Consider the following 56,581-nt stretch of genomic DNA (forward strand, 5'->3'; position numbering starts at 1 on the left):
TGTACTTCCTCGACACGTTGTGATCGGTCCGTGAGTTAGAAGGAGACCTCCGATATCGATGGGTGTACCAACCATTTCATCGAACGTTCGGAGGTCTCCGTGACTCACCGTAATGCACCCCTGACACCTGAAGGTAGAGCCCGGATGGTTGCCCTGGTCGTTGAGGCCGGCTGGTCCCAGCGCCGGGTTGGCGAACGGTTCCAGGTCTCACCGGCTACCGTGTCCCGGTGGGTGGCCCGCCACCGAAGAGGGGCCGGATTCGAAGACCGATCCAGCCGCCCGCATCGGTGCCCGTCCCGGCTGCCGCTGCGCGCCGAGCGGCGCATCATCTCCCTGCGATTCAACAAGCGGTGGGGCCCGCACCGCATCGGCTACCACCTGGGGATTGCCCGCTCGACTGTGGGTCGGGTGCTGGCCCGGTACCGAATGCCCAGGCTGGAGTGCATCGATCAAGCTACCGGCCTGCCGGTGCGCCGGCCCCAGCCTCACCGGTACGAAGTTGATCGGCCCGGCCAGTTGGTCCACGTCGACGTCAAGAAACTGGGCCGGATTCCCGACGGCGGCGGCTGGCGGGCTCACGGCCGCGGTTCATCACAGGATCGGCGCGCCGGTTCAACACGCGACAAGGCAGCCAGAGCTGGCGCGTCGCCCTCACGCGGGTACCGGTACCTGCACCACGCCGTCGATGACCACTCCCGCCTGGTCTACTCCGAAATCCTCGATGACGAGAAGAAACACACCGCCGCCGCGTTCTGGAACCGCGCCAACGCCTTCTTCGACGGGATCGGCGTGACCGTGGCGGCAGTGATGACCGACAACGGTTCCTGCTACCGGTCCGGGGACTTCAAGCACGCGCTGGGCCCGCAGGTCAAGCACAAGCGCACCAAACCCCGCCGCCCGCAGACGAACGGGAAAGCCGAGAGGTTCAATCGGACCCTGATAGTCGAGTGGGCCTACGCCAGGCCCTACTCCAGTGAGACCGAACGTGAAGCCTCCTACGAGGCATTCCTCCACGACTACAATCATCATCGAGCCCACACCGCTATCGGAGGCCTCACCCCAGCAGACCGCGTTCACAACCTAACGGGGAAGTACACCTAGCCACCCAGCACACCACCTGCGCGGCCGATGGATGCGCCCGGCCCTACTCCTGGTGCGAGTTGCACCACGGAACCCCCTGGGAAGACGGCGGCCCCACCGACCTCGACAACGCGGTCCCCCTATGCCACCGCCACCATCGAATGGCGCACGACCATAAATACCACCACACCCGAACACCCACCGGGACATACACCTTCACCATGCGCCACTAGCGGTATCCCCGCGCCCGGTAGTGGCGGCAAGCGCGCCGTAGGTGGCAGCGACCCCTCGAGCAGAGTTATGTCTCAACGGCCCCGTCCCGGCGATGGACCACGCACGACGTCGCGAATGACCTGGCACTCACTGGCGTAGGCAGCCGAGCGCACCGCCGCTCACGTCATGCACGATGCCGCGCCATGCACGATGCCGCGTCATGCATGATGCCGCGTCGATCCCGGGTGGTGGTGGCCGCTGATTCATCCGACCGCCGCGAGTCCGTACTGGGAAATTAGTTGGCCCCAACCCGACCCGCCGGTCATACACTGCTCGACGGAATGCGGAGACGTCCCGGCGGGGACGGCCCGTGCGCCGGGGCAGCGTGGCCCGATCGCCCCGATCATCACCATGCCAGGAGTTGCCCATGAGCGTCGAACAGCAGAGTCCCAAGCCCGACGCCACTGGCGCCACGTCACAGGCGCTCGGTGCAGCCGAGGCTGCAGCACGGGGAAGTAGCGGGGAGGAGACGATCTCTCCTCAGGTCAAACTTGTCATCGGGGTGCTCCTGGTGGCGGCGTTCGTGATGATCCTGAACGAGACGATCATGTCCGTGGCGATTCCGCGGCTGATGGTGGAATTCGCCGTCACCGCGGCCACCGCGCAGTGGCTGACCACGGCCTTCATGCTCACCATGGCGGTGGTGATCCCGACCACCGGACTGATCCTGACCCGGTTCTCCACCCGCTCGGTGTTCATCGGCGCGATGTCGATGTTCACCGCGGGCACGCTGCTGGCCGCCGTCGCCCCGGTCTTCCCGGTACTGGTGGCCGCCCGGGTGATACAGGCCACCGGGACCGCCGTGATGCTCCCGCTGCTGATGACCACTGTGCTGACGTTCGTGCCCGTGTCCCGGCGCGGCCGCACCATGGGGCTGATCTCGATTGTGATCTCCGTTGCTCCGGCCATCGGCCCGACGTTCTCCGGGTTCATCCTGGCCAATATGACCTGGCGGTGGATGTTCCTGTCCGTGCTGCCCATTGCCGTCGTGGCCCTGGCCCTGGGCGCCGTCCTGGTCAAGAACATCACTACCCCCAAGTCCACTCCGTTCGACGTGCTCTCGATCGTGCTCTCGGCGATCACCTTCGGCAGCCTGATCTACGGGCTGTCCAGCATCGGGGAGTCCACCGAGGGCAACGCCGCAGTTCCCCCCGCGCTGCCACTCGTGATCGGGACCCTCACCCTGGTGGCGTTCGTGTGGCGCCAGTTGGTGCTGCAGCGCACCGACTCGGCGCTGTTGGACCTGCGTCCGTTCACCTCGCGGACGTTCTCGGTGGGTATCGGGATGATGCTGATCTCCATGGGTGCGCTGTTCGGCACCCTCATCCTGCTGCCGATCTACCTGCAGAACGTGATGGGCCTGACCACCCTGGAGACCGGCCTGGTGCTCTTCCCCGGCGGGTTGACGATGGGCTTGATCGCGCCGTTCGTGGGCCGGCTGTTCGACAGGATCGGTCCCCGCCCGCTGGTGATCCCAGGCTCGCTGATGGTGGCCGGGGCGCTGGGGGTGATGACCCTGCTCAGCCCGGACAGTGCCACCTGGCACGTGGTGGGCGCGCACATGTTGTTGTCCCTGGGCCTGGGATTCCTGATGACTCCGCTGATGACCTCGGCCCTGGGATCGCTGCAGCAGCACCTGTACTCCCACGGCAGCGCCATCATGAACACCCTGCAGCAACTGGCGGCGGCGGCTGGTACCGCGCTGTTCATCACCATCATGAGCGTACGAACCGCCACCGAGTTGGACGCCGGCCTGGGGCCGGTTGCGGCCCAGGCTGCCGGGGTGCACCAGGCGTTCCTGTGGGGTGCCGGGGTGGCGCTTGTGGCGGTGGCTACCTCGTTCCTGGTGCGCAAGCAGGAAGTACACCAGCCGCTGCCAGCGCAGGTGGAGCCAGCCGCGGTGGAGCCGGCGGAGGTGGAGCCCAGCAACACCTCCGCCGGCTAGCGCCACCGAGGCCGGCCGGGCCGGCGCACCGAGATCGGGGGATGCCACAGGCGCTGGAGACCGGTTCCGGCCGGCCGGGACACGGTGCGGGCACCTCCGAGACTCCCCCAGGGGCGAACCTCAACTAATCCCGAAGTCGAACGCATCGTCCTTGCGGTGCCCGAACTTCTCCCGCAGGAAGTTACCCGTCGTCGTCAGTTGCGCCGTCGTGCGGCTATGCCGGCTGGAGTACAGGGCCTGAGCCTGCCCGGAGAGGAGTTGGAGTTGCTCGGTGAGTTCCTCATTGGGCGTGCGCCCGTTGGGCTGGCGGGCGTCCACCATGCTCGGCGGGATCGCCAGGTAACCGTGCAGTACCCCGGGCAGGTACTTGCGGACGATAGCGTCCAGTTCGTAATCGAAACGCGCGTCCTCCGACGGCTCGCGCCGCTCTGCCTCGACGACGCCCTCCAACAGTTGGCGCGTCCGCACGAAACTGCCGTACGCCTCTGCGGGCAGGCGGAGCCTGTGGTGCTCGGCGAACGATCCTGCCCATCCCAGGGCGGCGACCCGGCCGTCCGCGCCCTCGAGGGCGGCCTCCGGGGGCGGTGTGTCACTCACCTCGACGGGCGGCTGCGGCTCCTCCGGGACGAAACGGTGCCACCACCGGCGGCGGGCGGGCAGCCACAGATCCCGCAGGTGCCAGGCACGCACCCCAGAGGCTCCCATCGATGCCAGCACGAGCAGGCCGCCGAGGCCGTCGATGTCAAGCCAGAAGACGCCCACCGAGAACCCGGCCGCGTAGATCAACCCCTCGATAGTCACTCGGAGGTGCTTCTTCACCGCACCGATGACCAGCACGAGGTAGGCCAACAACGGCAGGAAGACGACAGCCAGGCCCACCTTGACGACGTTGCCCAGCGTCCAGCGTGACATGGGTCAGCCTCCCGCGGTTTCTTGGGTGGAGGCGTCGGCGGTGTGGCTGCGCTCGAGTTGGAGACGGGCTCGGGTCACCTGCCCCTCCAGCACGTCGACCGTCTGCTTCATCGAGCGAGCCGCCTCGGCCTTGTAATTGTCGATCTCGTCCAACGCCTGGAACACATTGTCGAAGGCTTGCTGCAGTTTTTCCGGGTCGATGGTGGCCTGGGATGCCTGCTGCTGGATGCCGGCGCCCTGGGAGCGGAGCAGTTCCGAGGTGGAGAGGATCATGTCCGAGGTGGTCGTGTTCAGCGCCTCGATCTGAGCCAGCACGATCTTCTGCTGGGCGAGGGCCTGGGAGACGATCACCGCCACCCGCAGGGCGGCCAGGGTGGTGTCCAGGGCGCGGTCGACACCCTTGATGAGTTCGACGTTGTTCTTCCGCACCACATCCAGTGCCAGGTAGCCCTGGGCCGCCACGGCCATCTGGGTCATCAGGTCCTGGTGGCGTTGGCGCACATAGAAGAGTGCGTCGGCCTCCAGGGTGGTGGCGTCATCAGCCTTGCCCTCGTCGCGGGCGGCGGCGATCCGCTGTTCCAGGCCGTCGCCGAGGTGGCGGGCGAGGACGGCGTAGTTCGCCAACTGCCCCAGGCTCGACCACAGCGCGTCACGCTCGGTCTGGATGGCCGCGTTGTCGAGCCGCAGTTCGTCCTGGCCGCCCTTGAGCGCCTTGGTGATCGCGTCGAGTTGGTCCTGCGCGGACTCGTACTTCTGGAAGTACCGTTGAATCCCGCTGCCGCTCGGCAGGAACTTCAGGATGCGCCTGGTGCCGGTGAGGTCGTGGCGGTTGGGGTCGAGTTCGGTGACGATCTGACGCAACTCCGCCAACGTTGCCCCGGTCCGCGATGCCGGGTCGGCGCCGGTGGCGGCCAGGGCCGCGGCGGGGCGTTGGAGCATGCGGTTGGAGGAGTCGGCCGCCTGGTTCATCGTGTCCTCGCCCAGGCGGGTCAACTGCGCCAACTTGGTCTGGAACTCCGGGCTGTGCAGCGGAACGGCGAGCAACTCCTCGAGGAAGGCCTGGGCTGTCTCGGCATGCTTGCGTTGGGCCTCGGCGTCCACGAGGATCATGCCGCCGAGTTTCTCCGGTTGGCGGACCTCCACCTCGTCCGCGGGCGCGGGAGACTCGAGGTGTAGCGGGTTCTCGGCGGCCGGGTGCTGGTTCGTACCGTGGTCGAGCGGGTTCGACATACCGTGCACTCCTCAATACTCGGGGCTACTGTCCATTCTCTCAGTACGCCGCGGCCTGAGCACCGCGTATTTTCCGGGAACGGTTCGGGAGGATCGAGCGCCCGGGTGCTGCGACGCGCTCAGCCGGCCGCCACTGCACGCAAGGTGCGCAAATAGTGAAGGCCATCACCGCTACAGCACCCCCGGCGCATGCAGGACGCGCCTGCTTGCCACGACCTCCGTCGTCGGGCCCTGCGCCGGCCACCGGGGCATAGTAGGGGGTTGGCAGCGCGTGGAAGGGCGTGGATGGGCAAGAGCGGCAGCGGCGAGGACGGCAACGCCGGCGCGCGACTGAGCAGGGACCAGCGGCAACTGCTGGCGGTGGTGCTGGTGCCGCTGTTCATGTCGTTGCTGAGCGTCTCCATCGTCAACGTGGTGCTGCCGTCGATCCAGATCTCGATCGGCGCCAGTAATACCGGGTTGCAGTGGGTCCTGACCGGTTACACCCTCGCCTTCGGGGTGTTCCTGGTTCCGGCCGGACGTGCCGGGGACCTGTACGGCCGGGCCCGGCTGTTCATCGCTGGGCTGGTCCTGTTCGGGCTGGCCTCACTGGCAGCCGGCCTGGCACCCAATGAGATGGTCCTGAACATCGCCCGGGTGTTCATGGGCTTCGGCTCCGGGTTCCTCAACCCCCAGACCGTGGGCCTGGTGCAGCAGTTCTTCCAAGGCGAGCAACGCGGGCGGGCCTTCGGATTCTTCGGCTCCGTCGTGGGGGTCTCGGTAGCCATCGGCCCAGTGCTGGGCGGCGGCCTGATTGCGCTGCTGGGCCCGGACTGGGGGTGGCGTTCGGCGTTCCTGATCAACGTGCCGATCGCCGCGATCGGCGTCCTCACCGCCTTCATCTGGCTCCCCTCCTCCGCGTGGCGCGCCCTGCCCGAAGCCCTGGGCGGCAGCGTGAAAGGCAAGCGCCCCGACCTGGATCCGGTGGGCCTGGTCCTGCTGACCGGCGCCACGCTGGCGATCATGCTGCCGTTCCTGCAGGCCGAGGCCGGCGGCTGGATCTGGTCACTGCTCGGCCTGGCGGCCATCCTGGGCTTCCTGTGGCTGCGGTGGGAGCGGGAGTACAAGGCGCGTGGGCGTTCCCCGATGGTGGACCTGGCGCTGTTCCGGATCCGCACCTTCGCCAACGGTGCCCTGCTGATCGGGCTGTACTTCACCGGGATGACCAGCGTGTGGGTGGTGGTGGCCCTGTACCTGCAACTGGGTCAGGGCTACTCCGCGTTGGAAGCGGGCCTGGTGGGGCTGCCCTCGGCGATCACCTCCGCCATCGCCGCAGCGATTGCCGGACGGTACGTGGTGCGGGTGGGCCGGATCATCGTGTTGTTCGGGATCGGGATGCTGCTGGTGGGACTGGCCGGCAGCGGCATGGTGCTGGTGCTGCACGAGCAACTCGGGATCAGCATCTGGTGGTTGCTGCTGAGCATGGCGTTCATCGGGTTCGGTCAGGGCAACGTGGTGAGCCCGAACCAGACGCTGTCCCTGCGGGAGGTGCCGTTGTCCTACGCCGGCTCGGCCGGGGGCGTCATGCAGACCGGGCAACGCATCGGCACCGCCGTGGGAATCTCGTTGAACACCGCGATCTTCTTCGCCGCCCAGGCGGCCTTCGGGTGGACCCCGGCGATCCTGCTCGCGTTCGCCTCGATCGCGATCCTGGTCATCGTTTCCGCCGGTGTCGGGGTGCGGGACTGGGTTCAGGACCGCCAGGAGGGCCCGGAGCAGCCGCGGGGATCGGGGTCACCACAGCAGGATCACTAGTGCCCGAGCCGCAAATGTCCTACATGTAGAACAATGGATGTAGAATGGAGGCCATGGGCGAGCGAACAGTCAGCATCCGAGATCTCAACCAGAATGCCGGGAAAGTCGTGCGCTCGGTGGCCGACGGCGGGCCCATCAAAGTCACCGACCACGGCAGAGTCGTCGCGCACTTGGTGCCGGCCCCTGATGATCGCCTCCCACTGGAGCGTCTGCGCGCGGAAGGCCGGATCGAGAACGCCGCTGCCAACCCGGCCCCGTTGCCCCCGCTCAGAACCGCTTCGACATCGGTCGCCGAGTTGGTCGGTGAGACGCGGGGCGACCGGTGACTTTGGTCTACGTCGACACCTCCGCTGCACTCAAAGCCCTTATCCGAGAAGATGGCAGCGACCGAGTTCGAGACCTGTTCCACAGGGCGGCGGCGGGAGAGGTGTCCCTCATCTCCTCTCGCCTGCTGCGTACCGAGATGTTCCGGGTCGCCTACCGCGAGTCACTGGACCAGGCGACGTCTCCACCGTCGTGTCGTACGTGAACCTCGTGGACCTCACCAGGGAACTCCTTGACGCCGCCGCAACGCTGCGCTTCCACGTCCGCACCCTGGACGCCATCCACCTGGTGACGGCGAGCGAACTGAACCAAGGTCAAGATCAGGTGCACCTGCTCACCGACGACCTCACCATGCGCCGGCGTGCGCAGGAACTCGGGCTGCAGGCGGTCGACTGAGACTGCCTCTCCCCGCTCACCGAAGGCGGGTGAAACGCTCCGGGCACTACCGACCCAGACAGTACCGCTTGGGGTCGAAGGTCCAGCCCTCGATCAGGTACTGCATCGCCGCCGCGTCGTCGCGGGCACCCAGGCCGTGCTCGAGGTACAACTCGTGCGCCTGGTCCAGCCGGTCCCAATCCAGTTCGATTCCCAGGCCCGGGCCCTGCGGCACCTCGATCTGCCCGCCGGTGATCGGCAGCGGCTCCTTGGTCAGGCCCTGACCGTCCTGCCAGATCCAATGGGTGTCCAACGCGGTGATCGCGCCCGGGGCCGCCCCGCCCACGTGGGTGAACATGGCCAGGGAGATGTCGAAGTGGTTGTTGGAGTGCGAACCCCAGGTCAACCCGAACTCGTGACAGAACTGGGCCACCCGCACCGAGCCGTTCATCGTCCAGAAGTGCGGGTCGGCCAGGGGAATGTCCACCGCGTTGGCCCGCACCGCGTGCGCCAACTGGCGCCAGTCGGTGGCGATCATGTTCGTGGCAGTAGGCAGCCCGGTGGCGCGGCGGAACTCCGCCATCGTCTCCCGGCCGGAGTAAACCCCTTCCGCCCCGACCGGGTCCTCGGCGTAGGCGGCCACGCCCCGCATCCGCAGACCCAACGCGATCGCCTCGGCCAGTGACCAGCAGCCGTTGGGGTCAACCGTGATGCGGGCGTCGGGAAAGCGTTCCTTCAGCGCGATGATGGCATCGACCTCCTCATCGCCGGCCTGCACTCCACCCTTAAGTTTGAAGTCGGTGAACCCGTACCGGGCCTGGGCGGCCTCAGCCAGTTCCACGATCTGTGCCGGGGTGAGCGCTTCCTCGCGACGCCGGCGCTCCCAGGCGTCCTCGCCGCCGTCCTCCCTCAGGTACGGAAGGTCTGTGCGTCCGGGGTCACCGATGTAGAACAAGTACCCGAGCACCGGAACACTGGTGCGCTGCTGACCATCGCCCAGCAGTTCGGCCACTGGCACCTGCAGGTGTTGACCGTGCAGGTCCAGCAGGGCCGATTCGATGGCGGTGACCGCGTGCACGGTCACCCGCAGGTCGAAGGTCTGCAGGCCGCGGCCGTGCGCATCCCGGTCCAGGTAGGTGGCGGCCACCTCGCGCAGCAGGCTGCGGTAACGCGCCACCGGCTGGCCGCTCAGTTGCGCGGCGGCGTCCCGGATGGTCGCCGCGATGGACTCGCCGCCGGGCACCTCACCCAGGCCGGTGCGACCCTCGGAGTCGGTGATGATCACGATGTTGCGGGTGAAGAAGGGCCCGTGCGCGCCGGACAGGTTCAGCAGCATCGAGTCGTGCCCGGCAACCGGGACGACTTCGACCTGGGCGATGGTGGGCAGTGCCATGATGGTTCCTTCTGCGGTTCTCAGTCGTGCTGGGTCGGGGTGATGGTGCCGTCGATCATCCGGGTCAACTCCCAGGGATTACCATCCCGCACCGGGGCGGGCAGGAGTTCGGCGGGCAGGTTCTGGTAGGCCACCGGGCGCAGGAAGCGTTCGACGGCGAGGGTCCCCACCGAGGTGATGCGGGCATCGGAGGTGGCCGGGAAGGGGCCGCCGTGCACCATCGCGTGCCCGACCTCCACGCCGGTGGGCCAGCCGTTGACCAGGATGCGCCCGACCCGCTGTTCCAGGACCGGCAGCAGTTCGGCGGCGTCGGCGTAGGAGGCCTCGGTCAGGTGCAGTGCCGCCGTCAACTGTCCCTCCATGCCCGCGATCGTCTGCTTCAGCTCCGCGATGGACCCGTACCGCACCACCAGCGAAGCAGCGCCGAAGATTTCCTCATGGAGTACCTCGTTGCTGGTGAACGTGGGCAGGTCGGTGCCGTAGACCACCGGGGCCGGCGCACTCTCACCCGTGCCCGGTTCACCTTCACCGATCAGGTTGACCCCACCCTGTCGGGCCAACGTCTGCACGCCTTCGGTCCAGGACGTCGCGATCGACTCGGTGAGCATGGACTGCCCCTGGCTTGCGGCCAGCGCCCGGCCCACCGCGGCGGCGAAAGCATCTCCCCGGGCGCCTTCAGGCACGAAGATCAACCCCGGCACCGTGCACAACTGCCCCGAGGAACCGGTGACGGAGGTGACGAAACCCTGTGCGAGGGTGTCGAGGTCACCCTCCAGGGCGCTGTCGAAGACGATCACCGGGTTGAGCGAACTCATCTCGGCATAGACCGGGATGGGCTCGGTACGGGCGGCGGCGGTGCGCATCAGGGCGGTGCCGGCGCCCCGGGAGCCGGTGAACCCGACGGCCTTGATGTGAGGGTCGGCGACAAGGGCCTGCCCGACTTGCGATCCGGGTCCGTAGATCAGGGAGAACACCCCCGGGTGCAGACCGGATTCCTGGACGGCGCGGGTGATCGCCCAGCCGACCAGTTCACCGGTACCGGGATGGGCGTTGTGGGCCTTCACCACTACCGGGCACCCGGCGGCCAGCGCCGAGGCGGTGTCACCCCCGGCGGTGGAGAAGGCGAGGGGGAAGTTGCTCGCCCCGAACACAGCCACCGGACCCAGTGGGATCTTGCGCTGGCGGATGTCCGGGCGCGGCAACGGCTCGCGGTCCGGTAGCGCGGGGTCGATTCGGACGCCGCGGTGATCCCCCTGACGGACCACCCCCGCGAACAGGCGTAACTGGTTGGTGGTGCGGGCGAGTTCACCTTCCAGCCGGGCCCGGGCGAGCCCGGTCTCGGCCATCGCCCGCTTGATGAGTACCTCGCCCAAGGCGTCGATGTTGTCCGCAGCCGTGTCCAGGAACGCCGCGTGCTCGTTCGGAGCCAGGGAGCCGAAGGAGGAAGCGGCCGCGTGGGCTGCTTCAGTGGCGGCCTCCAACTGCTCCCTGCCAAGTTGATGGTAGGTCGGCTCCAAGGCCGTGTTGGTGCGCGGGTCCACCCCGTGGATGGTGCCGGCGTCGCCTCGGACCGCTGCACCGGCGATGATCGAGCAGCCGGTCAGTTCGGTGGCGGAGGTCTGGATGCTCATGCGGGACTCCTTCAGGGGTTGCGCCTTGGGCGGGCCGGCCATTCGAAACCGGACGAGACCGGGACCGCAGCGGCCCGGGTGGGCTCAGGCGGAGATGGTCGGTGCTGTTCCGGCGGCCGCCAGACCGGCGGACTCGAGCAGGGCGCGTAGATCCTGCCGGTCGTTCTCAGGCAAGTCGTGCAACGGCGGGCGGACCGGCCCGGCGTCGCGTCCGATGGCCTTCATACCGGCCTTGACGATGGAGACCCCGAACCCTTGGCCACGGTCCCGGATCTGCAGGTACGGCAACACGAACCGGTTGAGTTTCTCGGTCACCGCCGCCCGGTCCTGCCGACGGACGTCGGCATAGAACTCCAGGGCGAACTCCGGCACGAAGTTGAACATCGCCGAGGAGTAGGTACTCAGGCCCAATTGCAGCAGCGGCAGAGCGAAGGTTTCGGCGGTGGGCAGTCCGCCCAGGTAGAACAACCGGTCTCCGTTCCTGGCATAGACGCGGGTGAGGTGCTCGATGTCACCGATGCCATCCTTGAAGCCGATGAAGTTCTCGTGCCTCTCGCTCAAGGTGGCCACGGTCTCGGCGGAGTAGATCGCGTTCGCCCGGTTGTACACGATGGCTGGCAGCCTGGTGGCACCGATGATCGCCGAGGCGTGCTCCAGCAGGCCCTGCTGGTCACATTCGGTCAGATAGGGCGGCAGCAGCAGTAACCCCTCGGCTCCGGCCTCCTCGCTGCCGAGAGCCTGGTCGATGGCCAGCCGGGTGGGCCCACCGGCCGATCCGAGCACCGGCACCTCTGGCCGGGAGGCCTGCACAGCCAGTTCCACCACCCGTCTGTGTTCGGCGGGGGTGAGGGAAAACCCCTCCCCGGTGCCCCCGGCGGCGAACAGACCGCCGACGTCGTGTCCGGCCTGCCAGGAGACGTGGTCGGAATAGGCGGCCTCATCCAGTTCCAGATCCGCGTCGAAAGCGGTGACCGGGAACGAAAGAAGCCCGTCCTTCAAATAGTCGGACAATTCCTTCGGGGTGAACCGGGACATGCCATTTCCTCTCTATACCTACACGTCGTTCTGGACCTGATCGGAACCGGTCCCGGCCCGATGATTACTGGCGATCCTAGGAAACAAAGTCAATACCGTAAAAGACCTCTTGCGCATCCAGCGATGCTCTAACTGCACCACTGAAGATGTGCGGCAGCGCGACCGTAGCGACCTAGTGGAGCCGCTACTCCTTACCGCCTCCCTCGCCGGTGCGACTCGACGCCTCGGCATCGCGGTCGGAGTCCGCTCGGGATTCACGCTCCGGGGGGTCCGCAACCTGTGCGGTGGCACCGGGTCTGGCGGGGGAGTCGGGGCCCCCAGCGGCCACTGGGGTGCGACGGAAGACCTTCTTCCACGGCACCACCATGCTGAGCACCATGACTCCGATGAAGGCCATCACGCTCACCGAGATGGGCCGCTCGAAGAAGATCGAGAACGAACCGTCGGAAATCCGCAGGCTACGGCGGAGTTCGGCTTCCATAATGGGCGCCAGGATGAACCCCAGAATCAACGGCCCCGGCGGGATGCGCAGTTTCTTCAGGCCGTAACCGATAATACCGAAGAAGAACATCAGGAATACGTCGAACAGAGAGTTGCGCACGCTGTAGACCCCGCACACCGCGATGGTGATGATGACGCTGTTCAGGATCGCGGCCGGCACCCGCAGGATCTGCACGAAGAGCCCGATCATCGGCAGGTTCATGATCAGCAGCACCACCACCCCGATGTACATCGAGGCGATCACACCCCAGAAGATCTCGGGGTTCGAGTTGATCAACTGCGGGCCAGGGGTGATGCCGTGGATGATCAACGCCCCGGCGATGAGCGCGATCACGGGGTTGGGCGGGATGCCCAGGGTGAGCAGCGGGACGAAGGAGGAGTTCGAGGCCGCGTTGTCGGCGGTCTCGGTGGCAGCCAGGCCGTCCATGGCACCCTTGCCGAACTTCTCCGGTTCCTTGGAGAACCTCTTCTCCGCCCCGTAGGCCACCACCGAAGCCATCGCGCCACCGCCCCCGGGGATCAGGCCGAGGAAGAACCCCAGCACCGAGGATCGGGCGATCGCTCCCCTGACCTTGGTCAGTGCCTTCCAATCGGGCCAGAAACTGTCCACCTTGGCGAGTTTGCTCCGGAAGAAGCGCCGCTCGGCGTCCACCAGGATCTCCCCGACCCCGAACAATCCCACCGCCAGGGGGACGATGGAGACTCCGTCCATCAACTCGTCCGCGCCGAAGGTGAAGCGCTGGGCGCCGGTGAAGTTGTCCAGCCCGATCACCGCGATCAGGATGCCGATGCCGGCCCCGATCAGCCCCTTGATCACCGACCCTTCGGCCAGCACTGCGATCAGAATCATGCCCAGCAGAGCCAGGGTGAACAGTTCCGGGGCCCCGATCCGCAGCGCCCATTGGCTGGCCACCGGGGCGAACAGGGTGATTCCGATGATCGCCACGGTGCCGCCGATGAAACTGCCGATGGCGGTGATGGCCAGCGCCGAGCCCGCCTTGCCCTGTTTTCGCAGGGGGTAGCCATCGAAGGTGGTGATGACCGAGGCGCCGTCACCGGGAAGGTTGAGCAGGATCGCCGGGATCCGCCCACCGAACATGGCGCCGTAGAAGATGCCGGCCAGCAGGATGATGGCCGAGGCCGGGTCCATCCGGTACGTCAGGGGCAGCAGGACCGCGACGGTGGCCGTGGGACCCAGCCCTGGGAGCAGGCCGGTCACGGTGCCGATCAGGCAGCCGAGCAGCACCCAGAGGAGGTTCTCCGGAGTGAGGGCGACCTCGAACCCGTAAAGAATTCCGTCCATGGAGATCGGACCTTTCCCCTATAGGAACGACGGGCCCACCAGCGGCACCGCCAGGAGTTCGCTGAAGATGTAGTAGGCGCCCACCGGGGCGAGGACTCCGGTGGCGATGGAGGCGATCCAGCCGGCGTTGCCGACCACCCGGGTAAAGAACAACGCGACCGGGATCGAGGCCAGCACGAACCCGAGCACGGGCAGGATCGCGCAGTAGACGAGGAAAGCAGCGATTGCCGCGATCGCCCACCGGTTCCCGCCCGCGGCGGTACCGGACCAGGTCACGCCCAGGATCAGCAGCACAATTGACAGCACGAAGGTGACCACGGCGACCCCGAAGGGCCACAGCCCCGGGCCGGGTGCACCCAGCGACCCCAGGCCGAGTTGGTAGGACTGCCACACCGCACCGGCCAGAATGACGGCGATCAATCCCACGCACAGGCGACCGATGAGTGCGCTGCCGCCCTCGTCGTCGTCCTCCAGCAGTAGGTCAAGCGGGTTCTCGATCGCGGCGCCTGCGGTTGCGTTGTCGTTCAGCGGTTCAGTGGCGTCGCTGGATGTGCCGGTCATGCCCTCACCTCATGTTCTCTGGGTCACCAGCGTGGGATGGACGGGTCGAAGTCCGGCTCGACGGAGCGCATGTAGGCGGTGTCGTCGCGCTCGGTGTACCCGCACTCGGCGTAGAGCTGGTTCATGGCGGCCAACCTAGCCTCATCGAGTTCTACACCCAGGCCGGGACGGCCCGGCACCGCGATGGACCCGTCCACGAAGGGCAGCGCATGCTCGGCGTCGACCACGTCCTCCTCAGGGTCCTTCCACGGCCAGTGGGTGTCGCAGGCGTAGTTGAGGTTGTCGGTGGCTGCGGCAAGGTGAACCATCGCGGCCAGGCTGATGCCCAGGTGGGAGTTGGAGTGCATGGACAACTTGATGCCGAAGGCCTTACAGATGGCGTTCAGTTCCTGGGAGCGGCGCAACCCGCCCCAGAAGTGGTGGTCGGACAGGATCACATCGACGCACTTGCTGGCGATCGCCTCGGGCAGGTGGGCGAACGCGACCACGTACATGTTCGTGGCCACCGGCAGTGAGCCGGCCCGGGCCACCTCGGCCAGGCCGTCCATGCCCACCGTGGGGTCCTCGATGTACTCCAGGACGTCGGCGAGGCGCTCGATGGTCTGCATTGCCGTGGGCACGGTCCAGGCTCCGTTGGGGTCCAGCCGCAGCGGCATCTGCGGGAACTCCCGGCGCAGTTGCTCGATCGTCTCGGCCTCGGCGTCCGGGCCCAGCACCCCGCCCTTGAGCTTGAGGGAGCGAAAGCCCCACCCCTGCACCATCCGGTGAGCCTGGGCCACGATCTGCCCGGGGGTCAGCGCCTCGCCCCACTCATCGGGCTGGGCGCCGGGGAAGCCGGCCCATTTGTAGAACAGGTAACCCGAGAACGGCACTCGGTCGCGAAACGCCCCGCCGAGCAGGTCGACCACCGGGCGGCCGGTGATCTTCCCCTGCAGATCCAGGATGGCCACCTCGAAGGGGGAGAACACCCGGTCCACGGTGTCCGAACCGGTCACCATCCCGGACATCCCGTGACCACCGGTCCCCGGATCATCGGCCAGGGCGGCACGCACCGCACGGTGCACGGCGGCGATGTTGAACACGTCCACACCGCGCAACTGCGCGGCGACCCGGCGGCACCGGTCGATGTGCTGGGCGTCGCCGTAGGTCTCCCCCAACCCGTAGGTGCCATCGGCCATCCGGATGATCACGATGGTGCGCAGCACGTACGGGCCGTGCACACCGGCGATGTTCAGCAGTGGCTTGTCGTGAAACGCCACCGGAACGATCTCGACGTGGTCGATCAGGTGGGAGTCCACCAGGGCGGGGCGGGGCATGAGCGTCCTTGTGGGTACGGAGGGGTGAGTGGGCCGGCGGCCGCAGCGGCCGCGCCCGGGGAGGGTGTCGCTGCTCCGACGCCCGTGCGGCAGCACGGAAGGGCCGACGACGGCGGGGACCTCCCCGGGCGTGTTGCTCAACCGCCGAGGGTGATGCCGAACTCGTCCAGTTTCGCCTCGAAGTCCGCGGCCGCATCCTGCATCAGACCGGGCACATCCTCGGGGTCCGCCTCCCACTTGGAGATGTAGTTGTCCTCCAGGAAGGTGGAGTACTGCTCATCGTCGCTGGCTTCCGCGATCGCGTCCCGGTACTTCTGCAGCACGTCATCGGGCAGGCCCGCCGGAGCGGCTAGGAACCGCTTCTGGTCCACCACCACGTCATAGCCGGACTCCACCGCGCTGGGCACGTCCGGCAGGTACTCGCTGCGCTCCTCGTTGAAGGTCAGCAGCGGGGTGAAGGTGCCCTCCTCGATGTGCGGGGCGGCCTCGGCCACCTGCACCGAGATGGCGTCCACCTGCCCGCCCAGCAGCGCGGTCACCGCCGGGGCGCCACCGTCCATCGGGACGTCGCGGTACTCCACCCCGGCCTCACCCAGCAGCAGGGCCTGGGAGAGCTGGCCACCGGTACCCAGCCCGGCGGTGCCGAAACTGAGGTCGTCCTGGGCGATGAGTTCCTCGAAGGTCTGGGCATCGGTCTCATCGGCGTTGACCACCATCACGTAGTCCTCGATGGTGAGGGTGCCCAAGACATCCATGTGTTCGAACTGGATCGGGTCGGGGTCCTCCACCGCAAGTGGGGTAATGGCCAGCAGGCTCTGGAACATCATCACGATCGTGTAGCCGTCCGGGTCCTGGTTGAAGGCTTCCTTGCCGCCGACCGCACCATTGGCGCCGGCCCGGTTCACCGGGGTGATTTGCGCACCCAACGGCTCCTCCAGGGCCTGGCCCATCGCGCGGCCGATCAGGTCCGTGCTGCCGCCGGGGCTGGAGGGCAGAATGAAGTCGATGCTCTGTGTGGGGAAGTCGCTACCGCCACCGTTGCGGCCATCGTCGCCGCCGGCGCCGTTGTCACCGTTGCCGTCGCCGTTGCTGTCGCCGCAGGCCGCCAGGCCCAGGACCAGAGCGGCCGCTGCGACGCCGCCGATGAGGGTACGCCTCGTGGGTGTCTTCTTCATTGATTTCTCCCGGTTTCCTATGCGTGGTGCCGCCATTGGGTCGGCCTTGACCGGGACCACAGGCGAACTATGCGTTGATCGTAGGCAGCGGGATCCATACCCGTCCAAGCCCTGTTCAGCATTGAGCGATACCCTGCTGACATCGGACTTACTATGCCCGAGGGTGGCTCGAGGAGGTGAATCCCGGTGTACACGTTCGACCAGGTGCGCTGCTTCGTGGTGGTAGCCGAGGAACTGCACTTCGGCCGGGCCGCAGAGCGCCTGCACATGACGCAGCCGCCGCTGAGCCGTCAGATCCAGAAATTGGAACGCCACATCGGGTTGCAGTTGCTGGACCGCAACTCCCGCGGGGTGGCGCTGACCCCAGCCGGGGAGGCGTTCTTGGCCGAGTGCTACCGGATCCTGGACAGCGTGCGCCTGGCGCCGCGCAAGGCCCAGTTGATCGCGGAGGGACTGGTGGGGCTGCTCCGGATCGGCTACACCGCCACCGCCGGATTCAGCATCCTGGGTGACCTGCTCGCCCAGTTGCGGGCCACGGTCCCGGAGGTGGAGGTGCAGTTGAGTGAACAGGTCACCTCAACCCAGATCGCAGCGTTGGAGAGCGGCACAATCGACCTGAGCCTGGGCCGGCCACCGTTCCCTGAGGAGACCCTGGAGTCGGTGTCCATCCTGCGCGACCGCCTGGTGCTGGCGATGCCGGAGGGTAGCGCGGACGGCGACGGCCCGATCCCGCTGGAGACGTTGGCAGGGCACCCGTTCATCATGTTCTCCCCCACCGACGCTCGGTACTTCCATGACCTGGTGCGCCACCGCTACGGCATCACCGAGGAGCAGACCCGGTTCCAGGTAACCCAGGTCGTGACGATGGTCGCGCTGGTGGCCCGGGGCCACGGCATCGCGATCGTGCCCGCTTCCACGCAGCGGCTGGGCACCAGCGGGGTAGCGTTCCGGGAGTTGGCCGGCGAACCCACCACCGTGGACCTGCACGCCGCCTGGCCACGCCGTTCAACCAACCCGGCCCTGCCACACGCATTGCGAGCGATCCGGGAACTGGACCTGGTTTCCTGACTCCGCAACTGGATCACCACAGCAAACTCACCAGCACCAGCGGAACCAGCGCAGCAATCGTGGTGGAGACGGCACTCAGCAGCACCACATGCCACGGCATCGGAAACAGGTTGCGGAACCGGATCCCCAGGCCCAGGCCGAACATTCCCGCCGACAGGAGCAGGGTGCCGGCGTGATCCACCAGCGGTATCGCGCCCTCCGGGATCACCCCCAGCCCAGCGAGAACCGCGGCGATGACGAAACCGACCAGGAACCACGGCACCAAGGGCGTGGCGCCGCCTGAACCAGTCCCGGCGGCACCGGGCCAGCGGCGATCGCGCCACCGCGCTGCCCCGACCGCGAACGCCAGCAGCGCGACCCGACCGAGTTTGACCGCCGTGGCCGCCGTCACCGCCGTGGTGCCCACCAGTGAGGCCGCAGCCACCACTTGCGCGACTTCGTGAATACTCGCCCCGGCCCACACGCCGATCAACTCCGGCGGAAGGCCCAATCCGGCACCAGCGGCCGGGACCACCAGGATCATCACCGAGCCGAAGAGAGTCACCATCGCCAGCGCGATACCGACATCCTCGTCGCGGCGCCGGATCCCGCTTTCCACCGCAGCAATCGCGGCGGCTCCACAGATCGAGAAGCCGCTGGCGATGAGCGTCACCAGCCCTCGGTCCAAGCCCAACCGGTCCCCGATCACTCCGGTCGCCAAAAACACGATCACCACCGTGATCACGATGACCGCGAGCCCAGGCAGCCCGAGCATCACGATCGCATCGACCGAGAGGCGGGTACCCAGCAGCACCACGCCCAACCGCAGCAGCGTCTTGGCGCCCTTCATCGACTGGGCGATCAGAGCCGTTCGGATCGCCGCGGTGTTGGCCAGGACCGCACCGAGGACCAGTGCAATGATCAACGGGCTGAGCAGCGGCACCGCAAGCCCAGCTAGTACGGACAGCAACCCGGCCAGGGCGGCCGGCCAGGCGCGGGCGAGTGCGGTCAGGCCGGAGGTGAGAGCGGTGTTCGCAGCGGCCATCGACCTCAACTCGGTGGTCCGGGCGTACCGGGGCTGGACGTCCCGGGCTGGTGAAACCGGTGCAGCACCGCCCGGACCAGGGCGTCGGTGGAGTCGATGATCGGCACCGCGCGCGCACCGGGCAGCACCAGCGACAGTTCGGTACACGCGGAGATGATGGTGGTGGCACCAGCGGCCACCAACTGCCGGCACACATCGGCGAGCGCCGCCGCAGCCTGCTCCAATGCCGCGGGGGTCCCGACCTTCACCCGGTAGATGGCCTCGATCAGCCGTTCCTGCGCGGGCGGTTCGGGCAGGAGTGCCACCCGGCTGCGCTCCCCCAGGGCCTGCTGGTACAGACCTGAACCCAGCGTGGCCGAGGTCGCCAGGACCCCGATCGGGCCGACCCCGTTCGGGCCGACCCCGTTCGGACCAGCCTCAACCGGGCTAGTCCCGACCGCGCCATCGCTCCCACCAACTGCGAGTGCCCGCTCGATGGTCGCGTCCACGATGCTGAGCAGTTCCACCCCCTGCTCCCGGGCGACCGGACCCAACCACACGTGGGCGGTATTGCACGGGGACACGATCACGTCAGCCCCACTGGCCCGCAGCGCCCGTACGCCCCGCTCCAACCAAGGCACCACGCTTGGCCCCGCACCGGTCAGGGCAGCGGTGCGGTCCGGCACGGTCGGATCCGCCCACATCACCACCCGCAGATGGTCCTGATCGCGCGTCGCCGGGGTGCGCGTAACCAACTGGGTGTAGAAGGCAGCCGTGGCTGCCGGCCCCATGCCGCCCAGGATGCCCAGGAGGGGACGCTCAGGCATCGACGTCCTTCAGTGCCGCGTCCGGGTAGGCGTACAGCGCCGGAGCGCCACCGGTATGAAGGAACAGCACGTCGTCGTCCGAGGCGAAACGCCCCTGGCGGATCAGGCCGATCAGCCCTGCCGCGGCCTTGCCGGTGTACACGGGGTCGAGGAGAATTCCCTCGCTGCGCGCGAAGAGTTGAATGGCTGCGGTCATCTCATCGGTGGGAAGGGAATAGCCTGGCCCCACGTAGTCATCCACCACCTGCACGGCCGCATCGGTCACCACCGGGTCGAGGCCCAGGCGGCCGAGCGCGGCGTTCGCCAGGTTCCGGATCTTTGCTTCCTGGCCGGCCTTGTCCGCGCGGACGCTGATGCCCGTCACCGGGATCCGCGAGGACAGCGCCTGCTGGCCGGCGAGAAGCCCGGCGTGGGTGCCCCCGGATCCGCTGGCACACACGATGTGGTCAAAGGAGGTGCCGGCGTCGAAGGACTGCGCCTGGATCTCAGCGGCGCAGGCGGCGTAGCCCAGCGCCCCGAGATCATTCGAGCCGCCGCCGGGGATGATGTAGGGCTGACGGCCCCAGCCACGCAGGTCCTCGGCCATCTGCTCCATCGCCCCCTGCAGGTCGGTGCCTGCCGACACCACCTCGGTGCCGTCCACGCCGAGCAGCCGGAACAGGAAATGGTTGCCCAGCGCCTCCTCGTGGTACGAACCGGGGACGCGCTCCTCCAGCACCAGATAGCAGGACATTCCTTCCCGTACAGCAGCAGAGAGCGTCAGCCGGCAATGGTTGGACTGCACCGCCCCGGTGGTGACGATCGTGTCGGCTCCACTGTTGATCGCATCCGCCATGAGGAATTCGAGCTTGCGGGTCTTGTTTCCCCCGGCCGTCAACCCGAGGAGGTCGTCGCGCTTGATGTGAATCCGTGGTCCACCCAGTTCCCTGCTCAGGTTCGCCAGGAACTCGATCGGGGTGTGTCCGGCGGTGTAATGCCGGCGCGGAATACGTGCCAGGTCCATCGTTCTACTCCTCTTCCTCTGTTCGGGTCGTGCCGGCAAGCACGCGGTTCACAGCGTCACGGCCCGTCCGGTCTGCACCGACTCCTCGGCGGCCAACCCGATGCGGACCGCTTGCACGCCATCGCGCAGCGTCACCTCCACCGGTGCGCCATCAAGCACGGCCCGTCGGAAGCCCAGGTGCTGGAAATAGGTCGACCCGTGGTGGGCACCGGCAGCGAGCACCGCGGGGTCGACCGGGACCGAACTGCGCACCGGACCCTGCGGTGCGCGCGGGCTGAACTCCACCTCGGCCTCGCGTAGTTGATCGGCGGGCCAGTGATCGGCATCGACCGGCACGAAGCACTCGGCCTTGGCCACGTCCCCCACCAACGAGATGTGCTCCTGGAAGGCCGACCCCTCGGCGAACATGCACAGGTCCAACATGGCGCGCACACCGGCGGCGAAGTCCACGACGACGAACGCGTTGTCGAGGATGTCCGGGCGCCGCCCGTCATAGGACTCATCGGCGTGATTCACATCCGATCCCCCGGAGGCATACACCCGAATCGGCTCATCGGCGGTGAGCAGCCGCATCAGGTCGAAGAAGTGGCAGCACTTCTCCACGAGCGTCCCCCCGGTTCGTTCAGAGAACCGGTTCCAGTCATCGACCTTGTCCAGGAAGGGGAACCGGTGCTCACGGATCGACAGCATCCGCAACTGCCCCAGGTCACCGCCGCGCAACCGCTGCAGTACCTGCTGCACCGGGGGCATATACCGATACTCCATCGCCACCCAGATGGGCGCCGGGTGCGCAGCCGCTGCCTCCTCCAGCAGGTAGGTATCGGCCATCGTGGTGCACACCGGTTTCTCCACGAGCACCGGGTAGGGGTGGGGGTGGGAGAAGATCTGCGTCAGGATGGCCGCGTGGGTGTCGTTCGGGCTGGCGATGACCAGGGCATCCACCAGGCCCGAGGACAGCAGATCGCCGGGCTGGTGGTAGCGGATGACGTCGTGCGGGGCGTTCGGCAGGCCCATCACCTCGGCGTGGGTCACCTCGAGCGATTCGGCGTTGGGGTCGGACAGTGCGGTCACCACACTCCCCGGGATGAGAGCGAGGTTGCGCACGTGCTCACGCGCCATCTGCCCGGCGCCGATGATGCCGTAGCGGATCGTTCGCTGCGCGGGTCCGGAATGCTCCACGGTCTGCCTCTCGAAAGTGCTGGGTCTCGGTGTACTGGAACTGCTGGTGGCGGTCGGTCATGCAGCGCTAGCGCCAGGCGAGGTAACGCACACTCTGAAACTCTTCCAGGCCCAGGCGCGAGCCCTCCCGGCCCAGACCGGACTGCTTCACCCCGCCCATCGGGGCGTAAGCCGCGGCCGGCACCGGATCATTGATACCGAGGATCCCGACCAGCAGGCTCCGGGCCATCCGCCAGCACCGGGAGGCATCGGTGGTGAACACGAAACTCGCCAGACCCATCTCGGTGCTGTTCGCCCGCTCGACCACCTCTTCCTCGGTATCGAACCGGAAGACGCCGGCGACCGGACCGAAGATCTCCTCGGTCGCGATCGCACAATGCCCGGGCACCTCGGCCAGGAGCGCCGGAGCGACGTAGGGTCCTTCCGGCACGTTCGCGCGTGGGGTGTTGACCACGTGCGCTCCCGCGCTCAGGGCCTCCTCGACCATCGCCTCCACCGCGGCGCGCCGATCCTCATCGATCAGCGGCCCCAAGTCGGGCAACGGTTCGCTCGTCGGGTCCCCGATAGTCATGTCCTGGATCTTCTCGGCGAGGCGGCGGGTGAACTCCCCGTAGACCCCGGCCTGGACGAAGAAGCGGTTCGCCGCTACGCAGGACTGTCCGTTGTTGCGGAACTTCGCCACCAGGGCACCTTCTACTGCCAGGTCCACGTCGGCGTCGTCGAAGACGATGAACGCCCCGTTTCCGCCCAATTCCAGCAGCGGGTGCACGACCCGCTGGGCGGCCTTGGCCATGATCTGACGCCCGACGGCGGTGGAGCCGGTGAAACTGACGATCCGCGTGCTGGGGTGCTCGAGCAACGCCTCGGTCACCTCTTGCGGCGGTCCGTGCACCAGGTTGATCACCCCGGCCGGCATTCCGGCCTCGGACAGGCAGCGGATCATTTCCGTCACCGCCAGCGGAGCCTTCTCCGACACCCTGGCCACCACGGTGCAACCGGCAGCGAGCGCCGGGGCGAGTTTGCGTGCCTGGATCGAGCACGGGAAGTTCCACGGGGACAGGCTGATCACCACACCGGCCGGTTCACGGAGGGTGAGTTGCTCACGTCCGGGTGATTCGGGGGTGAGGACCTCACCGGCGGGGCGGCGTGCTTCCTCGGCGAACCAGCGCAGATACTCCATCGAAAGGTTCAGCTCCGCCACTGCCTCAGGCAGGCGCTTACCGGTCTCCCGGGCCAGGAGCGTCGCGATCTCCTGGTGCCGCCGGCTCAGCACTGTCACCGCCTGCATCAGGATGTCGGCACGCTCCCGGGCCGGCCGGCCGCCCCACTGCGGCAGTGCCCGCCGGGCCGCGTCGGCAGCAGCCACGGCCTGCTCGGCACCGGCCCAGGCCAGGTGAGCGATCACAGCACCATCGGCAGGGTTGTGCACCGGGCGGGTGGTGGACGATCCCACCCAGTCGCCATCGATCAACATCGCGACGGTCGGGGCATCGGACGTGGTCATCGGTTCTCCTCATCGGGTGGGATCGTTTCGGTGCAGCGGACCGGTGCACCACCGGGCGGGCAGGGCTGTCATCCCTTCACCGCCCCCGCGGTGATACCGGCCACGAAGTAGCGCTGCAGGAAGATGTAGGTCAACGTGATCGGCACCGAGGCGATCACCACACCGGTGAACAGCAGGGGGTAGTCGGTGAGGAACTCCCCCTGGAAGTTCAACAGTGCCAGGGGGATGGTCTTCTTCGAATCGGTGTTGATGAACAGCAGCGGATACAGCAGGTCGTTCCACTGGATCACGAACAGGAAGATCGCGGTCGCCGCTACCGAGGGCATCGACATCGGCAGCACGACCGACCAGTAGGTCCGCATCGGGCCGGCGCCGTCCACGGCACTGGCTTCATAGGCCTCCCGGGGCAGGGTGCGCATGAAGCCACCGAGGATGAACACCGCCACCGGCAGTCCCACGGCGATATTGATCAGGACCAGACCGAGGCGGTTGTCGAGTAGCCCGAGCTGGTCGAACAGGGCGTACTGGGGAATCATGTTCGCCTGCGGTGGGATGGACATGCCCAGCACCAGGAACCCGAAGATGAGCCAGCCCTTCCACCCGGGAATGCGGGCGGTGGCATAGGCGGCCAGGCTCCCCAGCAGCAACGTCAGGAACACCGAGGCACTGGTGACCATAACGCTGTTCAGAAACGCCTGGTCAAGACTCTGCTGGTTGAAGACGATGTCGTAGTTCTGCAGCGACACCGACGACGGCAGCCCGAAGGGAGAGGCGAACAGTTCCGGGGTGGTCTTGAAACTGCCGAAGATGACCACGGTGATCGGCACGAGAATCAGCGCCGCGTAGACGGTGAGGATGGTGGTCCGCGTGATCGTGTAACGCATGGTCCTCAGGCCTCCTTCTGCGTGAGTTTCAGCAGGCGGCGCTGGGCGATGACGATCGCGGCGATGAAGGCCATGAAGATCAACGACTGGGCGGCGGCGTACCCGAACTCGGTGTTGGCGAAGGTGGAGTAGATCCGGGTGGACAAGATGTCGAGGCTGCGTCGAGGCGGGAGTCCGCCGAGTCCGAGGATCAGGTCGAAGGCCTTGAAGGATTGGATGGTGGTGTACGCCACCACGATTGCCGTGGCCGGGGCGATCATCGGCCAGGTGATCTTGGTGAACTGCTTCCACTTCCCGGCGCCGTCGATCTCGGCGGCCTCGTACAACTCCGCCGGCACCCCTTGCAACCCGGCGATGAAGATCACCATCATCTGCCCGGCGTGGAACCAGACCTGGGTGATCGCTACCCAATAGATCGCCTGCTCGTTGTTTCCCAGATAGGCGCTGGTGTACTCGCCCAACCCCACGGCCTCCAGCACAGAATTGCCGAGGCCGTAGTTCGGGTCATAGATGAACTTCCAGATGTAGGCCACCGAGACCGAGGACAGGATCGTGGGGAAGAAGAACAGCCCCCGCAGCAGTGTGGAGCCGGTGGAGTTGCGCACCAGGAAGATCGCCAGCATCAATGCCAGCAGGGTCTGGAACACCACCACGACCAACATGAACTTGAGGTTGTTCGACAACGCGTTCATGAACAACGAGTCGTTGGTGAACAGGTTGCGGAAGTTGCCCAACCCCACGCTCTCGTACTCGGCGCTGAAACCGTCCCAATCGGTCACCGAGTACTGCACGGCCTGTAACGCCGGGATAGCGAAGAAGATGATGTAGACGACCAGGGCCGGGACGGGAAACACGTACAGCGCCGGATGCACCCGGGTAGGCCCACCACGCTTTCTGCGCGCCGGCGGCAGTGCCGGGTTCGGCGGAACCGGCGGGCGTGCCCGCCGAGCCGGTTCCGCGGATGTCCCTGTCATGTGTTCCTCAGCAGGTTCGCCGATCGGGTCGCGCCGGTCGTCGGGTAGATCCGTCGGCGGGACCTGATGGTCATGGGTCAGCGGTTGATGCGCTGGTCGATGATTTCCTGGGCCTGTTCCGCGGCCTCGTCCACCGAGGTACCGCCGACGACGTCGATGCAGGCCTGCTCGGCGGCGTTGCGGATATCCAGGTCGTTGAACTGGAAACGAGCGGCCAGCATGGTCTCCTTGTCCAGCCAGTCCGTGGTGGCGTCCAGGTCCTCGTTGTCGTAGTCGACGTCGGACACCGTCAGGTGCTGGGAGGTGCCGTTCGCGTAGGTGCTCGCGGGCCCCGACTCGCTCAGGAACCGCAGAAACTCCAGCGCCGTGGCCTGGTTGTCCGACGCGGAGTTGACCCCGAGCACGAACGTGGCGTTGTGCACCCCCTCGTACTTGCGCTCCTCGGCCGGCACGGTGACAGGTGCGGCCATGCCGAACGGGAACTCCGCCCCCAGTTCGCGCACAGCTGCCATGTGGAACGAGCCGGTCATCAACAACGCCGCATCACCCTGGGCGAACATCTGCTGGACCGGTTCCACCGCGGTGCCGGTGGAGTTTGCCTGGAAGTACGGGCGCAGTTCCTCGTACTGGCTCAGGGTGTGCAGGAACCAGTCGTCGGTGACCTTGTACTCCCCGGTCTCGATCTTGACGCACATGTCATCGCTGGGCGCGTTGTTCATCACCATCGCGTTGAACAGGTGCCCGGCGTTGCCGATCTCGCCACCCGACCAGGCCATCGGGACCTTGTCCAGGGACATGATCGCCTCACACATGGCCAGCCACCCCTCCCAGTCACCGGGGGGTTCGGTGATCCCGGCCTGCTCGAGCAGGTCCAGGTTCGTGATCGGCTGGTTGAACACCAATTGGTAGGGCAGGCCGTACTGGACCCCGTCGCGCGCGCCCGAGTCGATCAGGCTGGCGTTGTACAGGTCCGGCACGCCGGTACCACTCAGATCGGTGTAGAGCCCGGCGTCGACCATGTCCTCGAACTGGGCACCCCGGAAGGCCACGAACACATCACCGATGTTGCCGGTGCGGATCTGCTGCAGGGCGTTGGACTGGTAGTCGTTGGAGGGCGAGATGTCCTGGGAGATGCTGACCCCCTCGTGCTCGGCAATGAACTCCTCGATGAGTTCGGCCAGGACCGCCTGGTCCTCAGCGCGCCAGTGCGCGAAGGAGATGGACCCGTCCACCTCACCTTCGAAGGCCCCGCCGTTCTCCTCCGAGGTGACACCATCCCCGCCACCACCGGAGCCGGGGCCGGCACAGGCGGCCAGGAACGCTGCGGAACCGGTGGCGCCGAAGAGTTGCAGGGCACGGCGCCGGGACAGTGCCGCACGGGAGAGTGGTCCGTTCTGGTTGGTGTTCATGTCGTTCTCCTTCGAACTGTTTGTTTCTCACCATTCGATGACGGGGATATTGAGGAGATCGGCAGCAGCACGTAGTTGCGGCCGGACGTCGGTCCAGGCAAGGACCGTGTGGTGGGGGAAACCGCCGGTGACGAGCCCGTGCACGAATTCACTGGCATCGGTGTCCAGGCGGACATCGGCGGTGTTGCCCTGGAACCGGTTCGGCCCGGGCAGTGATTGCCCGCTGCCGATCAGTAGGCGCAAGCCATCGCCAGCGAGGTCCTCGGTGAACCGGGCCATGATCACCGGCCCGGCGCGCAGGGGGAAGTTGCCGGCCACGCCGATCTTGCGGTTGCAGTGCACCGACTGGGCGGCGTTGGCAGGGTCGGCAGCCAAAGTGGTGGCCGCCGAGCCGCAATGCCAGAACCGCACGAGGTTGCGTCCGGTGTCCAGGTCCACGGTGTCCACCAAGTAACTCATCCCGGCCCCGAGGGCCTGCAACGTCACCATGGTGGCCGCGCCGTAGACATCCCGTTCACACTGGGTGGGTACGCCTTCGCCGGCCAGGCGGGACAGTGATGAGCACGGGCACACCCCGACGCGGGTGGGGAACTCCGGCCAACAGCGCACCGCGACCGAAGCGAGGTCGTGTGTGCCGGACCATTCCCGCAGCGCCACGGTGATGGCGGCGTGCTTGCTCACCTCGGTCGGGTCCAGGTCATCCAGGCTGGGCTGGGCTGCGACGGCCGCACGGGTCTCCTCGTGCTGGGCTTCCGACCCGACCGCCTCGACCCGGGCGAAGGCCTCGTCGATACTCAACTGCTGCACCCGCAGCCCGAATACTCGGGTCAGCAAATCCGGGTCGTACTCACTGGGTGTGAAACCCGGTGGCGGATCGCCGATCACGCCGATACTGCGCCCGTGCAGGGACGCCAGAGCGGTGCGCACCTCCTCGGTATCGGCGCGTTCACCGGCCGCGCTCGGCAGGGCCGGTGCGGGCGGGAGGTCACCGGTGAGTGCCGCCTGCAGGGCCAGGCGGACCTGGTCCTCCTCGGGATCGCCGTAGAGGAGGCGGACCTGCCCCCCGGAGCGGCGCAGCGCGTGGCCGAACAGGTTGGCACCGCAGAGCGAGTTCAGCCACAACCGGTCACCGACCGGCCCTGGTTCCCGGAAGGCCCACAGCAGCACCGGTGCCTGCTGGTCGGCATAGAGCTGCAGTGCCGGGTTGGCGTCGGAGAAGGACGCACAGACGTTGATCACCAGGTCCGCACCCTCGAGATGCCCGGCGGCGGCCCCGATGTCCTCGGGCGTCATCACCAACTCCCGGGGCCCGCGCACCTGCGCACCGAGTTCGGTCAGCAGCGCCCGGGCCTGATCGGCCCGCTGCTGTGCGACATCGACGGCGAACGTCGGCCTTGCCGTCGGGATCATGGCGACCTTCATGCTGCCTCCCCGACCACGTCGTCGACGATCTCACCCAGGTGTTGCAGCCGGGCGACGGCCGCCGTCCGCAGGTCTGCTTCGACGTCGGGCGTTGCGATGCTGGAGGCCCACACCGCCCGTCCGGCGAGGAAGCCGGAGGCGCCTTCGGTGCACGCCAGCCGAACCGCGGTGGGGAACACGTCCTCGGGGACCCCGCTGGACAGCACCACCCAGGGCGAGTCGACCGCGGCCGTGATCTCGGCGCACCGGCGGCGGATCTCCTCGGGTGCGCCCTGACCGTGCAGGGGCACCTCACCCTTGTACAGGTCCGCGCCGAGCGAACCCAGTTCGCGCGCCGCGGCGAGCACCCCGGCGTCCCAGTCCCAGGTGCTACCCGAGACCGGTGCGCGGGAAAGCGGTTCGATGATGCTGAGCAGACCGGCGTCGTGGCAACGGCCGATGAACTCCTCCACCATCGCGACCCGTTCCCGGGGGTCGGTGTCGGGCCGGTAGATCACCAACAGTTTCATCGCCCGAGCGCCCTGGTCGCGCACCCGCACCGGATCCACCTGGTAGTCGATCGTGACGTTCCCGACCAGTTCGCCATGGGCGCTCTCGAAGTGGTCCGCCGCCGCGATCAGGGCGCACTGCTCATCGACCACTCCGGCTTGCACGATCGGCTCCCAGCCGAACTGGCGGTCGATCAGCACCGCCGAGGCGTGCGGGGAGAGGATTCTGGTGGCGGCGATCTTGAAGTCGGTCACGTCCTGGTCGCTGACCGGGCCCCGGGTGTGTTCGGCGAACATGCCCCGCAGCGCCTCGCGCTGGTCAACGGCCAGCATCGCGAACGCACCGGAGGGTCGTTGCAGGTCGCGCAAGTGGGGCGGGGCGGTCGTCGGCTCAGCCATCAGCGGGGGCCTCCTCAGGCACGGTGGTGGTGCGGGAGGCGTGTGCCGCCTGCACGTCGTGGTGGGTGGGGATGGCGCTGCGGCCATCCACCGCCGCGCAGGACAGGGCGGCGGCGATGTTGGCATAGGCCATGGCATCGGGCCGGGGCAGTCCGCGGTGCAGCGCGGAGACCAGCGCGCCGTGGAACACGTCCCCGGCGCCCAACGTGCTCACCAGCGGGACTGGATAGGCGGGGGCGTGTATTAGGTGGCCGTCGGCGTCGAGCCCCACGCACCCGCGGGCGCCGTCGGTGGCGACGACGCTGCGGGCACCGTCGTCGAGGGTGCGTTGCAGCAACTCCGGGGCCGGTGCGGCGCCGTACTGGCGGCGCAGTGCCTCCAGGGTGGGGGCGTACAGGTCCACTCCGGTGGGGTCGAAGTCCTCGATCGGGTTGCCACCATCGACCGACAGGCGCGGGTGCTGCTCTGCCGGCAGTTTCTGTAGGTAGCGGCGCACCGGCGCCCAGCCCATCTGGTCGACGTGGATCCAGGTTGCACCCTCCAGCAGTTCCGCGGCAGCCTCGCCGATGCGCGGGCGGGTGGCCGGTCGGTTGACGATCGCCCGGGTGTGCCGGACCGGGTCCACCAGCACCACACTGGCCGCCGAGCGGGCACCGGGGGTGATCTGCACACCACGGACGTCGACACCTTCGCCCTGCAAGTCGGACAGGATCTGCCGGCCCTCGGTGTCGTCACCGACGGTGCCGATCATCGCGACCCTCGAGCCCAGCCGCCGGGCGGCGACCGCCGCCGTCGCCGCCGGACCTCCGCCGGCGAAGACCACATCCTGGGCGACCTGCCGCGAATCGGGTGCGGGGAACTGCTCGACCACCGCGATGGCGTCGTAGGTGAGCACCCCGACGCAGACGATGTCTGCGGTGCTCCCAGCGTTCATGCCCACTCCTCACCATTGAATGAGGCAAACTCAACACTCAAGTGTTGAATAATCAACACGCCCATCTTTACGAACCGGCATGATGTCTGTCAAGGAGTGATGCCACATGACCGAACCGACCACGGCCAGGAGCCTGCCCGGGGCCGAGCGTCGCGCCCGCATCATGGAACTCCTCAGCGTGCACGGCTTCCAGAAGGTGACCGACCTGGTCGACCTGCTCGGAGTCTCCGACATGACCGTGCGACGAGACCTGCGCAAACTGGCCGCAGCAAGGGAACTGCGGGTGGTGCACGGTGGCGCCAGCCTGCTGCACGCGACCCTGCGCACCCCCGACTTCACCAGCCGGGGAGCTCATCAGCGGGCAGCCAAGCAGCGAATGGCACAGGCAGCCCTGGGGCTGATCAAGCCCGGCGCCACGATCGCCTTCGATGCCGGGACCACCGCGTTCGAACTCGCCGCGGCCCTACCCCCCACGTTCTCCGGGTGCGTGATCAGCCACTCGGTGCCGGTGCTGCAGCACATGCTCAACTTCCCGCACCTTCGGGTGATCGGACTGGGCGGTGAACTCCTGGTGGACAGTCAGGCATTCGTCGGCGGACAGACGGTGGCAGCCCTGGCGAACCTGCATGCCGATGTGCTGTTCATCGGCGTCGCGGCGCTGCGCAGGTCGGGGATGTACGTTGCCACCGACCAGGAGCGCCCCACCAAACAGGCACTGATGCAGGCGGCCGGCCGGGTAGTGCTGCTGGCCGACCATTCCAAGTTCGATGCCGCCGCGCCGGTGCTCCTGGGCGAACTGGACCAGGTGGACGTGCTCGTGACCGATCGACCGTTGCAGCCGCCACTGTCGCAAGCGTTCGCCGAGGCACGGGTGCAGGTTCTCACCGCAACCTGACCACTCGGCGTCATCAGTCGCGCCACCGACCACCGGCGCCTCCTGCGGGCGCGGCCCCCGCTCACTGCAGCCGTGCCACCGCCGCAGCGATTGCCGCGATACCATCCTCGATGGTGTCCAGGTCGGTGGCATAGGACATCCGGAAGAACGGCTCGGCACCGAAGGCTGAACCCTGGATCACCGCCACGCCTGCCTCCTCCAGCAGGTACAGGGTCACCTCTTGATCATTGGTCAGTTCCGCACCCTGCGGTGTGCGCCGCCCGAGCAGGCCCTCGCAGTCCACGAACAGATAGAACGCTCCGTCCGGCTCGATCGGGTTCAATCCGTCGATGTCGGCGATGAGTTCCAGGGCGCGGTCGCGGCGCTGCCGGTAGGCGCGGACGGTTTCCGCGACGAAGGACTGATCCCCGGTCAATGCGGCCACGGCACCGGCCTGGGAAATCGAGGACGGGCACGTCGACGTCTGCGATTGCAGCAGGTTGATCGCCCCGATGAGGGCAGGGTCGCCAACGGCGTACCCAAGGCGCCACCCCGTCATCGCGTAACTTTTCGACACGCCGTTGACGGTGAGGACCCGGGACCGGATCGAGGGTGCGGCCGCGGCTAGGCCGAGCAGGGGCTGGTCGGTGAAGGTGATGTCATCGTAGATCTCATCGCTCAGCACCCAGACGTGGGGCGCCTCCTGCAGGACTGTGGCCAGGGCGTGCAGTTCGGCTTGCGTGTAGGCCACTCCCGTGGGGTTGCTGGGACTGTTCAGGATCAACCAACGGGTGCGCGGGGTGATCGCCTCCCGTAGTTGTGCCGGGGTGATCTTGTACCGGTCCTGCGCCTTGGTCTGAACGATGACGGGAGTACCGTCGTTGGCGCCGACCATGTCCGGGTAGGAGACCCAATAGGGGGTCGGGATGATCACTTCGTCACCGGCATCGAGCGTCGCGCTGAACGCCAGGTAGATGACCTGCTTGGCCCCTCCACCCACCGTGATGGACCCATCGGGGTAGGAGATGCCGCAGGTGCGCTCCATCCGTTCCCGAACGGCTGCCCGCAGTTCGACCGTGCCATTGACCGAGGTGTACCTCGTCTCGCCGGCGTGCATTGCGCGGGTGGCGGCGTCCTTGATGTGCTGGGGAGTGTCGAAGTCCGGCTGGCCGACGGTGAAGTCGAAGATCCGGTTCCCGGCAGCCTTCAGTTCCCGTACTCGCGCAGCAGCGGCGGTGCTGGGGGACTCCTTGATCCGCCGCACCCGGTCAGCCGGTGTGAACGGTGCGGCAATGTGGGTGCCCGTCATTGGAAACTCCTGGGTGTCGGTCTGGAACGGCTGCTGCGCGAACAGGGTAGCCGGTGCCCGCCGGCACGGTGCCAGAAGCCTCAGGCCTTCCCCTTGACGGCATCCTCGGGCGCCTCCTGGCCGGCTGGGCCGTCGCCGGCCGGGGCACTGACGCGCTCCCCGCCCAGGGCCAGGTTCTCCCAGTAGTGGGCCCACCAGCCCTGATCCACGCTGCCCTCCAGCACGATCGCGCCGGTGTTGCTGATCGGGTTGTGCGTGGCGTACTCGCCGCTGATGTTGGCCACCCGGGCCGCGGACCAGGAGCGCATGATCGCCCCATGGGTGAACATCACCGCGGTCCGCACCCCATCGGCCGCGGCCTCGGCGAACACCTGGTCATAGCGGTCCCAGACCTCCTCCCCGCTCTCTCCGCCGGGCACGGTCAGGGTCGGGTCATCGGCCCAGCCGAAGATTGTGCCCAGGTAGGCCCGGATCGCCTCGTGGTCCCCACGCATCTCGAACTCACCGGCACTGATCTCCCGCAGCCCCTCGTGCACCCGGAAGTCCGCGCCGCGCTCGATCAGCAACGGCTCCGCCGTCTGCTGGGTGCGCACCAGGGTGGAGGCGTAGACGACGTCGACCTCCTCATCGACCAGGCTGCGCGGCACCGCGGCGGCCTGCTCGCGGCCCAGTTCGGTCAGGTCGGCACCCGGTTCGCTGGTGTCCAGCAGGTCGGCCACGTTGGAGGGGGTCTGGCCGTGGCGGATCAGGATCAATCGCATGCTCCCATCATCTCCCGAAACGGGTGACCGGTTCGTGACCCACCGGTGAGCATCCGGTGCACACAGGTAGTCCCCGGGCGTGCGCGAGGGTCTGCGATCAGCGCTCGCGGGGCAGGCGCGCGTAGTGCACCTCCCCGGTCACGGGGAACCAGGGCCGGCCGCCGCGCTCCAGCGGCCTACATCGCTCGCGACACGGACCGGCGCAGCGCCACCGCGCCGAGGGCGATCAGCACCGCGGCCATCGCGGCCAGTACCCCGAGTTGCGGGACAATCTCGGCCACCCCGCCGCCCTGGCGCTGGAGTTCGGCGAAGGCCTCATACCCCCAGGCGTGCGGGGTGGCGTGGGCCACGGCGCGCAGGGTGTCCGGGAACAGGTCCAGGGGGAACATCAACCCGCCCAACGCGGCCAGCACCAGGCCCAACCCCACCGAGACCCCGGTGGCGGCGCCCTCGTGGTCGATCAGCGCCCCCAACAGCATCGCCGTCCCGGTGGCCACCGCCCCGAACACGGCCACCAGCACCAGTGCCGCGGCGAGGTTGCCGAAGTCCACGTCGAACAGCACCATGCTCGCCACCATGATGTAGCCGCCCTGGACGAACGCGATCACCCACCGGCCCAGCACCTGCCCACCGATCGCCGCACCGGCCGAGACCGGGGAGACCACTACCCGGGCCTGCACCCCCAGGCGCCTGGACTGGATCAGTGTGACGGCACTGGACAGGGTGGACAGGAACACGAACAACAGCAGCATGCTGCCCGCCTCGAGGTCGAACCGGCCCAGCCCGGCGAACACGTTGGGCTGGCCGCCGGCATCGGTCACGGTCAGGCTCACCGGCGCCACCGCCTCCCGGGCCCCCACCAGCGCCGCGTCGGCCTCCTCCGGCGGAACGCCCGCCTGCGTCAGGGCCGCCACCTCCGCGCGCGGCCCGGTCAGGGTGCCCAGCGCGGTGACCACCCGTTGCTGCACCATCGGAGCACCGGCACCGGAGGCAGTGATCATCTCGATCTGACCGGACTGCCCCGAGGCGTAGTCGCTCTCCGTCTCCGCATCGACGTACAGGCCCACCTCGGCTCGCTCGCGGGCCACCTCGGTGCGCATCTCCTCGGCGCCGGCGACACCGTCGACTTCGGTACCGGTGCGCTCCAACTCCTCGGTGAGCCCTTGGCGCAACTCCCCGTCGGCACCGGCGATGACCACCCGGCCCTGGTCGGCCCCGCCTCCGAACTGCAGCCCGAGCACGAACACCAGCAGCATCGGGAGGATCAGCATGAAGAAGATGTTCGACCGGTCCCGCATGAAGCGACGCAACTCGGTTCCGGCGATGGCCAGCACCGCCCTCACAGTTCCGCCCCCCGGTCCGGAAGTAGTCGCGAGGCAGCCGCGGCGATCACGGCGAAGCCCACCATGGTGGCCAACGGCACGCCAAGATCAGACAATTGCCCGCCGCCGGCGACGATCCCCAATCCGCGCGTGAACGCCCCGATCGGATTCAGTTCCAGCAATGTGCCGGCGATCCCGCCCGAGGTGAGTTGGAAGAATGCGCCGCCGAACATGCCAAGCACGACGGCGAGGATCGCCTGGGTGACGCCGGCTTGCTCTGCGGTGCGGGCCAGGCGGGCGACGACGAACATCAGCGATGTGGCCGCGGCCACCACCGCGAGCACCAATACGGCCACCAGCGGGACCGAGCCGAAGGAGATATCGAACATCCACCCGCCTACCGCGAGGAGCACCCCCGTGGCCCCGACGCCCAGCACGTACGCCGAGATCGCCTTGCCCGCCACGATCATTCCGGGCCGCATCGGCATCGACCGCAGCCGCACCAGGGTGCCCTGCTCGCGCTCGTTGATCAGCGACAGCACCCCGAAGCCCACCGTGAACAGCAGGAACAGACCCGCCTGCCCGGCCACCATGGTGCCGCCGCCGTCGAGTTGTTCACTGGCGGTGCGTCCCTCGATGGTGGTCACCGCTTCGGGCGCCTGCGCCACCGACTGGGCCACCATCGCCAACTCCTCCTCGGACAGGCCCAGTTCGGCACCGGCCCGGGTGGCCGTGGTGACCGAGGTGAACCGCTCGGCCACCGCCTGGGTCACCGAGATGATGATGTCGGTCTGCAGTCCGGCGGCCTCCCCCTCGATCACCTCAACACTCGCCTGGGCGCCCTCGGCCGCCGAGGCTGCGTCGCCACCGTCGATGACGACGCCCAGGTCGGCGCCGCCGTCGCGCACCAGCGGGCGTACCTGATCGGCGCCGACCTCATCGACGTTGACCTCGAAGACATCCACCCGCCCCAGGGTGGCGATCACCGCCCGGGCCAGGTCGTCGTCGTCGGCCGCTGTGATCGCCACGGTGGTCGGTTCGAACTCGAGTTCCTCTGCGCCGGAGAAGACCAGGTTCATCACGAACATCAGGGCGATCGGCACCACGAGGCCGAAGATGAGCACCGACTTGTCCCGGACGCGTTGGCGCAGATCCGCCGCCGCAAGAGTGAACAGTTGGCTCATGTCAGTCCCGCAGCGCCTTGCCGGTCAGGTGCAGGAATACCGATTCAAGGTTCGGCCGGGAGATGCCCACATCGTCCAGTTCCATCCCGGCCCTGCCGGCGGTGGTGACCACCGAGGCCACCGCAGTGGGGGCATCGCGCACATGCAGGATCAGGTCACGGCCGTCGGCCACCACCTGCTCCACGGCCGGTAATGCGTGCAACTGCTCAGCCGCGGCGGCCACCGCACCGGTGCCGACCAACCGGATCTCGTCGAGTTCACCGATGAGACGGATCAGTTCGCTTCGGGTGCCCTCGGCCTGGATCTTCCCGGCGTCGATGATGGCGATCCGGTCGCACAGCCGCTCTGCCTCTTCCATGTAATGGGTGGTGTAGAGCACCGCCATGCCCTCGGTGGACAGCGCCTCCACCGATTCCAGGATCGCGTTGCGCGACTGCGGGTCCACCCCCACCGTGGGCTCGTCCAGGATCAACAACGAGGGCCGGTGCAACAGACCGATGCCGATGTTCAGGCGGCGTTTCATCCCGCCGGAGAACTTCTTGGTGGCCTCCTTGGCGCGGTCGGCCAGGCCGATCAGATCCAGCACCTCATCGATCCGACTACGCAGGTCCTTGCCGCCCATGCCCTGCAGGCGGCCGAAGAAGGACAGGTTCTCACCCGCGTTGAGTTCGGGGTAGATGGCCAGGTCCTGGGGCACCAGGCCCAGGTGGGCCTTGGGTGAGACCCGGTTCGGACCCATCAGCTCCCCGGCGATGCGCACCTGCCCGGCGTCAGCGCGGATCAGCCCGGCGGCCATCGAGATCGTGGTCGTCTTCCCGGCCCCGTTGGGCCCGAGCAGGCCGTAGGTCTCCCCGGGGCTGATGTGGAAACTCACCCCGTCCACGGCGGTCAGGTCGCCGAACCGGCGCACCAGGCCCTTGGCCTGCAACACCGGGCCCGCCGTGCTCGTGGCGGTGGAATCGGTGGCTATCTGGGTCATCACGGCTCCTGGGCACGGCCTGTCCGACGGCCGGGGAACTGGCCAAGTTCAGTCTCCCACGGCTCAGTGGCGGTGTGGATGCTGCTTGTCCCTGGCCTCGACTTCGAGCCTTATGGCCGAGAGCGACTGGCAGAACACTCGTTGTCGGCCATACCCGTCGCTCTCGATGCCGGAGATACTCCTTCCGCCGCCATCGGGGGATAGCCATCGGGGGAGACTGCCTGCCGCGTCGAGTCAGTTCTGGGCCGTCGGGGGCACCTTCATGGCGGCCAGTTGGATGAGGTTGCCGCAGGTGTCGTCCAGCACGGCGGTGACTACCGGGCCCATGTCGACCGGCTCCTGGGTGAATCGCACCCCCAGCCCCTTGAGCCGCTCGGCCTCGGCGTAGACGTCCTCGACGGCGAACTGGGTGGCCGGGATGCCGTCCTCGACCAGGGCCTTCTTGAAGGGTCCGACGGCGGGATGGGTGTCGGGTTCGAGCAGGAGTTCGGTGCCCTCGGGGTCGGCCGGGGAGGTGACGGTGAGCCAGCGGGCCTCGCCGGTGGGGATGTCGACCTTCTTCACGAAGCCGAGTTTGTCGGTGTAGAACTCCAGCGCCTTGGCCTGGTCGTCGACGAAGACGCTGGTGATGTGGATGCGGATCATGGGTACGGCTCCTGGGATTCGATGGGCCACCGCTGGGCGATCGCGGCCAGCGGCCTGGTGTCCAGATCGTGGAACTTGTACCGGCCCTGCCGCCGGGTATGCACCAGGCCCGCCTCCTCCAGCACGGCGAGGTGCTGGGAGATGGCTTGCCGCGAGGAGGTCAACCCGTGCCTCATGATGAGCCGGCCTTGGATCTCGAACAGGGTCTGGTGATCCTGCTCGGTCAACTCATCGAGAATGAGGCGCCGGGTTGGGTCGCTGAGCGCCTTGAACAGGGTGTGGTCGCGCAGGGATTGGTTGGGCTCCACAGTTCTTTATACGCAAGCGAGAACTTGCCTGTCAAGGGCGAGGTGACGTGCGAAAGCCGGGCGGATGGGCTGGTTCGTGCCCATCCGCCCGGCCGGGCGGGGTCTGGCTCAGGCGGCCCGGGCCGTCTGGACCACCGGTTGCTTGGCCACGGGGGTCGTGGGAGCGGTGGGGGTCTGACGCTTCTTGCGCAGCAGCCGCATCGCGTTGACGATCACCACCAGCACCGAGGCCTCGTGCACGAGCATTCCGATTGCCATGGTCACGCCGCCGGCGAAGACACCGGCCATCAGTGCGGCCACGGTGGCCAGGGCGATGACGATGTTCTGGCGCATGATCCGAACGGTGCGCTTGGCCAGGCCGATCGCCTCCGGTAGCCGCTCCAACCGGTCACCCATCAGGGCGATATCGGCGGTCTCGATGGCCACGCCGGTGCCGGCTGCGCCCATGGCGACCCCGATGTCGGCGGTGGCCAGGGCGGGTGCGTCGTTGACGCCGTCGCCCACCATCGCCACGGTGTAGCCCTGGCGCTGCAGGTCGGCCACCGCTTCGAGTTTCTGCTCCGGGAGCAACCCGGCGCGCACCTCATCGATTCCGGTGGCCCGACCGATGGCCCGGGCCACCAGCGGGGCGTCCCCGGTGAGCATGACCACCTTCTGCACACCAGCAGCATGCAGGTCGGCCACCATCTGCGCGGCCTCGGCCCGGACCGTGTCGGCGACCGCGACCACACCGAGCACGGCGTCGTCCACGGCCACGATCATCGGGGTGCGGCCCTTCGCGGCCAGGCCCTCGGCAGCCTCGGCGGCACCAACGGTGTCGACTACCTGGTACTGCTGCAGCAACGCTGCGTTACCGATCAGCACCTGGCTACCCTGGGTGGTGGCCGTGATGCCCTTGCCGGGCACCGGTTCGGTGTGCTCGGGCAGGCCCGGGGTGGACAACCCCTCAGCGGCCGCTGCCTCCAGCACCGGACGGGCCAGGGGGTGCTCGGAACCGGCCTCGGCACGAGCGGCCCAGGTCAGCACCTCCTCGCGGGTGGAACTCGGGTCGAGCACCACCACGTCGGTCAGCTCGGGGCGACCCTCGGTGAGGGTGCCGGTCTTGTCCAGTGCCACCGCGTCGATCTTGGCCGAGTTCTCCAGGTACTCCCCACCCTTGATGAGGACACCGTCGCGAGCGCCGCGGCCGATGCCGGCCACGATCGTGACCGGGATGGAGATGACCAGCGCACCGGGGCAGGCGATCACCAGCAGGGTCAGCGCGAGCACCACGTTGCCGGTCAGCAGGCCCACCGCGAGCGCCAGCACCATGATCGCCGGGGTGTAGTAGGTGGAGAAGCGGTCCATGAACGCCGCGGTCCTGGCCTTGGCGTCCTGAGCCTCCTCCACGCGGTGGATGATGCGAGCGAGCGTGGTGTCGGCCCCGACGCCGGTGGCGCGCACCTGCAGGAACCCCCCGCGGGAGATGGTGCCGGCGAAGACCTGGTCTCCTTGGGCCTTCTCAGCCGGGATGGACTCACCGGTGATGGAGGCTTCGTCCAGTGCCCCGTTGCCGGCGATCACCTCACCGTCGACCGGCACCTTGGCGCCGTTCTTGACCAGCACGATCTCGCCCTCGATCACCTCATGGGCACCGATCTCCACCTGCTGCCCGTCGCGCATCACCACGGCCACATCCGGGGCGACGGCGACCAGTTCGGCCAGCGCCGAGCGGGTCTTGTTCATCGTGCGCGCCTCCAGGGCGTGCCCGATGGCGAACAGGAAGGTCACCGCGGCGGCCTCCCAGTACTCGCCGATGATCACCGCACCTGTGGCGGCGATGGAGACCAGCAGGTCGATGCTGATGTTCTTCACCATCAGCGCCCGCACGGCCTTGATGGCGATCGGTACACCGGCGACCACCGCAGCAGCCACCATGAGCAGATCGCCCATCCCCTCCAGGCCCATGGCCCGGGAGGTGAAGAACGACATCAGAATGAGCAGACCGGACACCGTGGGAACCATCCACGGCCCGTTCCACCACGTGCGAATCATGGTCATCGTCGTGTCCTTTACAGTCGCTGCCCCGCCCATTTCCTGGGGGCCTGATAAGAACGTACGAAAACGGCGCGCACACTACCTTGACGCACGTCAAGTCCGGCCCGGGCCCACCTCACCGGCCACCCCCACCCGCCAGGCCCACCGCCCAGGCCCACCGCCCAGGCCCACCGCCCAGGCCCACCGCGGACCGCCGAGAACGACGCTTGTGGCCATTGACGAGTGGTCGGCCACTCGCCCACGACCACAGGCGTCGTCCTCGGCCTTGATTGGCGCCGACGGGGGGTGGGGGCGACGGGGGGGTGGGGGCGACGGGGGGGGTGGGGGCGATGGGGGGGTGGGGACGAGGGGCGGGCAGCGTTAGCGCACCCGACACACCTGCCCGCCGGTGGAGCGCACCAGGTCAGCGAAGGTGATCGAGAGCATGGTGAAGTCGTCACCACCGCCTGCCCACAACTGCTCGTGGGCGGCGAGGTCCTCATCGATCACGGTCCGCACCGGCGCCGGGTGGCCGAAGGGCGCGACCCCGCCGACCTGCTGACCGGTGTGGGCCAGCACGAAGCCGGGGCCGGCCCGGCGCACCTTGGCATAGCCCAGGTCAGTTGCCACCTTGGCGACATCAACGCGGTGGGCGCCGCTGGCGATCACGAGCAGCGGTTCGCCGTCGGCCTCGAAGATGAGGGAGTTCGCGATCTGGGCAATCGTGCACCCCAGCGCCTGAGCAGCCGCCGCAGCGGTGGGTACGTGCTCGTCCAGGCGGACCAGGTCGAACCGCACGCCGGCACCTTCGGCGGCGGTTCGTACCCGCAGGACCGGGTCGGACTCACCGCCGCGTCGTGGATCGGTGCCGGGTTCGGTTCCGGTGCCGGGTTCGGTGTTCATCGCTCGATGCTAGTAGCCGCACCGTAGGCGCTCGGAGGCATCGCACCCATCACCCAGCCGGCCCTACCTAACCGGACCCTGCACGCACCGGTGCCCCCCGACCCCGCCGCACCGCCCCGGGTGTCTGGCCGGTACGTCGGGTGAAGGCACGCGTGAATGCGGCGGCCGAGCCGTACCCGGATTCCGTGGCGACCTGGCTGACGCTGGCGGCGCCCTCGCGCAGTCGCGCGTGGGCGAGGTTCATCCGCCACCGGGTCAGGTAGCCCATCGGCGGCTCCCCTACCCGCTCGGTGAATTCGGCCGAGAACACCGAGCGCGACATTCTCGCCTCCCGTGCCAGCGCGGCGAGTGTCCATGCGCGTCCCGGGTCGCGGTGGATGGCGACCAGGGCCCGGCCCAGGTGCTCATCCTGCAGCGCGCTGAGCCACCCGCGGTGCGCGGCCGGGTCGCGGGCAAGCCAGGTGCGGATCGCCTGCACCACCACGATGTCGGCCAAGCGGGTGGTCACCGCCTCACCGCCGGGGCGCAGGTCGGCCAGTTCGGTTGCCATCATCCGCACGATCTCGTGCACCGGCGCGGCCTGTGGGTCGATGCCGGCCTGGATGTGCAACACGGCAGGCAGGTGGCGCAGCAGTTCCCGGGCGGCGGGTTCGTCGAACCCGACGATGCCGCACAGCAGCAGCGACGACGACCCGTCGCCCCCGTAGGTCAGCACCGAGTAGTGCTCGCTGAGGTAGCGCTGCGGAAGCAGGTCCACCCGGCCGGCCGGGCCTACGCCGGGACTGCTGGCGATGGTGTGCCCACGCGCGTGCGGCACCACCGCGAGGTCACCGGGCCGCAACGAGATGTCCTCCTCCCCCGGAACCTGCAGCACCGCCGAGCCGGCGGTGAGCACGTGAAAGCTCAGGGTGTCGGCGAACGCGGGCACCTCCAGCGCCCACGGCTCACGCAACTCGTTGCGGCAGTAGAAGGTCCCGCGCATCCGCAGCAGGTGCAGCGCATCACCCAAAGGGTCCGAGGGTGCCCAGGAGGGGGAATCGACCATGGTGCGATCGTCGCACGAAGCAGTCCGATCGTCCTCAATTCCCGGACGAACAGTCAAGGATTACGGCGCTTCGGCTATATCTCATCCGGCTCCGAGTTCCTAACGTGATCATGCAATCAACTCAGCACAGAAAGGCACACCATGTACGTGATCTCAGGAGCCACCGGACGGGTCGGATCGGCCATCGCAGACCGCTTGCTTGAGAAAGGCACACCCGTGCGGGTCCTCGTCCGGCGCCCGGCGTCAGCCCAACCCTGGGCGGATCGAGGCGCGGAAGCTGTCGTCGTCGACCTGGCCGACCGGGCCGGACTGACGGGGGCGCTGCACGGGGCGTCCGGGTTCTTCACCTTGCTGCCGTTCAATCCGACGACGACAGACTTCCGGGGCGACATGACGGCCCTGATCTCCTCGATCACCGGAGCGGTGGTCGAAGCAGGCGTACCGCATGTGGCACTGCTGTCCTCGGTCGGGGCGCACCTGCCCGAGGGCACCGGACCGATCGCGCCGTTGCATCACCTTGAGAACGCACTGCGCTCGACGACGGCGACCGTCACCGCGGTGCGCCCGGTGCACTTCCAGGAGAAGGTCTCCGACGTCCTCGATGCCGCCCGGGAGCAGGGCATCTACCCGGTCTTCGCCGAGTCTGCCGACGCGTCGGTGCCGATGGTGGCCACCCGAGATGTCGGCACCGTCCTGGCCGAGGCGCTGCTGTCGCCCCCGCGGCACAGCGAGACCATCGTTCTCACCGGTCCCGCCTACCGCGAACGGGAGATCGCCGAGATGCTTGCCAGGCTGCTCGATCGCGAGTTGGAGGTGGTGACACTGCCCAGGGCTGCCTGGAAGGACACGTTCCTGTCCGCGGGCGTCTCGGCCGAAGCCGCCCAGATGCTGATGGAACTGCACGACGCCGGCGACGCCGGTCGTCTCATCCCGCACGGAGACCGCACGGTGCACGGCAAGACCGGGATCGAGCAGACCCTCGCCGGGCTCGTCGCGGTGCCGGCCTGAAGGGCGTGGTGGTCTCAGCCGACGACGCCGGCGGCGCCGGCGGCGCCCAGGGTCGGCCGACCGGACCGACACCACCACCGACCGTGGTGTCGCACTGCTGGCCTGGGTGGCCTCGGCGTCGTGCTGGCCGCGTGCTTCCTCGGCCCTCTAGCCGCCGGGGAGGTGGTGCGGCTGCGCTCGCTGCTGCGCTCTTCTTCGACGAGCCGGGCCCGCCCGGGCCGGATGACATTCAATGCGGCAGCGGACCGTCCGGAATCGTTTCTAGTGTGGTGGGGAACGGAAGGAGTGGCCATGGAACCGTTCCTCAATGCCGCACTGGGAGTGCACGTGGTCCGCGCCCCGCAAGATCCCCCGGAGTGGGACCTGATCCATCCGAGGGATCGCGCCAATGTCGCGAACCGCCGCGTCGGACGGCCCCGCCGTGGTGACGGGCCCGGCCGAGTCGCGTAGCCCCCGTGGGTGGATGCCGGCGCCTGGGCAGAGTTAACAATCGGATCGCCTCTCAGCCTAGCCAGGCTTAGCCAAGCCACCTAGGATGCATGCTATGCAGGTCAACGTGCATGAGGCGAAGTCTCAACTTTCTCGACTGATCGAGGCCGTCCTGGCGGGTGAGTCGGTCACGATCGCCCGCGCGGGTAAGCCGGTCGTGGACCTGATCGCACACCGGGGCCCAGAGGTCACCATCGGGGTTGCGGGATGGGAAGACTTCCGGGCCGACCCTGCTACCTTTGACGGCTCCGACGCCCAGATTGCGGATCTCTTCTATGGCGAGCCTGCGCCCGACGGCGAGCCCGCGACCGAGCGCGAGCCCGCCCCGTGAACGGTGTGCTGCTGGACACCAATGCGCTCCTGTGGGTGCTCGCGGGTGACCCACAACTCGGCACCGGTGCGAGGGCGCACCTCACCACCTCGACTTCGCCCCGCTACTCCTCAGCATCGGTGCTTGAGATCACCATCAAACAGATGCTAGGCCGCCTCGAGGTACCGGGTGAGGTCGCAGACGCTGCCGCAGCGGCCGGTCTGGTCGAACTCCCGTTCCGCTCCCACCATGCCTCCGGTTTGGAGAGGTTCCCCGATCTGGCCAAGCACGACCCGTTCGATCGCATGCTCTTGTCCCAGGCCCGGCACGAGGACCTGCTCCTGCTGACCTCGGACCGCCAACTGCTGGAACTCGGTATCGATTGGGTCATCGACGCCCGTCGCTGACACGAGATGCCAGCCGCCCAGCAGCCGCCTCGCGGCGGAAGGCCGCCTCAAAGATCGCCTTGTGGCTGGCACAGCGCGACATCACATCCGCGACAACCGGGGGCCAGCCATGGACGGACCGCGGCGGCTTCGTCGACGGCATCGTCGTCCCACTGCCCCGGCGGGGCGGAGAGTTGCCGTGGCGGAACCGGCGCTAGCCAGCACTCAGCGCGTGGCGAAGGCGGGTCACGGCAGCGACCAGGTCGAGGCGTTCCTGCTCCAGGCGCACATCGCCCTCGGCGCGCACCATCGCCAGCGCTGACGCCTCGTCCTCGGTCAACCTGGTCAACTCGGCGCGGGTGGGTCTGGGCTCGGGCACCCATAGATCGCGGTGGCCCTGCAGTGTCTCGGTATCCATCAGCACCGAGGCCACGTGCGCACAGTGGGCACGGAACCGGTCCAGGATCGCAAATCCGTGGCTGTCCAGATCGCCCCAGTACAGCAGCCGTGCCCGACGCAGCCACCCGATGGCCGGCAGCCGGTCCACCGCGTGCCCGCTACCGAGCACGACGACGACGCCCGCCAAGGAGGGCAACGCCACCAAGGTTTCCAGGTTCTCCACCACCAACACCGCAGCCGGATCCACCCGGAGTGCGTCGAGTTCATTCACCGTGGCACTCAGATCAGTCAGCCCGGCGGGCGCGAGGCTCGGATCGAGGAACCGCACCCGGACCAGGTCGGGCATGCTGGCCAGCCCCAGGTCCGCGCGGCCGGTGATCGCCTGGTGCAGTCCGGTGACCAGGCCGCGGTGGTTCTGGGTCCACTTGGTGTCGACGCCGCGGACCGGCAATTGGCGGATGTAGGCACCGGACTCGGGATGGTCCACCAGCCAGGCCAGCACCGCCCGAAGCCGTTCATAGTCCGGCGCCGGCAGTGCGGTCAGCGCCGCGGCGTGGCCGCGCACCGCTCGGTGCAGTGCCGCCCCGGCATCGGGCGTACGCGCCGACCACTGCCCCAGTAGGTCGGCCACCCGGGCGGAGACAGTGCGCCAGTGACTGGCCCGCTCGGCGATCGCGGCCACCTGCGCCGGATCGCTCACCTGTAGGCGCACCGGCACCTCCTGGGTGCCCAGGCTCGCCCAGCGTCGCCGCTGCCACACCACCCCGGGAAGTTCAGCCTCCCGCCAGGACGACACCCAGCCGGCCGCCTCGGCCGGGTCGCCCAGCGCGGCAGACTCGGTGGGCGGATGCAACGGCACGCTGAGCAGCGGCTCCGGAGCCGACTCGTGCACCACCGGCTCGTGCGGTCCCGGCCCCGGTGGTGCCGCGGCGGCCGAAGCCGCGCGAAGCGCCCAGGTGATGTGGTGGCGCTCGTATCGTCGCCGGGCCCGATCCCGGGCGGCAGCGAGGGTGATCACGTGCGCCGCCTGCGCGGCAGCAGCCCTGCCCTGGCCGTCACGTCGGCATCTCCAACGGCAATGTCCCGTCGGCGTAGTCATCCTGCTGCGCGGGCACACTCTCCCGCTCGGGCGCACCATTGCGCTGGGGCCGCTCCTGTTGCCCGTTGCCGGCCGACGCGACGCCGGCCGGTTCGCCCACCAACGCGGCGACGTCGTCGAAGTCCACCACGCCCACGGTGGACTGCTTGCGGTCCGCGCAGGTGGCCAGGCCGATCCCGCCCACGTACTCCTCCAGGGTCTGCAACAGTTTCAGCGGAGTCGCCAGAATCATGTGGAAGCCGAACTCGCCGAAGATGTCCATGGCCATGGAGGTGAAGGCGGTGTCGGCCTTGTCGAAGGCTTCATCGAGCACCACGGTGCCGAACCGCGGCAGATCCTGGCCCTCCTCGGCGAGTTGGTAGCGCAACGCCGCCGCCAGACAGAACACCACGAGTTTCTGCTTCTGCCCTCCGGACAAACCCGACCCGGAGTCGTGCACCGCCAGCACCTGGCCCTGCTCGTCGATCTCCTGGGCGATGAAGCGCACGTGCTTACGGGTGTCCAGACACAGTTCCTGCCAGGTGCGGTCTGCGTACTCGGAGGAGGCCAGACGACCCATGAGCCGCGACATCACCTCGAAGGCGGCCTCGGCCTCCGCGCGGTCACGTGCCCCCCAGGATCCGGAGGTAATGGTGTTCAGATCGGCGAGGAACTCCTTGGCTGCGGTCGAGCGATTGTCGGTGACCTTGATGTCCAGGAAACGGCCCACGTCGAAAGGTGAACGACGCAGCGAGGCGTTCACCGGAGCGATCCGGTCGCGGATCTCTTGCGGCGCCCGGCGGATCTGGTTGGCCAGTTGCACCACGTTGCGCTGGGACTGCTGCTCGAGCAACTCGAAGAATCGGTCCTCGAACTCCGGCAGCCGGTCGGCCTGCAACCGGCGCAGGATCTCCAGGTAACCACCCCGGTCGCCCACCTGGTCGGACAGGTCCGCGGCCAGCGCCTGCCAGCGGGTGCGGAAGTCCCGGGCGATAGCGGTGATGTGGTCCTCCGCTTGCCGCGCGGCCGTTGTAGCGGCGTCACGCTCGTCGACAAGTTCCGCGCTGACCGTGGTGGCGATCCGGTCGATGGTGTCGTAGGTGACAGTGCGGCGGGTGCGAGCGGTGTGGAAGCGGCGCTCAAGTTCCTCTTGGGCCTGCGCCGGCACCGCATTCGGCGCCGGCTCGATCTCGGCGAGAACCTTCTGCACGGCCTCCAGGTGAGCCCTCGCCTTGGCCAGCGCGTCCCGGTGGGCTTGCTCGGCTTGCTCGGCCTGCCGCAGTGCCTCTTTGGCCCGCTCGGCCTCCAACTCGGCGGCGTGCAGGTCGGTGTTGCCGGCCCGCAACTCCTGCAGGCGCGCGGTGCTGCGTGCCAGCGCGGCCTCAGCCGCGGCCACATCCATCGCCGGCCACTCCCGGCGCTGCAGCCCCCGCAACACGGTGGCGCGGGCCTGGGCGGCCTCCTGCTCCCTTTCCAACCGTCCGAGCCGGCCGTTGACCTGGTCGAGTTCGCCCTTGAGGCGGCGTAACTCCTCCAGGAAAAGGTCCACCTTGGCGGCGTTGTCGAAACCCAGCACCCACCGGGATCGGTCATCGATGCGGGAGCGGTCGTCCTTCTCATACCGGGTGCGACCGCGTTTGACCTGCCCGGCGCGAGTGACCGCCCGCTCGTGCTCGTGCAGATCAGCGGCGGAGTCGACGCAGGCGTAGTCGTAACTGCGGGCCAGCGTTGCGTGCAGCCAGGGCGCCATCGCACCCTCGGCCACCTCCACCCGATGCACCAGTGACAATTCGGTGCGAACCGGTCGCGGCGACTCCACCTGTGCCGGCACGCTCTCCAGCGACAAGCGGGTGCCCAGGTGGTGGGCGTCGGCAGCGGCGGTGACGCTCTCGCGGTGGGTCGCGGGCACCAGCAGCACGGTGGCCAGTGGCCGCAGCACCCGTTCGATCGCTCCGGTCCACTCGGCATGCTCACCGCGCACCTGCAGCAGTTCACCGGCGAACGGCAGCGACGACGACGACAGGCCGGTCTCCCGGCACAGCAGGTCCCGGGCGGCCAGCAAGCGGGCGTCGAGGTTGGATCGCACCCCGCGCAGCGCCCGCAACTCGGTCTGCACGGATTCGTTGCGCAGGCGCAAGTCGGCCGCCTGTTCCTGCAGCCGGTTTGCTTGCTCCCGCCGGGCCGCCTCGGCCTCGTCGGCGCGGTCGGCCTCTCGCCGCGCTGTGGATTGCAGTTCGGTGAACTCCTCGAAACTGGTGGGCATGGCCACATCGACCTCGGCCAGGTCGCCGGCGAGCTGGTCCCGGGCAGCGCGTGCCGCGGCCAGGACTCGCTCGTCGTTGTCAACCACGAGCCGCTGCATCTGCAGAGCACTCCCCCCGCGCTCGGCGACCACCTGGCGCGCCAGGTCCAGGGCGGACCGGGCGTCCTGGGTGGCAGCGGTGGCGCCGGTCAGTTCGTGCTCGGCCGTGGCCAGCCCGGCCTCGGCCTCGGCGCGGGCCTGTTCGGCCAGGGCGTGCTTCCAGGTGTCTCGGAACGGCGCCAGGGCGGTGCGCAACCCGTCGGCTTGCTCAGCGGCTGCGACGCGCTCGTCGTACTCGGCCGCGTAGCCGGTCAGCGGGGTGAGCACCTCGACCTGGCTGCGGGCCTCCACCACGTGGGCGTGCGCCTGGGACAGGTCGGCGAACTGCTCCACGGCCGTGGTGGCCAGCGCCCGGGTGGGCGGTTCATCGAGCATGAACGTGCGGAACAAGTCATCGAGGTTGTCCAGGCTCTTGGCGCCCTGGGTCTTGTGCAGCAGCACCAGGGCGTTCTCCCCGGCGATGCCCAGCAGGCGGCAGAACCGGGCGGAGAACACTGAGTGCCGGGGGGTGACCAGCGCCTGTGGCCAGGCCGCCTTGATCTGCCGGACTTCCAGGCCACCGCGCACGTAGGGCTCGAAGTCCGGCAGGTCCACCGGTTCCTGGCTCAGCACATGCAACTCGGTGGCATCGGCGGGTGTGCTCGCGCCGCGGCGCAGGTGGTACAACTTCACCAGCGTGACGCTCTTGCCGGTGCCGTCGCCGTACCGCAGCAGGATCCCGCTCCAGGTCGCCCCGCTCCGCAGGTAGTCGCTGACCACCTCACCGCTCTCCTCATCGGCGTGGCGGCGCCAGGCACCCCGGATATAACTGAGAGTGGTGCGATCGGCACGCCGGGTGTCCCCGTCCGCCGCAGCGGCGTTGAAGCGCAACTTGCCGCGCGGCACCAGCACCGCCGCGATCGCGTCCACCAGAGAGGACTTACCCGAACCGGAGTGCCCGGTGAGCAAGTAACCCTTGCGCGGGATGTCGAGGCGGTGGTGGCCGTGGAAGGTGCCCCAGTTGACCACCTCGAGGCGTTCCAGACGCCACTGGCCGGTGTGGGTGAGGGTGGCGGACATCAGGTGAGTTCCTCCTGTGGCGAGTCTTCCGCTTCGGCTGCTGCGCCGTCGTCGTCCTTTTCGGTGGGCGTGGGACGTTCGGGAGGCGTCTGCGCGACCGGGGCGGCGCCGTCGTCCGCGCCGTCCTGCGCGCCGGCGAGCCGGTCGAACTCGGCCTGCACGGCAGCGATCTCCTCGGCCCCGAAGACCAGGCGCAGCACCGGGGAGATCTCGTAACGGCCCTCGGTGCTGGTGCGGGCGAGGATCCCGTAATCGATCAGTTTGCGACGGGAGGAGTTGATGCGTTTGGCGAACATCGCCGGGTCGGCGTCGTCACGGCCGCGGTACACCTGGAGTTGGTCGGCGATCTCATCGGAGCCCACGATCACGCGCTCGCCGCTTCCGGCCTGCAGCAACTGTTGACGCAGGTGTAACACCATGGCCGTGTCCAGGAACGTCATCGACGCCGACCGGACCACGCGAGGGGCCTCGACCTCCTCCGGATCGGCGTTGCGCACGAACGCGACCTCGGCCTCGGTGTCGATGATCAGGTCGAGGAACAGGTCGGCCAGCCGGGAGCGGATCGGGTGCTCATCCGCAAGCAGCGCGGTCCACAGTTGCGGGTGGCGCCGGGCCGACAAGTAGGGACCGCGCAGCAACTGCACCAACGTGCGCCGGGAGACTTCCCGCAACGCGCCGGTGTCCCCCTCCCACAGCGGGCTCGGGGCGGCGGCGTCGGTGTCGGTGTCGGTGTCGGTCACGCCTGCCAGCGTAATCATTGGGTCCGACGTCCGGCGGCGGGCACTACCCCACCGGCGCGGTGAACAGATACACCGGCACGGTGCCGACGCGTGCCACACCGGTGGCTGCGGTCCATGTCACCCGTTCCGCACCGCCCACCTCGGTGCCGTGTTGCTCAGCCAGCACGAGGAGTCCGACGACGGAGGCCACCCCTTGTGTGGCAGGTCGGGCGGCGAGGACCTCACCAATAGTGGACGGGCCGGCCTCGGCCAGCACGGCCGCGACGTTGTCGGTGAGTTCCTTCATGTCGATCTCCGAGGTTCGGGCCAGTTCCCGCAATGCGGCCACGTCCACCGGCGCGGCCTCCACTGTGGTGACGTCCTCGGTGACCTCCGAATCGGCCGGGTTGTGCAGCCGGAGCGCGCCGACGGAGGCCATCGGGACCGAGGTCAGGTCCAGATCCGGGCCCACTCGGTGGAACGGACGAACGGTGTCGCTCAGGTCCATCGCGGTGCGCAGGGTCTGGCGCAGCAGCCGGTGGATCCGCCGGTCCTGCGCCAACTCCTGGCTTTGCACGAACCGGCGCAGACTGCGGGAGAAGGCAGTCATCACCTGGTGGATCTCCCCGCTGGCATCTTGGAGGCTGGGCAGCATCCGGCGCAGCCGCCGGGTCTGCCGGGCTGGGATCTCCTCGGCAAATGGTCGCTCGAGCAACTCGGCCAGGTGTGCTTCGAGTTCGGCGCTGCGCTCGGGGTCGAGGATGAGGGAGTAGAACCCGGTGAAGGTGCGGCCGGCCTCGGAGGCGGCCAGGTGGTCCACTCCCCGGAAGATGTCCTCCAGCACCGCGCCGCGGGAGGACTCCTGTTCGATGAGTTTCTCCCGCAAGGACCGGTTGAGTTGCTCCATCTCGGTGCGTACCCGTGCGAAGTCGGCCGGTAGTTCCTCGGTCAGGGCCAGGATGTCACGCGTCCGCTCCAAGGCGCGATCGGTTTGGAGTACCTCGAAGTCCCCGGCGGCGACACGCTCGATCTGCGCCTCGAGGCGGTCGCGTTGCTCGCGCAGTGCCCGGAGCCGGGAGGCAGCGTCCGGGTCGGTCTCCACGGCGAGTTCGCGCACCCGCTGCAGGATGGTGGTGAGCCGGGATTCGGTCACGGTCTGGGAACGATCGGTCAGTTGGGTGACGAAACGGATCGCGGTGAGGGCCCCTTCGGACAATTCGAAGAACTCATCGCGCGTTGCCTCGGCAGCACGGCGGATGAGGAAACCGGACTCCCGCCAGGAGGCACAGTACTGCTGGGCGGTCTGGGGCAGGTCGAAGCCGTGATCGCGCAGCACCGCCAGATCCTCATCCACCCGGCTGAACAACACCGGGGCGGGTAGCCGCTGGTCCTGCCCCCCGAGGTGCTCGCCGAGGATCGCGATGGCCACCGCGGCGTGCTGGGCACGCAGCAGCGTCCACGCCGGGTCCTTGGCGCTGAGGCGCTGGGCTGCGAACGCCGTGCTGAGCGTGCTCACGGTGTGACTGTACCGACCGGGCCCGAGCGTGGGGGCCGCCCGAAGATCGAATCAAGCAAGCCCGCAGGAGCGGTGTCCCCACCCCCGGCCCACAGCCGCTCGTGGGCGGCCCACTCGGCATCGATCACGGTCCGCACCGGGGCCGGGTGACCGAACGGCGCCACGCCACCGACCACCTGGCCGGTGTGCTCGAGGACGAACTCCGGTCTGGCCCGGCGCACCTTGCGATAGCCCAGGTCAGTGGCGACCTTGGTGTCCACCCAGTGGGCGCCGCTTGCGATCACCAACAGCGGCTCGCCGTCGGCCACGAAGATGGGGGAGTTGGCGATCTGATGGACGGTGCACCCCAGCGCCTCTGCCGCGGCCGCGGCCGTGGGTACGTCCTCATCCGCGTCGGGCAGTGACGCCAGGACAGGTTCCCTGGGGCCTAACAGGATTCGAGATGCCGGCCCGGCAGCCGCCTCACGGCGGAAGGCCGCTCGTAGCGGCGGAGTTTGGAGCCCGGGGGCTTACACCGGGCCCGCACCAGATGTAACCAACCACTCCCGGTGACTATTCCGGCACCGTGATCCGCAGCCAGGGTTCTTACCCCACCGCAGCGAAGGCCCGCACCGGGAACGTCGCCAGGCCCCGCACCGCCGGCGGAACCGCGGTGAACGTGAATCCCCGCGCGGGTAGGCCGGACAGCCCGGTGAGGTGCTCCACCACGGGGATCCCGGCTGCCAGCAGTACCGAGTGGGCCGGCCGGGTGCCGCCGCCGGTGTGGTCGATGTTGACCGAGTCGATGCCCACCAGCCGCGCCCCGGCATCGACCAGTAACTGCGCGCCGTCCTCGGTCAGGAACGGGTGCCCGGGGTCGCCGTAGGCCTCGGTTCCCCAGTGCCGGTCCCAGCCGGTGTGCAGCAGCACCGCCCGGTCGTGCACGTCCAGCCCGTCGAAGGCCTCCGGCCCGATCGCTTGGCCGCAGTCGACGACGACGCCGGGCACTATCGCGCACCGGTGCAGTGACAGCGCGCTCAGGTCGTGCCCCTCCGGGTAGCGGTGGGCGGGGGTGTCCAGGTAGGTGCCGGTGTTGGCCACCATGTCGATGCGCCCGATGGCGAACTCGGTGCCCGGTTCGTATCGGTCGCGGGAATCGGCGAACGTGAGGTGCTCGGTGATCACCGGCCCCGGCAGGCCGGGGTAGGTGATCATGACGTCGGTTACCGTATGGCTCAGATCGATGAGTTCCATGCACGGATCATGCCAGGCACCGGGCCCTGTGCCGGAGTCTGTCGGCCGCCAAGGTTGGCCCTGCGGTCAGCGCACCACGGCCCGGCGCACCAGCAGGGCCATGGCCTGGGGATCATCGCTGTCGAGCACCAGGTCGCCCTCGCCCTCACCGCCGCCCTCCCAGTGGAACTCGATGCCGGGGTTGTGCACATCGGAACCGTCGGCAAGGAAGAAGTGCGGGCTGCCCTGCACAGCCTCATCACGACCGCGGTAGTCGCGCATCATCTGGCCGCCAGGCCCGGAAGCCGAAGTCGGGGACCATGTCGGTAAAGGTGGGGATCTCGGCGTCGACCAGACCCTTCGGCAGCGGCATGGAGTTCACGTCCTCCAGGAGGAACAGTCGGTGGTCCACCCGGACGTGCTCATCCAGGCCGGCTTCGGCGCGGGCGGCGTAGAAGCGGTGCAACTGCACGGTGGCCCACCCGCACGCCACGTCGGTGTAGAGAACCACCGTGCCGGGCTCGACGTGGACGGTCATGGCACGTTCCTTCCCTCGCGACTACTTGCCCTTGGCAGGGTGCCCCGCCCGGGGCCGGTCGGCATCCGCACGGCCAGCGTACGCGGGACTGCTGCCCTTAGGCCGGCGCCGGGAGTCCGGTGAGCCAGTCGCGCACTGCCCCGGCGATGGCGTCCTGGTCCTTCTTCAGGCTGTGATCCCCGGCCACCGTCACCACGGTGCGCTCGGGCGCGGCCGGGGGCATCCCGAACCGGTCCCGCTCGCCCTGCACCACCAGCACCGGCACCCCGGCGCCCTCCAGTTCGGGCAGCCGGGAGGGCCGGTCCTTGGGCGGCTGCAACGGGAACGCCAGGCACAACGCCCCGATCGCGTCGAGGTCGGTGGCGGTGCGGCAGGCCACCCGGGCCCCGGAGGACCGGCCGCCGACGACGACGGGCAACCCTGCGTACGCACCGTTGCGCAGGTGCATGGCGACCTGGGTCCAGGCACTGTCGAGTTGCCGGGCCGGTGCCGGGCCGCGCCGCCCCGCGACCCGGTAGGGCTGTTCGACCAGGGCCACGTGCCAGCCCAGGTCGCGGGCCACACCGGTGGCGGTGAGCAGGTCCGGGGCACCGACTCCCCCACCGGCGCCGTGGCCGAGCATGAGCAGGCCCTGGGGCTGGTGCGGCGTGGGACGCAGGTGCACGCGGGCCGGACCGCCGTCGGTATCGATCAGCAGTTCCTGCTCGCGAACCGCATCGGCTTGATCCGTCATGGCTCGATTCTAGGGAGGCCGCGTGCCGGGCACGGCGGGGCGCCCTACTGTTGCCGGCTAGCCATCTCGTTGACCCACAGCGGCACGTACGGCGAGACGCACCCCGGTGGGGTCGGGTAGTCCTTGAGCACTTCCAGCCGGGCCTACTCCTTGCGGTACTCACCTTGGCTGGGTGCCGCCTCGCCGGCCTCGGGCGGCACCGTGCGGTCCTCACCCTGGCTGGGTGCTAGTTCGCCGGCACCGCCCTGGCTGGGCGGCACCTCGTGGCTGATCCGGAACCGGCGCAGCGGGCCGTTGACGGCGGCGAGGATCGCGATGCCGGCCACCGCGGCCAGCCCCCCGGAGGCGGCGGCGAAGGCGGCGCCGGTGAACCCGGCCACCAGGCCACCGCGGAAGTTGCCCAGTTCGGGTCCGGCCACCCCGATCACGTGCTCGACGGAGGTCACCCGTCCGCGGTGGCTGTCCGGGGTGGCCAGTTGCACGGCGGCGCCGCGGGAAACCACCGAGATGGTGTCGGCGGCACCGGCCACCACCAGGGCGGCCAGCGCCAGCCACAACGGACCGACCAGCCCGAATACGGCGATCGTCGCGCCCCAGATACCCGCCGCCCACAATTGCACCACGCCGGGCCGGTCGGAGCGGGTGAAGGTGCCCGAGACCAGGCCCGCCAGGACGCCGCCGGCCCCGATGGCGGTGAGGAACAGGCCCAGGGTCTCGGGGTCACCCCCGAAGCGTTCCTCGTTGATCATCGGGAACAGCGCGATCGGCATCGCGAGCAACGTGGCCACCAGGTCGGTGGCGTAGAGCCCTCGGAGTACCGGCCTGCGTGCGATGAAACCCATCCCGTCCACGACGGCGTGCACGCCCCGCGCACGGCCGCCACCGGTGGGTGGCATCGCCGGTAGGCGCAGCACCGCGTACAGGGCGACCAGATAGGCCACGGCCAGCGCCAGGTAGGGCGGGGCCAGGCCCCATTGCCCCAGGATCACCCCGGCTGCGGCCGGGCCGATAAGTACGGCGAACTGGAAACTCAGGTGCTGCAGCGCGATCCCCGCGGCGACCAGGTCCCGCTCCAGCAGACGCACCGGGAAGGTCCGCATCGCTGGGGCGCCGAGGGCGCCGGCGCCGGCCTGAACGGCCACCAGCAGCAACAGCACCGGCAGGGAGTCCAGGTCCGCGAGCGCTTGCCCGGCCAGGCCCAGCGCGGTGAGCATCTGGACCACCACCGCGGTCCGCACCAGGTTGCGCCGGTCCACCGCATCGGCCAACACCCCGCCGAACAGGCCGAACACCACCTGCGGGATCGCCCGGGTCAGACCGACCACGCCGGTCCAGATCGGGCTCTCGGTCATCACCCACACCTGGTACAGCACCGCAACCAGCGTCATGTTGGCCGCCACCGCGGACAACGAAGTCCCGAGCCACAACCGCCGGAAGGGTGCGCTCACCCGCAGGGGGCGAAGATTGACCAGGCGATGAAGCACGCGTGCCACCGTAGCCGCTCACCCTGGTGGTTGCGCCAAGTCTTTTTCCCGGCGACACCGTTCACCCGGGCCCGATCTCACTCGGTGGACATCCCCGGCGCACCCGCACCCCTCGGCCGAGCGCTGCGTAACCTCCCCAAGGGCACGGCCGAATCCACGGCCGTTGGTCACGCCCAGAACTGCCCTACCGAACGGAGCCACCATGACCGCCACCGCCACCCGAGCCACCGAGCCCGAGATCGCCAGCATCGGCGTCGCCGGCAGCTGGCAGACCGGCACCCACACGCGGGTGGAGGCCCGCAACTTCACCCTCGACGTCGACGAACCGCCGGCGCTGGGCGGGGCCGACGTCGGAGCGAACCCGATCGAGTACATCCTCACCGGGCTGTCGGGGTGCCTGGGCGTGGTGGTGCAGGTGGTGGCCGCCGAACTGGGCATCACCGTCAGCGGAATCGAATCCAGCGCCACCGGAGACCTGGACCTTCGCGGCTTCCGGGGAACCGCCGAGGTGTCCCCGCACTTCCAGAGCGTGGACCTGCAGGTACACCTGACCACCACCGCCACCGCTGATGAGGTGGCCGAGCTGCGCCGTCAGGTCACCGCCCGCTGCCCGGTGCTGAACCTGATCACCGATGCCGGCGTGGACGTGCACGAGACCTGGCACGTCAACTGAGCCCCTGAACCCAGAGCGCCCGTTCGGGGCTGGTCACGCCTCCAGCACGGCGGGCAGCCCGAACCGGCCGAACAACTCCGGCGTGAAGTGCACGGTCACGTGCGCCACGCCGGCGTCGGTGATGGTGATTTGCTGCAGGTGGAAGGCACGGTGCGCACCGTCGGCGGAGCGCATGTACAGCGCCAGCACCGGCTGACCGTTGGCCGAGGTCGGCACCATCCGGATGTCTCCGGCGCGCTCGGCCGGGCACCAGGTGCCGATCAGCGCGCCGACCTGCTCGGCGCCGGAGTACCAGCCCGGGAACGGGGGCATCTCCCAGACCACGTCCGCAGCGAGCAGGTCCACGATCGCGGGAATGTCGTAGGCCTCGAAGGCCGCCATGTAAGCCGCCAGCAGCGCGCGGCGGCGCTGGCCGTCGGGCATCTGCGGAGCCTCGTCGGGGTCGAGCCGGGCCAGCTTCGCCCGGGCACGCTGCAAGGTGGAGTTCACCCCGGCCACCGTCATGTCCAACGCCTCGGCCACCTCCCGGGCGTGCCACGCCAGCACCTCCCGCAACAGCAGCACCGCGCGCTGGCGGGCATTGAGGTGTTGCAGCGCGGCCACGAACGCCAGCCGCACGCTGTCGGCGCTGATAGCCCGGGTGGCGGGGTCATCGAGACCGGAACCCCAGAGCACCTCATCAGGCATCGGCTCCACCCACGAGACCCCAACCTGCGGATGCGGTTCATCCGCGGCATTGGCCGCCGGGGCCCCCAGACCGGTGGGCAGAGGGCGGCGGGGCCGGCCCTTCAGGTGAGTCAAGCAGGCGTTGGTGGCGATCCGGAACAACCAGGTGCGCAGCGAGGAGCGGTTCTCGAAGCCGTGGTAGGACCGCCAGGCACGCAGGTAGGTCTCCTGGACCAGGTCCTCGGCGTCATGCACCGATCCGGTCATCCGGTAACAGTGCGCCAGGATCTCCCGGCGCATCGGCTCCAGCAGGGCCGCGACGTCAGGGGCGTCGGGCCCGGCTTCGCGGGTGCCGGCATCAACTGCGGAGGACATGACAGCACCGTAGAACTGCAGGCGGGGCGCTGTCACCCCAGGCCGACGACGCCGGAAGCCGGCGCAGCACGGCCTGGGAGGGTGTGTCACGGGCTGACGCAGAACTCGTTGCCCTCCGGGTCGGTCATCACGTGCCAGGAGTGCGGGCCCTGGCTGTTGGTCTCGAGGTAACGCGCTCCCCGCGCCACCAAGTCATCGCGGATGCTGTCGATGTCCCCGCCCGAGGTGATGACGTCGACGTGCCAGCGCAGTTTGCCGACCTTGGGCTCGGGAACCTCCTGGAACA

At 68.5% G+C, this 56,581-nt stretch carries 54 protein-coding genes and 1 pseudogene (1 of these 55 cut by a window edge); 12 read left to right on the forward strand and 43 right to left on the reverse strand.

What is annotated here, in order from left to right; translation table 11 throughout:
- Positions 1 to 99 precede the first annotated feature (99 nt).
- The 3 genes from ACO0LU_RS16390 (at position 100) to ACO0LU_RS16400 (ending at position 3,298) form a co-directional block, all read left to right on the forward strand.
- Complete coding sequence (locus ACO0LU_RS16390; RefSeq protein ID WP_424792419.1) at positions 100 to 1,101, forward strand: IS481 family transposase; 1,002 nt, start codon at positions 100 to 102, stop codon at positions 1,099 to 1,101.
- Positions 1,005 to 1,313 (forward strand): HNH endonuclease signature motif containing protein, encoded by a 309-nt coding sequence (locus ACO0LU_RS16395; RefSeq protein WP_424792546.1) that lies wholly within the window; start codon positions 1,005 to 1,007, stop codon positions 1,311 to 1,313. Before ACO0LU_RS16390 ends, ACO0LU_RS16395 begins: the two co-directional genes overlap by 97 nt.
- 407 nt (positions 1,314 to 1,720) lie before the next feature.
- On the forward strand, positions 1,721 to 3,298 hold the full coding sequence (locus tag ACO0LU_RS16400; RefSeq protein ID WP_424792420.1) for an MDR family MFS transporter: 1,578 nt from the start codon (positions 1,721 to 1,723) through the stop codon (positions 3,296 to 3,298).
- A 120-nt stretch (positions 3,299 to 3,418) separates the two neighbouring features.
- Here the strand turns inward: ACO0LU_RS16400 and ACO0LU_RS16405 are convergent, their stop codons facing one another.
- Positions 3,419 to 4,210 (reverse strand): hypothetical protein, encoded by a 792-nt coding sequence (locus ACO0LU_RS16405; RefSeq protein ID WP_424792421.1) that lies wholly within the window; start codon positions 4,208 to 4,210, stop codon positions 3,419 to 3,421.
- Between the two features lie 3 nt (positions 4,211 to 4,213).
- Positions 4,214 to 5,440, reverse strand: a complete 1,227-nt coding sequence (locus tag ACO0LU_RS16410; protein ID WP_424792422.1) for a toxic anion resistance protein — start codon at positions 5,438 to 5,440, stop codon at positions 4,214 to 4,216.
- A 285-nt stretch (positions 5,441 to 5,725) separates the two neighbouring features.
- Between ACO0LU_RS16410 and ACO0LU_RS16415 the strand changes: the two genes are divergently transcribed.
- The 3 genes from ACO0LU_RS16415 (at position 5,726) to ACO0LU_RS16425 (ending at position 7,954) form a co-directional block, all read left to right on the forward strand.
- Complete coding sequence (locus ACO0LU_RS16415; protein WP_424792423.1) at positions 5,726 to 7,234, forward strand: MFS transporter; 1,509 nt, start codon at positions 5,726 to 5,728, stop codon at positions 7,232 to 7,234.
- Positions 7,235 to 7,287: 53 nt separating this feature from the next.
- Positions 7,288 to 7,560, forward strand: a complete 273-nt coding sequence (locus ACO0LU_RS16420; protein ID WP_424792424.1) for a type II toxin-antitoxin system Phd/YefM family antitoxin — start codon at positions 7,288 to 7,290, stop codon at positions 7,558 to 7,560.
- A 199-nt stretch (positions 7,561 to 7,759) separates the two neighbouring features.
- A complete protein-coding gene (locus ACO0LU_RS16425; RefSeq protein ID WP_424792425.1) occupies positions 7,760 to 7,954 on the forward strand; it encodes a hypothetical protein in 195 nt (64 codons plus the stop codon).
- A gap of 46 nt (positions 7,955 to 8,000) precedes the next feature.
- Here ACO0LU_RS16425 and ACO0LU_RS16430 read toward each other — a convergent pair whose 3' ends face one another.
- From ACO0LU_RS16430 to ACO0LU_RS16460, 7 genes are all read right to left on the reverse strand, one after another.
- A complete protein-coding gene (locus ACO0LU_RS16430; RefSeq protein ID WP_424792547.1) occupies positions 8,001 to 9,329 on the reverse strand; it encodes an enolase C-terminal domain-like protein in 1,329 nt (442 codons plus the stop codon).
- Positions 9,330 to 9,346: 17 nt separating this feature from the next.
- Complete coding sequence (locus tag ACO0LU_RS16435; protein ID WP_424792426.1) at positions 9,347 to 10,957, reverse strand: aldehyde dehydrogenase (NADP(+)); 1,611 nt, start codon at positions 10,955 to 10,957, stop codon at positions 9,347 to 9,349.
- Between the two features lie 84 nt (positions 10,958 to 11,041).
- A complete protein-coding gene (gene kdgD, locus ACO0LU_RS16440) occupies positions 11,042 to 11,992 on the reverse strand; it encodes a 5-dehydro-4-deoxyglucarate dehydratase (RefSeq protein WP_424792427.1) in 951 nt (316 codons plus the stop codon).
- Positions 11,993 to 12,176: 184 nt separating this feature from the next.
- Positions 12,177 to 13,796, reverse strand: coding sequence for a tripartite tricarboxylate transporter permease (locus ACO0LU_RS16445; protein WP_424792428.1), 1,620 nt, complete (start codon positions 13,794 to 13,796; stop codon positions 12,177 to 12,179).
- A gap of 18 nt (positions 13,797 to 13,814) precedes the next feature.
- Positions 13,815 to 14,357, reverse strand: coding sequence for a tripartite tricarboxylate transporter TctB family protein (locus tag ACO0LU_RS16450; protein ID WP_424792429.1), 543 nt, complete (start codon positions 14,355 to 14,357; stop codon positions 13,815 to 13,817).
- Between the two features lie 23 nt (positions 14,358 to 14,380).
- Entirely contained in the window at positions 14,381 to 15,673 is a 1,293-nt protein-coding gene (locus ACO0LU_RS16455) for an enolase C-terminal domain-like protein (protein ID WP_424792430.1), read from the reverse strand.
- 137 nt (positions 15,674 to 15,810) lie between these two features.
- A complete protein-coding gene (locus ACO0LU_RS16460; protein WP_424792431.1) occupies positions 15,811 to 16,848 on the reverse strand; it encodes a tripartite tricarboxylate transporter substrate binding protein in 1,038 nt (345 codons plus the stop codon).
- Between the two features lie 186 nt (positions 16,849 to 17,034).
- Between ACO0LU_RS16460 and ACO0LU_RS16465 the strand changes: the two genes are divergently transcribed.
- Positions 17,035 to 17,916 carry a LysR family transcriptional regulator gene (locus ACO0LU_RS16465; protein ID WP_424792432.1) on the forward strand — a complete coding sequence of 294 codons (882 nt, stop codon included), beginning with the start codon at positions 17,035 to 17,037 and terminating at the stop codon, positions 17,914 to 17,916.
- Positions 17,917 to 17,929: 13 nt separating this feature from the next.
- Here ACO0LU_RS16465 and ACO0LU_RS16470 read toward each other — a convergent pair whose 3' ends face one another.
- The 11 genes from ACO0LU_RS16470 to ACO0LU_RS16520 all read right to left on the reverse strand — a co-directional run bounded on the left by ACO0LU_RS16470 (position 17,930) and on the right by ACO0LU_RS16520 (position 29,942).
- The gene (locus ACO0LU_RS16470) at positions 17,930 to 18,940 is read right to left on the reverse strand and encodes a YeiH family protein (protein WP_424792433.1); all 1,011 of its coding nucleotides are present in this window, start codon (positions 18,938 to 18,940) and stop codon (positions 17,930 to 17,932) included.
- A 5-nt stretch (positions 18,941 to 18,945) separates the two neighbouring features.
- The gene (locus ACO0LU_RS16475; protein WP_424792434.1) at positions 18,946 to 19,746 is read right to left on the reverse strand and encodes an aspartate/glutamate racemase family protein; all 801 of its coding nucleotides are present in this window, start codon (positions 19,744 to 19,746) and stop codon (positions 18,946 to 18,948) included.
- On the reverse strand, positions 19,739 to 20,749 hold the full coding sequence (locus ACO0LU_RS16480) for a D-cysteine desulfhydrase (protein WP_424792435.1): 1,011 nt from the start codon (positions 20,747 to 20,749) through the stop codon (positions 19,739 to 19,741). The genes ACO0LU_RS16475 and ACO0LU_RS16480 overlap by 8 nt, the downstream gene beginning before the upstream one ends.
- Before the next feature lie 48 nt (positions 20,750 to 20,797).
- On the reverse strand, positions 20,798 to 21,928 hold the full coding sequence (locus ACO0LU_RS16485; protein ID WP_424792436.1) for a Gfo/Idh/MocA family protein: 1,131 nt from the start codon (positions 21,926 to 21,928) through the stop codon (positions 20,798 to 20,800).
- Between the two features lie 67 nt (positions 21,929 to 21,995).
- Complete coding sequence (locus ACO0LU_RS16490; protein ID WP_424792437.1) at positions 21,996 to 23,432, reverse strand: NAD-dependent succinate-semialdehyde dehydrogenase; 1,437 nt, start codon at positions 23,430 to 23,432, stop codon at positions 21,996 to 21,998.
- Positions 23,433 to 23,500: 68 nt separating this feature from the next.
- Positions 23,501 to 24,316, reverse strand: coding sequence for a carbohydrate ABC transporter permease (locus ACO0LU_RS16495; RefSeq protein WP_424787043.1), 816 nt, complete (start codon positions 24,314 to 24,316; stop codon positions 23,501 to 23,503).
- Between the two features lie 5 nt (positions 24,317 to 24,321).
- Positions 24,322 to 25,290, reverse strand: a complete 969-nt coding sequence (locus ACO0LU_RS16500) for a carbohydrate ABC transporter permease (RefSeq protein WP_424792438.1) — start codon at positions 25,288 to 25,290, stop codon at positions 24,322 to 24,324.
- A 77-nt stretch (positions 25,291 to 25,367) separates the two neighbouring features.
- Entirely contained in the window at positions 25,368 to 26,699 is a 1,332-nt protein-coding gene (locus ACO0LU_RS16505; RefSeq protein ID WP_424792439.1) for an ABC transporter substrate-binding protein, read from the reverse strand.
- Positions 26,700 to 26,726: 27 nt separating this feature from the next.
- Positions 26,727 to 28,121 (reverse strand): hypothetical protein, encoded by a 1,395-nt coding sequence (locus ACO0LU_RS16510; RefSeq protein WP_424792440.1) that lies wholly within the window; start codon positions 28,119 to 28,121, stop codon positions 26,727 to 26,729.
- Positions 28,118 to 29,008 carry an aldolase gene (locus ACO0LU_RS16515; protein ID WP_424792441.1) on the reverse strand — a complete coding sequence of 297 codons (891 nt, stop codon included), beginning with the start codon at positions 29,006 to 29,008 and terminating at the stop codon, positions 28,118 to 28,120. The genes ACO0LU_RS16510 and ACO0LU_RS16515 overlap by 4 nt, the downstream gene beginning before the upstream one ends.
- Positions 29,001 to 29,942, reverse strand: coding sequence for a carbohydrate kinase family protein (locus tag ACO0LU_RS16520; RefSeq protein ID WP_424792442.1), 942 nt, complete (start codon positions 29,940 to 29,942; stop codon positions 29,001 to 29,003). Before ACO0LU_RS16520 ends, ACO0LU_RS16515 begins: the two co-directional genes overlap by 8 nt.
- 106 nt (positions 29,943 to 30,048) lie before the next feature.
- Here ACO0LU_RS16520 and ACO0LU_RS16525 point away from each other — a divergent pair, with 106 nt between their 5' ends.
- Positions 30,049 to 30,837, forward strand: a complete 789-nt coding sequence (locus tag ACO0LU_RS16525; RefSeq protein WP_424792443.1) for a DeoR/GlpR family DNA-binding transcription regulator — start codon at positions 30,049 to 30,051, stop codon at positions 30,835 to 30,837.
- A gap of 61 nt (positions 30,838 to 30,898) precedes the next feature.
- Here the strand turns inward: ACO0LU_RS16525 and ACO0LU_RS16530 are convergent, their stop codons facing one another.
- The 10 genes from ACO0LU_RS16530 to ACO0LU_RS16575 all read right to left on the reverse strand — a co-directional run bounded on the left by ACO0LU_RS16530 (position 30,899) and on the right by ACO0LU_RS16575 (position 41,288).
- Positions 30,899 to 32,125: an aspartate transaminase gene (locus tag ACO0LU_RS16530; protein ID WP_424792444.1), complete on the reverse strand. Its 1,227-nt coding sequence runs from the start codon at positions 32,123 to 32,125 to the stop codon at positions 30,899 to 30,901.
- 80 nt (positions 32,126 to 32,205) lie between these two features.
- On the reverse strand, positions 32,206 to 32,886 hold the full coding sequence (locus ACO0LU_RS16535; protein WP_424792445.1) for a histidine phosphatase family protein: 681 nt from the start codon (positions 32,884 to 32,886) through the stop codon (positions 32,206 to 32,208).
- Between the two features lie 176 nt (positions 32,887 to 33,062).
- Entirely contained in the window at positions 33,063 to 34,220 is a 1,158-nt protein-coding gene (locus ACO0LU_RS16540) for an ABC transporter permease (protein WP_424792446.1), read from the reverse strand.
- Positions 34,221 to 34,225: 5 nt separating this feature from the next.
- Positions 34,226 to 35,392, reverse strand: coding sequence for an ABC transporter permease (locus ACO0LU_RS16545; RefSeq protein WP_424792447.1), 1,167 nt, complete (start codon positions 35,390 to 35,392; stop codon positions 34,226 to 34,228).
- Position 35,393: 1 nt separating this feature from the next.
- Positions 35,394 to 36,371: an ABC transporter ATP-binding protein gene (locus tag ACO0LU_RS16550; protein WP_424792448.1), complete on the reverse strand. Its 978-nt coding sequence runs from the start codon at positions 36,369 to 36,371 to the stop codon at positions 35,394 to 35,396.
- 234 nt (positions 36,372 to 36,605) lie between these two features.
- Entirely contained in the window at positions 36,606 to 37,016 is a 411-nt protein-coding gene (locus tag ACO0LU_RS16555; protein WP_424792449.1) for a VOC family protein, read from the reverse strand.
- Positions 37,013 to 37,324 carry an ArsR/SmtB family transcription factor gene (locus ACO0LU_RS16560; RefSeq protein WP_424792450.1) on the reverse strand — a complete coding sequence of 104 codons (312 nt, stop codon included), beginning with the start codon at positions 37,322 to 37,324 and terminating at the stop codon, positions 37,013 to 37,015. The genes ACO0LU_RS16555 and ACO0LU_RS16560 overlap by 4 nt, the downstream gene beginning before the upstream one ends.
- Positions 37,325 to 37,432: 108 nt before the next feature.
- On the reverse strand, positions 37,433 to 39,295 hold the full coding sequence (locus ACO0LU_RS16565; protein ID WP_424792548.1) for a heavy metal translocating P-type ATPase: 1,863 nt from the start codon (positions 39,293 to 39,295) through the stop codon (positions 37,433 to 37,435).
- Positions 39,296 to 39,721: 426 nt separating this feature from the next.
- Positions 39,722 to 40,243 (reverse strand): YbaK/EbsC family protein, encoded by a 522-nt coding sequence (locus ACO0LU_RS16570; RefSeq protein ID WP_424792451.1) that lies wholly within the window; start codon positions 40,241 to 40,243, stop codon positions 39,722 to 39,724.
- A 67-nt stretch (positions 40,244 to 40,310) separates the two neighbouring features.
- Positions 40,311 to 41,288, reverse strand: coding sequence for an AraC family transcriptional regulator (locus tag ACO0LU_RS16575; RefSeq protein ID WP_424792452.1), 978 nt, complete (start codon positions 41,286 to 41,288; stop codon positions 40,311 to 40,313).
- 141 nt (positions 41,289 to 41,429) lie between these two features.
- Between ACO0LU_RS16575 and ACO0LU_RS16580 the strand changes: the two genes are divergently transcribed.
- From ACO0LU_RS16580 to ACO0LU_RS16590, 3 genes are all read left to right on the forward strand, one after another.
- The gene (locus ACO0LU_RS16580; protein WP_424792453.1) at positions 41,430 to 42,296 is read left to right on the forward strand and encodes an NmrA family NAD(P)-binding protein; all 867 of its coding nucleotides are present in this window, start codon (positions 41,430 to 41,432) and stop codon (positions 42,294 to 42,296) included.
- Between the two features lie 544 nt (positions 42,297 to 42,840).
- Entirely contained in the window at positions 42,841 to 43,116 is a 276-nt protein-coding gene (locus ACO0LU_RS16585; protein WP_424792454.1) for a type II toxin-antitoxin system Phd/YefM family antitoxin, read from the forward strand.
- Complete coding sequence (locus ACO0LU_RS16590) at positions 43,113 to 43,502, forward strand: type II toxin-antitoxin system VapC family toxin (RefSeq protein WP_424792455.1); 390 nt, start codon at positions 43,113 to 43,115, stop codon at positions 43,500 to 43,502. Before ACO0LU_RS16585 ends, ACO0LU_RS16590 begins: the two co-directional genes overlap by 4 nt.
- A 193-nt stretch (positions 43,503 to 43,695) precedes the next feature.
- Here ACO0LU_RS16590 and ACO0LU_RS16595 read toward each other — a convergent pair whose 3' ends face one another.
- The 11 genes and pseudogenes from ACO0LU_RS16595 to ACO0LU_RS16645 all read right to left on the reverse strand — a co-directional run bounded on the left by ACO0LU_RS16595 (position 43,696) and on the right by ACO0LU_RS16645 (position 54,581).
- On the reverse strand, positions 43,696 to 44,898 hold the full coding sequence (locus ACO0LU_RS16595; protein WP_424792456.1) for a Wadjet anti-phage system protein JetD domain-containing protein: 1,203 nt from the start codon (positions 44,896 to 44,898) through the stop codon (positions 43,696 to 43,698).
- A 37-nt stretch (positions 44,899 to 44,935) separates the two neighbouring features.
- Positions 44,936 to 48,379: an ATP-binding protein gene (locus tag ACO0LU_RS16600; RefSeq protein ID WP_424792457.1), complete on the reverse strand. Its 3,444-nt coding sequence runs from the start codon at positions 48,377 to 48,379 to the stop codon at positions 44,936 to 44,938.
- Positions 48,379 to 49,119 carry a DUF4194 domain-containing protein gene (locus ACO0LU_RS16605; RefSeq protein WP_424792458.1) on the reverse strand — a complete coding sequence of 247 codons (741 nt, stop codon included), beginning with the start codon at positions 49,117 to 49,119 and terminating at the stop codon, positions 48,379 to 48,381. The genes ACO0LU_RS16600 and ACO0LU_RS16605 overlap by 1 nt, the downstream gene beginning before the upstream one ends.
- A 43-nt stretch (positions 49,120 to 49,162) precedes the next feature.
- Positions 49,163 to 50,614 (reverse strand): DUF3375 domain-containing protein, encoded by a 1,452-nt coding sequence (locus tag ACO0LU_RS16610; protein WP_424792459.1) that lies wholly within the window; start codon positions 50,612 to 50,614, stop codon positions 49,163 to 49,165.
- Entirely contained in the window at positions 50,611 to 51,051 is a 441-nt protein-coding gene (locus tag ACO0LU_RS16615; protein ID WP_424792549.1) for a YbaK/EbsC family protein, read from the reverse strand. The genes ACO0LU_RS16610 and ACO0LU_RS16615 overlap by 4 nt, the downstream gene beginning before the upstream one ends.
- A gap of 148 nt (positions 51,052 to 51,199) precedes the next feature.
- Entirely contained in the window at positions 51,200 to 51,847 is a 648-nt protein-coding gene (locus tag ACO0LU_RS16620) for a cyclase family protein (protein WP_424792460.1), read from the reverse strand.
- A gap of 66 nt (positions 51,848 to 51,913) precedes the next feature.
- Entirely contained in the window at positions 51,914 to 52,111 is a 198-nt protein-coding gene (locus tag ACO0LU_RS16625; protein WP_424792461.1) for a hypothetical protein, read from the reverse strand.
- Positions 52,086 to 52,364: a hypothetical protein gene (locus ACO0LU_RS16630; protein ID WP_424792462.1), complete on the reverse strand. Its 279-nt coding sequence runs from the start codon at positions 52,362 to 52,364 to the stop codon at positions 52,086 to 52,088. The genes ACO0LU_RS16625 and ACO0LU_RS16630 overlap by 26 nt, the downstream gene beginning before the upstream one ends.
- 97 nt (positions 52,365 to 52,461) lie before the next feature.
- On the reverse strand, positions 52,462 to 53,097 hold the full coding sequence (locus ACO0LU_RS16635) for an alpha/beta family hydrolase (protein ID WP_424792463.1): 636 nt from the start codon (positions 53,095 to 53,097) through the stop codon (positions 52,462 to 52,464).
- A 44-nt stretch (positions 53,098 to 53,141) separates the two neighbouring features.
- Positions 53,142 to 53,237, reverse strand: a pseudogene (locus tag ACO0LU_RS16640) (DNA alkylation repair protein); the annotation flags it as partial.
- Between the two features lie 3 nt (positions 53,238 to 53,240).
- On the reverse strand, positions 53,241 to 54,581 hold the full coding sequence (locus ACO0LU_RS16645) for an MFS transporter (RefSeq protein ID WP_424792464.1): 1,341 nt from the start codon (positions 54,579 to 54,581) through the stop codon (positions 53,241 to 53,243).
- A 202-nt stretch (positions 54,582 to 54,783) separates the two neighbouring features.
- Here ACO0LU_RS16645 and ACO0LU_RS16650 point away from each other — a divergent pair, with 202 nt between their 5' ends.
- Positions 54,784 to 55,254, forward strand: a complete 471-nt coding sequence (locus ACO0LU_RS16650; RefSeq protein ID WP_424792465.1) for an OsmC family protein — start codon at positions 54,784 to 54,786, stop codon at positions 55,252 to 55,254.
- A gap of 33 nt (positions 55,255 to 55,287) precedes the next feature.
- On the opposite strand, the gene ACO0LU_RS16655 is transcribed toward ACO0LU_RS16650, so the two are convergent.
- Positions 55,288 to 56,295, reverse strand: coding sequence for a sigma-70 family RNA polymerase sigma factor (locus tag ACO0LU_RS16655; protein WP_424792466.1), 1,008 nt, complete (start codon positions 56,293 to 56,295; stop codon positions 55,288 to 55,290).
- 86 nt (positions 56,296 to 56,381) lie between these two features.
- On the reverse strand, positions 56,382 to 56,581 hold the 3' portion of the coding sequence (locus ACO0LU_RS16660; RefSeq protein WP_424792467.1) for a VOC family protein. It continues 250 nt past the right edge of the window; 200 of the gene's 450 nt are visible here — the last part of the coding sequence; its start codon lies beyond the right edge, outside the window — the gene reads right to left on this strand; the stop codon is at positions 56,382 to 56,384.

Source organism: Pseudactinotalea sp. Z1748 (genome assembly GCF_049725185.1).
Taxonomy (GTDB): domain Bacteria; phylum Actinomycetota; class Actinomycetes; order Actinomycetales; family Beutenbergiaceae; genus CALKWS01.

Coding starts and splice junctions, on each gene's coding strand:
- ACO0LU_RS16400 (WP_424792420.1), top strand. CDS start 1,721: ATGAGCGTCGAACAGCAGAGTCCCAAGCCCGACGCCACTGGCGCCACG.
- ACO0LU_RS16405 (WP_424792421.1), bottom strand. CDS start 4,210: ATGTCACGCTGGACGCTGGGCAACGTCGTCAAGGTGGGCCTGGCTGTC.
- ACO0LU_RS16410 (WP_424792422.1), bottom strand. CDS start 5,440: ATGTCGAACCCGCTCGACCACGGTACGAACCAGCACCCGGCCGCCGAG.
- ACO0LU_RS16415 (WP_424792423.1), top strand. CDS start 5,726: ATGGGCAAGAGCGGCAGCGGCGAGGACGGCAACGCCGGCGCGCGACTG.
- ACO0LU_RS16420 (WP_424792424.1), top strand. CDS start 7,288: ATGGGCGAGCGAACAGTCAGCATCCGAGATCTCAACCAGAATGCCGGG.
- ACO0LU_RS16435 (WP_424792426.1), bottom strand. CDS start 10,957: ATGAGCATCCAGACCTCCGCCACCGAACTGACCGGCTGCTCGATCATC.
- kdgD (WP_424792427.1), bottom strand. CDS start 11,992: ATGTCCCGGTTCACCCCGAAGGAATTGTCCGACTATTTGAAGGACGGG.
- ACO0LU_RS16445 (WP_424792428.1), bottom strand. CDS start 13,796: ATGGACGGAATTCTTTACGGGTTCGAGGTCGCCCTCACTCCGGAGAAC.
- ACO0LU_RS16450 (WP_424792429.1), bottom strand. CDS start 14,357: ATGACCGGCACATCCAGCGACGCCACTGAACCGCTGAACGACAACGCA.
- ACO0LU_RS16455 (WP_424792430.1), bottom strand. CDS start 15,673: ATGCCCCGCCCCGCCCTGGTGGACTCCCACCTGATCGACCACGTCGAG.
- ACO0LU_RS16460 (WP_424792431.1), bottom strand. CDS start 16,848: ATGAAGAAGACACCCACGAGGCGTACCCTCATCGGCGGCGTCGCAGCG.
- ACO0LU_RS16470 (WP_424792433.1), bottom strand. CDS start 18,940: ATGGCCGCTGCGAACACCGCTCTCACCTCCGGCCTGACCGCACTCGCC.
- ACO0LU_RS16475 (WP_424792434.1), bottom strand. CDS start 19,746: ATGCCTGAGCGTCCCCTCCTGGGCATCCTGGGCGGCATGGGGCCGGCA.
- ACO0LU_RS16480 (WP_424792435.1), bottom strand. CDS start 20,749: ATGGACCTGGCACGTATTCCGCGCCGGCATTACACCGCCGGACACACC.
- ACO0LU_RS16490 (WP_424792437.1), bottom strand. CDS start 23,432: ATGACCACGTCCGATGCCCCGACCGTCGCGATGTTGATCGATGGCGAC.
- ACO0LU_RS16495 (WP_424787043.1), bottom strand. CDS start 24,316: ATGCGTTACACGATCACGCGGACCACCATCCTCACCGTCTACGCGGCG.
- ACO0LU_RS16500 (WP_424792438.1), bottom strand. CDS start 25,290: ATGACAGGGACATCCGCGGAACCGGCTCGGCGGGCACGCCCGCCGGTT.
- ACO0LU_RS16505 (WP_424792439.1), bottom strand. CDS start 26,699: ATGAACACCAACCAGAACGGACCACTCTCCCGTGCGGCACTGTCCCGG.
- ACO0LU_RS16510 (WP_424792440.1), bottom strand. CDS start 28,121: ATGAAGGTCGCCATGATCCCGACGGCAAGGCCGACGTTCGCCGTCGAT.
- ACO0LU_RS16515 (WP_424792441.1), bottom strand. CDS start 29,008: ATGGCTGAGCCGACGACCGCCCCGCCCCACTTGCGCGACCTGCAACGA.
- ACO0LU_RS16520 (WP_424792442.1), bottom strand. CDS start 29,942: ATGAACGCTGGGAGCACCGCAGACATCGTCTGCGTCGGGGTGCTCACC.
- ACO0LU_RS16525 (WP_424792443.1), top strand. CDS start 30,049: ATGACCGAACCGACCACGGCCAGGAGCCTGCCCGGGGCCGAGCGTCGC.
- ACO0LU_RS16530 (WP_424792444.1), bottom strand. CDS start 32,125: ATGACGGGCACCCACATTGCCGCACCGTTCACACCGGCTGACCGGGTG.
- ACO0LU_RS16535 (WP_424792445.1), bottom strand. CDS start 32,886: ATGCGATTGATCCTGATCCGCCACGGCCAGACCCCCTCCAACGTGGCC.
- ACO0LU_RS16545 (WP_424792447.1), bottom strand. CDS start 35,392: ATGAGCCAACTGTTCACTCTTGCGGCGGCGGATCTGCGCCAACGCGTC.
- ACO0LU_RS16550 (WP_424792448.1), bottom strand. CDS start 36,371: ATGACCCAGATAGCCACCGATTCCACCGCCACGAGCACGGCGGGCCCG.
- ACO0LU_RS16555 (WP_424792449.1), bottom strand. CDS start 37,016: ATGATCCGCATCCACATCACCAGCGTCTTCGTCGACGACCAGGCCAAG.
- ACO0LU_RS16565 (WP_424792548.1), bottom strand. CDS start 39,295: ATGTCGTTCTTCACCTCCCGGGCCATGGGCCTGGAGGGGATGGGCGAT.
- ACO0LU_RS16570 (WP_424792451.1), bottom strand. CDS start 40,243: ATGAACACCGAACCCGGCACCGGAACCGAACCCGGCACCGATCCACGA.
- ACO0LU_RS16575 (WP_424792452.1), bottom strand. CDS start 41,288: ATGGTCGATTCCCCCTCCTGGGCACCCTCGGACCCTTTGGGTGATGCG.
- ACO0LU_RS16580 (WP_424792453.1), top strand. CDS start 41,430: ATGTACGTGATCTCAGGAGCCACCGGACGGGTCGGATCGGCCATCGCA.
- ACO0LU_RS16585 (WP_424792454.1), top strand. CDS start 42,841: ATGCAGGTCAACGTGCATGAGGCGAAGTCTCAACTTTCTCGACTGATC.
- ACO0LU_RS16600 (WP_424792457.1), bottom strand. CDS start 48,379: ATGTCCGCCACCCTCACCCACACCGGCCAGTGGCGTCTGGAACGCCTC.
- ACO0LU_RS16620 (WP_424792460.1), bottom strand. CDS start 51,847: ATGGAACTCATCGATCTGAGCCATACGGTAACCGACGTCATGATCACC.
- ACO0LU_RS16625 (WP_424792461.1), bottom strand. CDS start 52,111: ATGATGCGCGACTACCGCGGTCGTGATGAGGCTGTGCAGGGCAGCCCG.
- ACO0LU_RS16630 (WP_424792462.1), bottom strand. CDS start 52,364: ATGACCGTCCACGTCGAGCCCGGCACGGTGGTTCTCTACACCGACGTG.
- ACO0LU_RS16635 (WP_424792463.1), bottom strand. CDS start 53,097: ATGACGGATCAAGCCGATGCGGTTCGCGAGCAGGAACTGCTGATCGAT.
- ACO0LU_RS16650 (WP_424792465.1), top strand. CDS start 54,784: ATGACCGCCACCGCCACCCGAGCCACCGAGCCCGAGATCGCCAGCATC.
- ACO0LU_RS16655 (WP_424792466.1), bottom strand. CDS start 56,295: ATGTCCTCCGCAGTTGATGCCGGCACCCGCGAAGCCGGGCCCGACGCC.